The following is a 41,956-nucleotide window of genomic DNA, read 5'->3' as shown; positions in this document are numbered from 1 at the left end:
CTGACGATAACCGTCAAGTATATCGCGGCGCCCGCGAGAAAAAGACAGGACAACCGCACACATGCCCGAGGTGATTTTTCCCGGACCTGAAGGCCGCCTGGAAGGCCGCTACCACCCGCAGAAGGAAAAAGACGCACCGATCGCCATCGTGCTGCACCCGCATCCCCAGTTCGGCGGGACCATGAACAACAAGGTCGTCTACAACCTGCATTACGCGTTTTACAACATGGGCTTCACGGTCCTGCGCTTCAATTTCCGGGGCGTCGGCCGCAGCCAGGGCGAGTATGATCAGGGCGTGGGCGAACTCAGCGATGCCGCGGCGGCGCTGGACTATCTGCAGTCGATGAACAACAACTCGAAACACTGCTGGGTCGCTGGCTTTTCCTTTGGGGCCTGGATCGGCATGCAACTGCTGATGCGCCGGCCCGAGATCACCGGCTTCATCAGCGTCTCACCGCCCGCCAACATGTATGATTTTTCTTTCCTCGCGCCCTGTCCCTCGTCGGGCCTGATTATCAACGGCACCGCTGATCGTGTGGCGCCGCCTGCGGACACCACCGCGCTGGTCAACAAGCTGCACGAGCAGAAAGGCATCACCATCACCCATACCGAGGTGGAAGGCGCCGATCATTTCTTCCAGGGCGAACACATGGATACGTTGATCACCAACGTCACCGACTACGTGAAACGTCGCCTGACCGAGAACACGCGCTGATGTCGGATACCATCACCACCTTGGCCGCCAAACTGGCCGAGGACACCATGAAGGTCATGGACGAGACAGGCCATGACCGATTCTATGTCGAGGTCGGCGAAGTGCTGGGCGCGGCCTCGCAATCACTGGAAGAGGCCTTCCTGACCGAGATCCGCGTGCGCCTGGCCGAGCGCAAGGCCCGCCAGTTCGTCATCCGCAAGCTGTCGGAACATCGCGCCAAATTGAAGGCCATCGAAAAGAAATAAGCCGCAAAAAAAAGGAGCCCTCGGGCTCCTTTTTCATGGTCGCATCGCGATCAAATCTCAGTTTTGCTTGACCTCTCAGCCAAATAGGCTGCGTCGGTATCGACGGACCCCCCGTCAGCAAGCCACCCAGTCGCCGCAATGAGTGCCGAAGCACAAAGGACGAACTTGACGAAAGTCGTCATCTGAAAAACTCGTAACAAAAACACCAATAACTATCACTACGATACATCAACTCACCGTTTGTCATAGTCTGGATTACCTGACCTCTGCGTCAACCCACGTCCCGGCCCTTGCCAGATCCGTTCCGGTTGTGGTCAACCTTCGCAAACCTCGAAACAAGGTGCCGCCTCATGCCCAAAGCCTATCTGATCCTTCTGCTGGCCGTCGTCGCTGAAACCATCGGAACCACGGCCCTACAGGCCAGCCAGCAATTCACGCGGTTTTGGCCTTCGGTTCTGGTCGTGGTCGGCTATGGTGTCGCCTTCTACCTGATGGCTCTGACCTTAAAGGTGATGCCCGTTGGCATCGTTTATGCCATCTGGTCCGGGCTGGGCATCACGTTAATCGCCCTGATCGGGTTCCTCGTTTTCGGACAGCGGCTGGATTGGCCTGCGGTGCTGGGGCTGGCGATGATTCTGGGCGGAATCCTCGTCATTCATCTGTTTTCGCACACGGCGGTGCATTGATCTCGCGTTAGGGCTGGTAACTTGTGGCGTCCCGCGTTATGCGCGCGGCAACTTCCCGTTCAAAGGCTGACTTCATGGACCTGCGCAACATCGCAATCATCGCCCACGTGGACCACGGCAAAACGACCCTGGTGGACGAACTTCTCAAACAATCCGGCGCGTTCCGCGAGAACCAGGCCGTGGCCGAACGCGCCATGGACAGCAATGATCTTGAACGCGAACGCGGCATCACCATTCTAGCCAAGGCCACCAGCGTCGAATGGAAGGGCACGCGCATCAACATCGTCGACACCCCTGGCCACGCCGATTTCGGCGGGGAGGTCGAACGCATTCTCAGCATGGTCGATGGCGTCGTGCTGCTGGTCGATGCCGCCGAAGGCCCGATGCCCCAAACCAAGTTCGTGACCTCGAAGGCGCTGGCGCTGGGGCTGCGCCCGATCGTGGTGCTGAACAAGGTCGACAAGCCCGATGCCGAGCCCGACCGCGCGCTGGACGAGTGCTTTGACCTGTTCGCCAACCTCGGCGCCGACGATGACCAACTGGATTTCCCGGCCATGTACGCCTCGGGGCGGTCGGGCTGGGCCGACATGGAACTGGACGGACCGCGCAAGGATCTGTCGGCGCTGTTCGACCTGATCGTCGATCACGTTCCCGCCCCCAAGCAAATCGCGCGCAAGGATGAACCCTTCCGCATGCTGGCAACGACCTTGGGCAGCGACCCGTTCATCGGCCGCATCCTGACGGGCCGTGTCGAAAGCGGCACGCTCAAGGCGGGCGATGCGCTCAAAGCGCTCAGCCGCGACGGCACCCTGATCGAGAATTTCCGCGCCACCAAGATCCTGGCCTTCCGCGGTCTCAGCCAGCAACCGATCGACGTGGCCGAAGCGGGAGACATCGTGACCATCGCGGGCATGAGCAAGGCCACCGTGGCGGATTCGCTGGTGGCGCCCCAGGTTGACGAGGCCCTGCCCGCCCAGCCGATCGATCCGCCAACCATCACCGTCACCTTCGGCATCAACGACTCGCCGCTGGCTGGGCGTGACGGCAAGAAGGTCCAGTCGCGCGTCATCCGCGACCGCCTAATGAAAGAGGCCGAATCCAACGTGGCCATCCGCGTTACCGACACTCCGGGCGGCGAAGCCTTCGAGGTTGCGGGCCGTGGCGAATTGCAGATGGGCGTTCTGATCGAGAACATGCGCCGTGAAGGGTTCGAACTCAGCATCTCGCGCCCACAGGTTCTGTTCCGCGAGGAAAATGGCCAGCGGCTGGAGCCGATCGAGGAAGTCACCATCGACGTGGATGACGAATATTCGGGCGCCGTGATCGAAAAGATCACCGGCGCGCGCAAGGGCGAACTGGTCGAGATGCGCCCCGCCGGTGCCGGCAAGACCCGCATCATCGCGCATGTCCCGTCGCGTGGGCTGATCGGCTATCACGGCGAGTTTCTGACCGACACCCGCGGCACCGGTGTTTTGAACCGCGTGTTCCACGGCTGGGCGCCGCACAAGGGCCCGATCCCCGGCCGCCGGGCCGGCGTTCTGATCTCGATGGAGAATGGCCAAGCCGTCGCCTATGCGCTGTGGAACCTCGAGGAGCGCGGCCGCATGTTCATCGGCCCGCAGGCTGATGTGTATCAAGGCATGATCATCGGTGAGCATTCGCGGGACAACGACCTCGAAGTGAACCCGCTCAAGGGCAAGAAGCTGACGAACGTGCGCGCCAGTGGCTCGGATGACGCGGTGCGCCTGACCCCGCATGTCCAGTTCTCGCTGGAGGAGGCCATCGCTTATATCGATGACGATGAACTGGTCGAAGTGACCCCGAACGCGATCCGCCTTCGCAAACGATTCCTCGACCCGCACGAGCGGAAGCGGATGGCCAAATCCGCCTGATCCGAACGGCAAACCGACCTGACTCGGAAGCAATGACGTCAGCTTGACGTCATTGTTTCGACTCTGAATTCGTTGGGAAAAAACGAAAAAGACACGCTTTCCCCAACGGCCATTTGTTTCAACTGTACTTTTTCGGGAACACGGTCTGAATACTCTTCCGTCACCCTGGCCTGAACCTTGCGATTGTGGCGCATCGGGGGTGTAATCGTGGCGTGAATGTGGCGCCGATTCTGTATGCTCTGCCAAGCCGTGGCATCGCAGTTGGCGTGTTTTTTGAGTAACCAGTGCCGAGGAGCTTGGTCATGGTAGTATTTTCCCGCGTTTTCATTGTTTTTTCACTTTTTTTCACGTCCGGGATTTCGGCCGGAACTGAGGCAAGCGCGGCGTGTACCGTGAAAACAGCTCGTCAATCAGGGGCGTCGGCACAGGTTTTGTGCGAGTGCAGCAGGGTTACCACAGCAATGTTGCGCTATATTCAGCGCCGAACCGATTTCGACAACATCCTGGCAAGTGTCAGCGCCGAATGCCCAGCGTTAGCCGACTTGCTGACCGACGTTCCGACAGCATCAATCGGTGCGCAGTATCAGCGATCCGGCGACGGTCCCTCGAACGAGGCCGAACGCACAAACCGCGCGGCCGGTCAAAGCAGCAGACCCTCCCGGGGCGACGTCGCCAACGATTCTCCTCGTCGCAACAATGACAGCCCGCCGACTGAACCCAAGGACGAACACGAGCCCGAACGCGAAGCTGAACGCGAAAGCGATCGCGAGCCCGAACGCGAAGCTGAACGCGAAAGCGATCGCGAGCCCGAACGCGAAGCTGAGCGCGAAAGCGATCGCGAGCCCGAACGCGAAGCTGAGCGCGAAAGCGATCGCGAGCCCGAACGCGAAGCTGAGCGCGAAAGCGATCGCGAGCCCGAACGCGAAGCTGAAGAAAAACACGAATCCGAAGGTGAACCTGAGGTTGAAGGGGCAGCGTAAAGTGCCCCTTTTCACACCTGAATGAATTCAATTCAAACCGTGTTCGACTTTGAACGGTTGGCGTCTGCAATCAAGCCATAACGGCCGACCCGAACCATCGAACAGTCCGTTCTGATGGCGACGACCGTTCAGGCTCGCTTGCCAACCTGCCGCGCAGGAATTGTCAGCTTCTTCTGTAAACACCCAGCCAACGCTGCGGTTGATCCGGGTCTTGCATGCGCAGAAACAAGTAGCGCGTGGCGCTCCACGCTTTGATCTGGTTCGTCACATTGTCCAGCACCATGTCGCCGCGCGGCGACCGATAGACCAAAACCGCATGGCCCCGGCGTCTCGTGTCCAGTACGGTCGCGATAAGAAGCCGCTTGGGATCAACGCCAGCTTCGATCAGGTTTCTCTTTTTTAGCAGAACGAAGTCTTCGCAGTCCCCGCCCAACTTTGTCGGCAGCGCCCATTTTTCCTGCAAACGGTATTGTGACTGGTCAGAAACCTCCCTGGTCGAGGCGTTCACGTGGCGATTGATCTGCTTCACGACCAATAACTCTCGGTGACCATCAATCGTTCGGCTGGATCCTTCCGAGCATGCCCAACTGTATCGTTGGCAGAGTTGAGACGCGCCCGATGGCGGCTGAGCAGGGGTCGCCCCGGTAATGAAAGCGCTGTCAGCCAAGGCTGCGGAACTGAACGCCGCCATGGCAACAGCCGCCAAAATACCCAATGCGCGACACCGACCAGCCGCCACTACAGGTCCGGATCGCAATTTCAGTGCAGAAGATTGGGTCGCCTTCTTCATCTCAACCTCCGGATCCTGACAGCACACTGGTCACCGGATGAAAATCTAGGTGTCTGCAATCAACTAAGTGTCATGCAAATACCCAAACACGGCAACCTTCCGCCAAATTCGGGTCGAAAAACGGCGAAAATCCGTCTGTCAATCAGGCAATTTGGGATCAAGATGATGGCAGAAATGGGCATCAAGAGGCCGGCAGGCCGTTTATCGCTAGGCGCGAAACGCCGGCATTTGCGGGCGGCGCAAAATCCTACTCAGCCCCACAAACCAAGTCAGTTAGCGTCGCAAGACACAAGGTTTGCGTTATCTGGACGTTTGAAAAGGGCGGCCCGTGCCTCGGGCCACCGGGTCATTCGGTCGTTTCGACCACGATCAACTCGCGTTCACTTGCCCCGCGCGCATGATCCAGCGCCTGCTGGTATTCCGGCGAGTTGTAGCAGGCCACCGCGTCTTCGACAGACGGGAACTTGGCCACGACATTGCGCGGCCGTTCCTTGCCCTCAAGCTGAACGTACCGCCCTGCCCGGGCGATAAAATGCCCGCCATGCTTGGCAATCGCAGGGCCTGCCAGTTCGGCATATTTTCCATATGCTTCGGCATCGGTTACCGTGACATGAGCAATCCAGAGTGCTGGCATTCTAACCTCCCAATACCAGTTCCGCCGCCTTGATGGCCGCGGCTGCATTCGACGGATCGCGTCCGCCGCCCTGAGCCATGTCGGGGCGTCCACCGCCGCCCTTGCCGCCCAGTTCCTGCACGGCCGCCCGAACCAGATCGACCGCCGAGATCTTCTGCGTCAGGTCGTTGGTCACGCCGGCCGCAACCGCGGCTTTTCCACCGCTGTCGGCAATCAACAGAACCGCGCCCGAGCCGAGTCGACTTTTATGTTCGTCGATCAAGGCCGGCAGGTCCTTGCCCGAGACCCCGCTCAGGGCCTGGGCCAGGAACTTGATGCCGTTGACGTCCTTGGCCACGGCACCGTTCGCCTGCCCCGCGCCTCCGGCCATGGCCAGTTCGCGGCGCAGCTGTGCAACCTCGTTCTGCAGGGCCTTGCGTTCGTCCAGCAGGGCCTTGACCCGACTCACCACATCCTCGGGCTGCGCCTTGAGTTCGGACGCGACCTGCACAAGACGGCGATCCTGGGTCGAGAGGTATTCGAGGGCGGCATCCCCCGTCAAAGCCTCGATCCGGCGCACGCCGGCGCTGCTGGCGCTGTCGCCCAGGATGACAAAGGTGCCGATGTCACCCGTGTGGCGCACATGGGTGCCGCCGCACAGTTCGATCGACCAGGTCTCGCCGTCATGACCTTTGCCCGTGGGTGCCTTGCCCATCGAAACCACGCGCACCTCGTCGCCGTATTTCTCGCCGAACAGCGCCTGCGCGCCCAGCTTACGGGCATCTTCCGGCGTCATGATCCGGGTTTCCACGGGCGAGTTCTGACGGATGAAGGCGTTGACCTCACGCTCGACCGTTTCGATTTCCTCTGGCGTCATCGCCTTCGTGTGGCTGAAATCGAAACGCAGACGGTCTGCGGCGTTCAGAGAACCGCGCTGCGCCACATGCGCCCCCAGCGTTTCGCGCAGGGCCTCGTGCAGCAGGTGCGTGGCCGAGTGGTTGGCCCGGATCGCGCCGCGACGGGCGTGATCAACCTCAAGCTCCACCGCCTCACCCTTGGCAAATGCGCCACGCTCGACCGCAACCTTATGCGCGATCACTTTGCCGTCGGCGAACTTCTTGGTGTCTTCGACCACGGCAACCTCGTCGCGGTCCTCCAGGCGCCGAATGACGCCGGTATCGCCGACCTGACCACCGGCTTCACCATAGAACGGCGTCTGGTTCGTGACGATCCAACCGCTTTCACCCGGCTCCAGCTTCTCCACCAGCGCCCCGTCGCGGATAACGGCCAAGACCTGGCCCTCGGCTTTCTCGGTCTCATAGCCCAGGAAATCGGTCGCACCGGCGGCGTCCAGAACGTCGAACCACACGGCCTGATCGGCGGCTTCCCCCGATCCCGCCCAGGCGGCCCGAGCCTTGGCCTTCTGTTCGGCCATCGCAGCATCGAACCCTTCGGTGTCCACGGTCCGGCCCTTCTCACGCAGGGCGTCCTGCGTCAAATCCAGCGGGAATCCGTAGGTGTCATACAGTTTGAACGCAGCCTCGCCGGGCAAGGGCGCACCGTCGGGCAGGCCCGCCACTTCGTCATCCAGCAGCTTGAGGCCGCGGTCCAGCGTCTGCTTGAACCGGGTTTCCTCCAACAGCAGCGTTTCCTCGATCAGCGCCTGCGCCCGGCCCAGCTCTGAATATTGCGCGCCCATCAGTTGCACCAGCGTGGGCACCAACCGGTGCATGACCGGATCCTTGGCGCCTAGCAGATGCGCGTGACGCATGGCCCGGCGCATGATCCGGCGCAGCACATAGCCACGCCCGTCATTCGACGGCATCACACCATCCGCAATCAGGAACGAGGTCGACCGCAGGTGGTCGGCGATCACCCGGTGATGCACGTTCTGATCGCCGTAGGGGTCGACATTGGTCACATCCGCCGACGCCTCGATCAGAGTTTTGAACAGATCCGTATCATAGTTGTCGTGGCTGCCCTGCAGCAGCGCACCGATCCGTTCCAAACCCATGCCGGTATCGATCGACTGCATGTCCAGTTCACGCATCGAGCCGTCCTCGAACTGCTCGTTCTGCATGAAGACGATGTTCCAGATCTCGATGAATCGATCGCCGTCCTCTTCGGCCGATCCCGGAGGACCGCCCCAGATGTGATCGCCGTGATCATAGAAGATCTCGGTGCAGGGGCCGCAGGGGCCGGTGGGGCCCATCTGCCAGAAATTGTCGCTGGTGGCGATGCGGATGATCCTGTCCTCGGGAACGCCGACCTTTTTCCAGATTTCGAACGCTTCGTCGTCGGTATGATAGACCGTCGTCAGCAGCCGGTTCTTGTCGATCCCGAACTCCTTGGTGATCAACTCCCAGGCGAAGGGAATCGCCGCTTCCTTGAAGTAATCCCCAAACGAGAAGTTGCCCAGCATCTCGAAGAAAGTATGGTGGCGGGCCGTGTAACCGACATTGTCCAGATCGTTGTGCTTGCCGCCGGCACGCACGCATTTCTGCGCGGTGGTAGCGCGTTTGTAGTCGCGGGTCTCGAGGCCGGTGAACAGGTTCTTGAACTGCACCATGCCCGAGTTGACGAACATCAGGGTCGGGTCGTTGCGCGGCACCAGCGGGCTCGACGCAACCACCTCGTGCCCTTGTTTGGCAAAGTAGTTCAGAAAGGTTGAGCGGATATCGTTCAGCGTGGGCATTGGGCTCTCTCAGCGCGCAGTCATGATCTGTCGCGACGGTTTAGCCGCCCGCCCGCCGATAGTCCACAGGATTGCTGCACCGCAAACGAAACAGGGCGGCCCAAAGGACCACCCTGCCTGTCTTTGACCCGGTCGATCACGCTTCGAGGATGTCGTCCTCGTCCGCCCCGGGCGGCATGTCGAACTCCAGCCCGTGCGCGGCACGGATCTTGTCTTCGATCTCCAGCGCGATCCGACTGTTCTCGCGCAAATACTGCTTGGCGTTTTCCCGCCCCTGCCCGATCCGTTCGTCGCCATAGCTGAACCACGAACCCGATTTCTCGACCACGCCGGCCTTGACGCCCAGGTCCAGCAATTCGCCCATCTTGCTGATGCCTTCGCCATACATGATGTCGAATTCCACCTGCTTGAACGGCGGCGCCACCTTGTTCTTGACCACTTTCACGCGGGTCTGATTGCCGACCACCTCGTCGCGGTCCTTGATCGCGCCGATGCGGCGGATATCCAGGCGGACTGAGCTGTAGAATTTCAGGGCGTTGCCGCCGGTCGTCGTTTCCGGGCTGCCGAACATGACGCCGATCTTCATGCGGATCTGGTTGATGAAGATCACCATGCAGTTGCTGCGGGCGATCGAGCCTGTCAGCTTGCGCATTGCCTGGCTCATCAACCGGGCCTGCACGCCCACATTGCTGTCGCCCATGTCGCCTTCCAACTCGGATTTCGGCGTCAGCGCGGCCACCGAGTCCACAACGACCATGTTAACCGCCCCGGACCGCACCAGCGTATCGGTGATTTCCAGCGCCTGTTCACCCGTATCGGGCTGCGAGATCAGAAGCTCGTCCAGATCCACCCCCAGCTTGCGGGCGTATTGCGGGTCCAGCGCATGTTCCGCATCGACGAATGCACACACACCACCGCGTTTCTGCTGTTCTGCGATGCAGTGCAGGGTAAGGGTCGTCTTGCCCGAGCTTTCCGGGCCGTAAATTTCGACGATCCGACCCATCGGCAAGCCGCCGATGCCCAGGGCGATGTCCAACCCCAGAGAGCCGGTCGAACTGGCCTCGATCTCCTGTCGGGCGCCGTCGCCCAGTTTCATGATCGACCCCTTGCCGAACTGCCGCTCGATCTGGGCCAGCGCGCTGTCGAGCGCCTTTTGCTTGTCCGCGTTTTTCTTGTCGCTCATCGTCAGAAGATCCGCCATTGTCCTGTCGCCTTCCCTTTTGTCACACCCGAAACCGGGCGGCAATCGCTGCTTTGTTCGCCTCTTGTTCCTTATGAGATCAAAAAGTGAACATTTCAACCAAAACTTTCAGGATTTACTTTCAACAAAAGATGTTAACGAGACGTTTACTTGAGGCTTGGGTCGCAGCATGATCGCGCAAAGCACTGACAAATATCGCTTTTTTCTGCATTTCGCGCTGCGAATCCGGCCGCATCATTGACCTTGCGGACAAGCCCGGCCAAACATTGTCCCATAAACAGGTTTAGCGTCGGGCAGTAGTTTCATGCTGATATTCTTCAAAGAACGACTGGCTTTGCTGTCCGTCCCCAAGACTGGCAGCACCGCGTATTTCAAATCGCTGCGTGATCGGGCCGATATTGTTGTGTCCGGCCCTCCCGATCTCAAGCACGCACCGGTGCGCCGGTTCGACCGGTTCTTTCAGAACATTTTCTTGAAGATGTACCATACCGAACTCGAGGTCATGGCCGTTGTCCGCGAGCCCCTGGATTGGCTGGGCAGTTGGTACAGGTACCGATCCCGACCTGAATTGCAGGGTCACGAAAAGGCGACACATGACCTCAGCTTCGACGCCTTCGTTCAAGGCTACTTGCGCACACCGCGCCCAGCCTTTGCCGACGTGGGCAGCCAATCCGATTTTTTCAGAACGCGCAGCAATGGCCGCGGTGCGACCCATATTTTTCGCTATGACAACCAGCAAGCAATCCTCGAATTCCTGCAGGACCGTTTGAAAACCGAAATCAACCTGACCCAGGAAAACGTGTCGCCAAAACGCCAGATGGACATCGCGCCGGAGACCGAGCGACGGTTTCGCAAGATCCACGCGGCCGAGTTCGACCTGTACGCTCGGGCCAGATGACTCAGCTCAGATGCTGCTGAACCGATTCGGCCAGTTGCGTCAGCGAAAACGGCTTTGGCAGGAAACTTGCGTCGGGCATTTCCGGACCGGACTCGCCAAAGGCGCCCTCGGTGTATCCCGACATGAACACCACCCGCACGTCCGGCCTGTCGATGCGCGCCTTGGAGACCCAGGTCGGGCCGTCCATACCCGGCATGACCACATCGGTCACAAAGACATCGACATGCAGATCCGGGTCTTCAAGGAGTTTCAGCGCTTCCTCGGCGGAACCGGCCTCGAGCACAGTATAGCCCTTCAGACGCAAGGCGCGGGTCGCAAAGGCCCTGACCGGCGCCTCGTCTTCGACCAGCAGAACCACGCCCTCGCCGGTATGGTTGGCGCCCTGTTCCTCGGCCTTGTGTTCCGGCGGCTTTTCGGTTTCGGCCGTACTGCACACCGGCAGCAGTACGTTGAATTCAGAGCCGCGGCCTTCGACGCTGTCCACGAAGATGAACCCGCCGGTCTGCTTGACGATCCCGTAAACCGTTGACAACCCCAGCCCGGTGCCTTCGCCGGTGCGCTTCGTGGTGAAGAACGGCTCGAACACCTTGTCCAACTTGTCCCCCGGTATACCGATTCCGCTGTCGATGACCTTGACCGAAACATATTCGCCGGGCGCGACGGTTGCCCGGTCACGTCTGAATTCTTCGGTCAACACGACGACTTCGGTCTCGATGCGGATATCGCCCCCCTCTGGCATGGCGTCACGCGCGTTGACTACGAGGTTCATCAACACCTGTTCCAACTGACGCTTGTCCGCCCGCACGGGCTTCAACACCGGGTCGTGGCTGAGGACCAGCCGGATCTTCTCGCCCACCAGTCGGTTCAAAAGGTGGATCAGGTCGGAAATGGTGTCGCGCAGGTCCAGGACTTCGGGCCGCAACGTCTGTTTGCGGGAAAACGCCAGCAACTGCCCCACAAGGGCGGCCGCGCGGTTGGCGTTCTGGTTGATTTGCACCAGGTCCGCATAGTCAGGATCGCTCGCCTCGTGCCGCAGCAGCAGCAGATCGCAGTGACCTGAAATCGCGGTCAGCAGGTTGTTGAAGTCATGCGCGACGCCGCCGGCCAACTGCCCGACGGCCTGCATCTTCTGGCCCTGAACGAACTGTGCTTCCAGTGTCTTCAATTCCGTCGCATCATGCAGTACGGCCAGCAGACCGACCTCACCATCATTAACGACCCGGGACAGGGTGACCTGAACATAGATGTCCTTGTCCTTCCGACTCAGCCGCAGAAACTCGGAACATGGGGGGGCCTCGCGCTGAGCCACATCCGTCAACAATGCGGATACCGGGCGGTTCAATCCCTGCATGATCTCACCGATGTTGGTCTGGCCGACAGGAAAGTCACCCAACAGTTTCGCAGCAAGGTGATTGGCCTCGATGACATCTCCGGTCAGCGACAACCGCAACAGCGGCACAGGCAAGTCGTCCACCGCCGGCGCCCATTGGGTCGGTTTGGTGTCGTCGATCTCGATCAACGCCAGGTCTCGGCCCGAGTTCGTCCTCTTCAGTTCGGTGACACAGATGCGGCGCACTGCATCGTTTCCTTCGATGCGAACCATGCCAGCGCCCTTCGAAGTCCTGGCTGAAAGGATCTGTTGCAGCGCATCGGGGGCCCGGCTCAGCAGTTCTTGCGCAGGCGGATTTGCCGCAAGCACACTGTCTTTGTGCCCCAAAGTGACCACCGGAACCGACACATGCGACCACAGCTGGCGTCCCGATGCCTTGATTCGCCACAAGAACAGGCCGTTGCCGAGATCGACGGTCAGGACCGGAATGCTGGCGCCCCTGCTCACGATGTCTTCGGCCGCCCGGCCATGGGCCACGGCCCGAGAATGCATGCGCAGCAAAATGGGCGACGGGTTGGCGAAGACGGACCGCAGACACCGATCCAGCCGGACGCCAGGACCGGCGTTGAACCGGCTTCGGGCCGCTGAATTGGCGATGACAATGGTCCCGTCGGAATCGGAGATAAAGCCAGGCGCGGGTTCCTTTTCCAGAAAGGCAGCCAGTATCGCCCTGACCTTGCTGTTCGCGCGTTCCTCAAGCAAGCCACGAAGCGACACGAAGAAAAATACCGCCAGAAAGGACCCGCCGACCGCCAGAATGCCGGGCGTCCATTCATCAGGGATTGTCGACAGCATCGGCAGCATGCATACGCCCACGGCCGCCCCCAGCAAAGACAGCATCCGCGACCAACTGGGCAATGATCTGTCGTTCAGCCTGGGTACCGCCCCAACCGTCTGAGTCATAAAATAGCCTGTTTCAATTCGCCCCGTGTGCAGTCGGGCACACGGATGGTAAATATGAAGTTAACGCAAGCCTCGGCGCTAACTTCTACCTTGAGTTGTTTTCAGCCCGTGGCTATCTCGTCAAGTGAGCAGTGAAGAACCCATCGGTTCCGTGTACAACCTGCCACAATTTTCGGAACCCGCACGTCCAGTCTGGGTGTTCCGCCAGAAACCGGTCGACGCGCCGGTCATTCTCGACATCCAGCAGCGAACAGGTGGCATAGGCCAGCACACCCTGTCCGGTGACCAACGGCGCCACCTGGTCAAGAATGCTGTCCTGAATGCCGGACAGCTCGGTCAGCCGGTCCGGTGTCAAGGCCCATTTGCCGGCGGGCGCGCGGCGCCAGGACCCGCTGCCCGAACAGGGCGCGTCCACCAGCACCAGGTCGAAAGGCCCGTGTCGTGCGACCTCATGCGATGCCAGTGGTGTCACGCTTACCCCGGCCCTGCCCGCCCGCACCGGCAAATCCCGCATCCGGGCCGGGTTTGCGTCATGGGCAAAGACCTTTACATCCGTGTGGGCAGCCATCGCCAGGGCCTTGCCGCCGCCGCCTGCACAGAAATCCAGAACCCGCATGCCGGGCTTTGGGTCCAACTCGGCAACCACCGCCTGGCTGGCCGCGTCCTGAAGCTCGACTAGTCCGCGCGCATAGGCCTGGCCGTTCGATACACGACGCGCACCCGAGACGACTTCGAGCGCGGTTGCGCAGCCCGGATGCGGGACCACCTCGACACCATCAGACTGCAGCGTCGAGACGGCGGTTTCCACATCTGCCCGGGCAAGATTCACCCTCAGATGGACCGGCGCCCGCCGCTGCAAGGCGACGGCGGTGGGACGCGCCAGATCACCAAGGGACCGCTCGAAGATCGGCCACAGCCATTCGGGGATATCATGTTCCTCGGCCACGGTGGCAAAGGCGCGTCCGACCTCGTTGTCCTGCACCGGCGCCGGTGCGTGCCGATCCCCAGAGAAAAAATCGTCCGGCTCTTCGCCCGCGGCGCGCAGCGCACCCAGCATCAACCCACGCCCGGTCATCGCTCCGCCGCGCGCCGCGTAGGACCGCATGCACCGGACTGCATCGAACACGTGATCGCGGATGGCCGCGCGATCCTTGGACCCGGCGAAGCGGCTGCGCCGCGCCCAGCCGGTCAAAGCCTTTTCGACGGGCGCACCCGATAGGATGTCGTCAAGGATTTCGATGGCGGCCTGAACCCGCGCGGCTGGTGTCATCTGCTGATCCGTTCGGGCAACCCGTTGGCGCCTTTACATGATGCGGTAGTTGGGGCTTTCGCGGGTGATCTGCACGTCATGCACATGGCTTTCCTTCAGGCCCGCGCCTGTGATCTTGACGAACTGACAGTTGCGCCGCATCTCTTCGATCGTGGCACATCCGGTATAGCCCATGGCCGCACGCAGGCCGCCGACCAGCTGGTGCACGACGGCGCTGGCCGAGCCTTTGTAGGGCACCTGCCCCTCGATCCCTTCGGGCACCAGCTTGTCATTCGCGGCGTCCTTTTGGAAATAGCGATCAGCCGAGCCGCGCGCCATCGCGCCCAGGCTGCCCATGCCGCGATAGGACTTGAACGAACGGCCCTGATACAGGATCACCTCGCCCGGGCTTTCGTCGGTGCCCGCGATCATCGAGCCAACCATGGCGCAGGACGCCCCCGCCGCGATGGCCTTGGCGAAATCGCCCGAGAACTTGATACCACCATCGGCGATGACCGGAACGTCTCCGGCGGCCGCTGCGCAATCCATGATCGCGGTCAGTTGCGGCACGCCGACACCGGCGACCATGCGCGTGGTGCAGATCGAGCCTGGCCCGATCCCGACCTTTACCGCATCGGCACCGGCGTCGATCAGCGCCTTGGTCGCGTCTGCGGTGGCGACGTTGCCTGCGATGATCTGCACTTCGTTCGACAGGGCCTTGATCCGCTTCACCGCGTCCAGCACCCCTTGGGAATGGCCGTGCGCAGTATCGACCACGATGATGTCGACACCCGCATCCACCAACCGCTCGGACCGTTCGAAACCGGCATCTCCAACCGACGTGGCCGCCGCGACGCGCAGCCGGCCCAGATCGTCTTTGCAGGCCGTTGGGTTCAGCACCGCTTGCTCGGTATCCTTCAGCGTCAGCAGTCCGGTCAGCTTGCCGTTGGCGTCCACAACCAGCAGCTTTTCGATCCGGCGGGCCTTCATCAGGCTGATGGCTTCTTCCCGGTCGGCCGGTTCTTGCAACATGGCCAGGTTGTCCGAGGTCATCATCGCGCGGATCGGCTGGTCGTCCGAGGTGGCAAAGCGCATGTCGCGATTGGTTACGATGCCGACGACGCGGCCTTCGTCATCCACCACCGGGAACCCGGTGAAGTTGTAGCGCTCGACCAAGGCCTTGGCATCGGCCAGCGTCTGATCGGCGCGCAGGGTGACGGGATTGTAGACGATGCCGGATTCGAACCGCTTGACCCGGCGCACCTCGCGGGCCTGCTCTTCGACCGTCAAGTTCTTGTGGATCACCCCGATGCCGCCGGACTGTGCCATCGCGATGGCCATGCGCGCCTCGGTCACAGTGTCCATGGCCGAGCTGAGCAGCGGTATGTTCATGTTGATCGCGCGCGTCACGCGCGTGGACGTGTCTGCCGTTGCCGGCAGCACCGACGAGGCCGCCGGAACCAAAAGAACGTCATCAAAGGTGAGTGCCTCACGAATCTGCATCTGCTAACCCCATGCAAAACCCCGTTTGGCGGTGACCCTATTGCATGGTTTCGACCAAAGGAAAAGCCCCTGCCCCAACTTGTTCGCCCACAAACCGCCGCGATGGCGCGGAAAACGACGCAAGCCGTGCAAAACCTGCCGCGGATTGGCCTTTCCCTTTGCCTCGAAACCCATATCTTGCCGCCATACGCGCGAACACCAAAAAGGCATCCGTCATGACTACCGATCCCCTTGTCGTCTTTACCCCATCGGGCAAACGCGGACATTTTCCCGTTGGCACTCCGATCCTGACGGCGGCCCGGCAGCTAGGGGTCGATCTGGATTCGGTCTGCGGCGGGCGCGGGATCTGCTCGAAATGCCAGATCACACCCAGCTATGGCGAGTTTCCCAAACACGGCGTCACGGTCCGCGAAGACGCGCTGAGCGAATGGAACGCGGTCGAGCAGCGCTATGACGACAAGCGCGGGCTGAAACCGGGCCGGCGGTTGGGATGTCAGGCCACCGTTCAGGGTGACGTGGTGATCGACGTTCCACCCGAAAGCCAGGTTCACCGCCAGGTGGTGCGCAAGGCCGCCGCCGCGCGGGCCATTACCATGGACCCGGCCACGCGCCTTTATTTCGTGGTGGTCGAGGAACCGGACATGCACTCGCCCACCGGCGATCTGGAACGGCTGGAGCGTGCCCTGCGCGAGCAGTGGCAGATCGACGCCGTCACCGCCGACCTGTCGCTTCTGTCCAAACTGCAGCCGACCCTGCGCAAGGGCAAGTGGGAGGTTACGGTTGCCTTGCACAAGGGGCACAAGGACAGCGTGGCGCGCATCGTCGAAATCTGGCCCGGCCTGCACGAAAACGGGCTGTACGGGCTGGCCATCGACCTCGGCTCGACCACCATCGCCGCGCATCTGACCGATCTGGAAACCGGCGAGGTCAAGGCCTCCTCCGGCCTGATGAACCCGCAAATCCGGTTCGGCGAGGACCTCATGAGCCGGGTCTCTTATGCCATGATGAACCCTGGCGGTGATCAGGAAATGACCCGGGCCGTACGCGAGGCGATCAACGATCTGGTCACCTCGATCGCCGACGAGGCCGGGATCGACCCGGCCCTGATCGTGGAAACGGTATTCGTCTGCAACCCGGTCATGCACCACCTGCTGCTGGGTCTGGACCCAGTCGAGCTGGGCCAGGCGCCCTTCGCGCTGGCCACATCCGAAAGCGTCTCGCTGCCCGCGCGCGAGATGGATCTGATCACGATGAACCCGCGCGCGCAGGTCTACATCCTGCCCTGCATCGCGGGCCATGTGGGGGCCGACTGCGCCGCCGTAGCGCTGAGCGAAGAGCCGGGCAAGTCGCAGGACCTGGTGTTGATCGTGGACGTCGGCACCAATGCCGAGATCCTGCTAGGCAACACGACCCGCGTGCTGGCATGTTCCTCGCCCACCGGACCGGCGTTCGAGGGCGCGCAGATCAGTTCGGGCCAGCGCGCCGCGCCCGGCGCGATCGAGCGCATTCAGATCGACCCGGTGACCAAGGAACCCCGGTTCCGCGTGATCGGCTCGGACAAGTGGTCGGACGAAGACGGGTTCGAGACGGACATCGCCACCACCGGCATCACCGGCATCTGCGGGTCGGGCATCATCGAGGCGGTGTCCGAAATGCGCTTGGCCGGCCTGCTGGACGAGAGCGGCCTGATCGGCTCGGCCGAACAGACCGGCTCCAGCCGCTGCATCCCCGAGGGCCGCACTCATTCCTATCTGATTCATGATGCCAGCGCCGAAGGTGGCCCACGCATCACCGTGACCCAAGGCGACATCCGCGCGATCCAGCTGGCGAAATCCGCGCTCTATGCCGGGGCGCGGCTGCTGATGGACGAGATGGGCGTGGACAAGGTGGATCGCGTGGTGCTGGCCGGGGCGTTCGGCGCCCATATCTCGACCAAACATGCGATGGTTCTAGGCATGATCCCCGACGCGCCGCTGGACAAGGTCTCGAGCGCGGGCAACGCCGCCGGTACCGGCGCGCGCATCGCGCTGTGCAACATCGCCGCCCGGGCCGAGATCGAGCGCGTGGTGCGCGAGATCACCAAGGTCGAAACCGCGATCGAGCCGAAATTTCAGGAGCATTTCGTCGCCGCCAACGCGATCCCGCACAAGACCGACCCCTTTCCGGAACTGGCAAGGGTCGTCAGCCTGCCCGCCCCATCCTTCAACACCGGGGGCGATGCGGAAAAAACTGGCCGCCGTCGCCGCAGAAAGGCATAGTCGAGCGAAACGCGGAGGGCGTCCTTGCAACTGGCGAATGAAGACCAAGCTGAATACTGGGGAAACTCGGCGTCAGGCACCAAGTGGTTGACCTTCGAGGACAAACTGGACCATATGCTGGCCCCGGTTCTGGACCTGGTTCTGGAGCGCGCCGAACTGACGTCCGGCCTGCGGGTGCTGGACATAGGCTGTGGCACTGGTGCCAGCACGGTCGCTGCGGCGCGCGCAGTCGGGCCCGAGGGGCACGTTCTGGGTGCCGATATCTCGGGCCCGTTTCTTGACCGAGCCGCACTGCGTGCCGACGCGGCCGGCCTGCCCAACACCGCGTTTCAACTGGCCGATGCCCAAGTGGCACCGTTCGAGCCGGAATCCCGCGACGTGGCTATTTCGCGTTTTGGGGTGATGTTCTTCGACGATCCTGTCGCCGCTTTTGCCAATATCGCAAGGGCACTGGTTCCAGGCGGACGGATGATCTTTGCCGCCTGGGGGCCGCTGTCCGACAACCCGTGGTTTCGGGTGCCGCATGTGGCCGCCACGGCGCATCTGGGCCACCCACCCAAATACGGACGCCACGCGCCCGGCCCGCTGGCCTTTCAGGACATCGACCGCGTCACCCGCCTGATGACCCAGGCCGGGCTGCGCGATGTTTCCGGCGAACCTGTGACCCTGCGCCTGCCCGGCCTGAACAGCGTCGAGGAAACGGCCAGCCTGTGTACCCGCGTGGGGCCTGCCGCGCGAGTCATCGCGCATTTCGACGGGTCCGAGGACGACGCCCGCATCATCCAGCGCGCAGTTAAAAGCGAATTTGAACGCTTCGTCGTCGATGGTAATCCCGGGCTGCCCGCGGTCATCAACCTGTTTCAGGCCCGCCGCGCCGCCTAAGGCGGCCCCTGGCCGTTGCACCCATTGCGGCCAATGCCGCATCCTGGGGCGACCTTTTCCGACCAAGGTCCGTGGCAAAGGGCGATCGGCCGGGCAATAGTGGGGGCAGCATGAAACTACCAAAGCCCGATCTCAGTTCCGGAAACTGGTCCCTGTCCCGCGCCTATCTTGCGGCCAGCGTCGTGGTTATGGGGACCGGCGCTATCGTAATCGGCGGCTGGGTCACGGGCCGGATCGAAGATGCGGTCGTACAGAACTCTGCCAATTCCGCAGCCCTCTACATGGAAAGCATCCTGTCGCCGCTCAGCCAGGAACTAGCCCACGGCGACAGCCTTTCGGACCCGGCAGCGCGGGCCGTGTCCGAGCTGTTCGATCAGCAATCGATGCAAGAGCGGATCGTCTCGTACAAGATCTGGAAAAAGGACGGGCTGATCGCCCATGCGTCAGACCCCGACATCATCGGACGCACGTTTCCCCCCACCGACGATCTGAAACGCGCCTGGTCGGGGCAGATCTCGGGTTCGTTCGAGAAACTAGACCGCGCCGAGAACCAAGCCGAGGCCGCGATGGGCATTCCGCTGCTGGAAGTCTACAGCCCCATACGCGAGATCTGGTCCGGCGAGATCATCGCCGTCGGCGAGTTCTATCAGCGCGCGGATCAGTTGCAGACCGACCTGATGCAGGCCAGACGCACCAGTTGGCTGGTGGTGGCCACGACCTTCGGGCTGAGCACGCTGATCCTATACCTGATCGTGGCGGTCGGCGACCGGACGATCCGCACCCAGTCCGACCTGTTGAAGACCCGTCTGGCCGACAGCCTGAAAATGTCGCAACAAAACGCCGACCTGCGCGCGCGGGTGATCGAGGCATCGGACCGGTCAACCGCCCAAACCGACCGCTTTCTGCGCAAACTCGGTGCCGAGCTGCATGACGGCCCGGCCCAGTATCTGGCGTTGGCAGCGCTGCGGTTGGATTCGGCCTTTCCCCAAGACGGGTCCGGCAACAAGGTCGCCCACGAGGTTCACCAATCGATTCAACGCGCGCTGACCGAGATCCGCGCCCTGTCCCGCGGGCTGGCGGCCCCCGACATCGAGGCGCTGGACCTTGAGGACGTGATCGTGCGCGCCGCCAGCGACCGGTCGGTTCCCGACGCGCCCGCCCCCGAGTTGTCGATCAGCGGCGACGTGATGCCCGCGTTGTCCTACGCCGAAAAGCTGTGCGTTTTCCGGTTCGTGCAGGAGGCCCTGTCGAATGCCGCCCGTCACGCACAAGGGGCGAAATGCACCGTTACCTGCGCTTCAAGCCCCGACGAGCTGTCGGTGGCGGTCGCTGATGATGGTCCGGGGTTCGATCCGTCAGACGCCATCAAGCTGGGCACCGAGGGCGGTCAGGGCCTGATGGGGCTGCGCGACCGGGTGGAAAGCATCGGAGGGCGTTTCGAGCTCAAAACCGCCCCCGGTGCGGGAACAACGATCAAAATGACTCTGTTTCACAGGCAAGCGAGGCCGAGATGACCACGACAATCGTATTGGCGGACGATCACCCGATTTTTCGGGACGGATTGCGCCGGACATTGGAAGATTCGGGTGAATTCAAGGTGCTGGCGGCCGGCGAGAGCGCCAATGAGGCCGTGCAACTGACCCGAGACCACAAACCCGACCTCGTCATCCTGGACCTGTCCATGCCGGGCGGCGGAATCGCCGCCACGCGGCAGATCGCGGCCATGGAGGATCCACCGCGCATTGCCATTCTGACCGTCTCCGAGGACAGCAACGACGTCGCCGACGCGCTGGAGGCCGGGGCGACGGGTTACATCCTAAAGGGCGTCACGGCCAGCGCCTTGACTGGGTCGCTGCGCAGCATCGCCGCCGGCGAAGGGGTCGTGTCCCCCGGGCTGGCCGCGCGGATCCTGTTCTCGATCGGAAAGAGCAAGACCAAGGCGGCCGAACCTGACGGGCTGAGCGACCTGACGCATCGCGAAGAGGAAATCTTGCGTCGCGTGGCCAAAGGGCTGAGCAATCGCGAAATCGCCGAAGAGCTGACGCTCCAGGAAAAGACCGTAAAGCATTATATGACAAGCATTCTGTCCAAGCTGCATGCCCGAAACCGGGTCGAGGCGGCGCTGATCGCCCACGACGCCTGGAAAACCTGACGCCCAACTGAAAACGGCCCCCGGAAATTCCGGAGGCCGTACTTGGTTTGCTCGACGGCTTGCTCAGTTCGTGATCGCGTTCAACCGCTGCATATCGGCCGAGGTTGCCGGGCGTTCGACCACTGTCCGGTTGTATGGATCCTTCAACTCGTACCGGCCGGCCTCGATTTCCTCTTTCCAGCCATTGGTATAGCGCACCTCGATATTGCTGCCCTGGCGTTCCACCTTGGCTGGCCGGCCACCGGCACTGTTGCCACCAGACGGCACGCTGTTGATGGTCACGCTGTCGGCCAGCGAACGCAGTCGGGTCAAGTCAGAGCCGGTCGCCGGTCGCTCCTCAACCGTACGGTTCTGCGCGTTCTTGCGTTCATAGCGCCCGTTCTCGATTTCTTCCTTGGTGCCGTCTGAATAGCGAATCTCGACGCCGCTGGCGCTGGTTTCAATCTTGGTCACGCGCACCGGGCCATTGCCCGATCCCGACGCGGCAGCGGATCCGCCGCGCTTGCTTTTGCCGCTGCGGGACTTGTCGTCGTCGTCATCATCGTCGTCGTCCCGGTCATCATCGCGGTCATCATCCCGATCGTCGTCTCGGTCATCGTCGCGGTCATCATCCCGATCGTCGTCTCGGTCATCGTCGCGGTCATCATCCCGATCGTCGTCCCGGTCATCGTCGCGGTCGTCGTCACCATCCTTGCCTTTGCCGCTTTTTGCAAAAGCATAGGAGGGATCCACATGGAAACCGGAGTCAAAGTCAAAACTCAGCGAATAGGGGCTGGCGGCGAAGGCTGACGCCAGGGCTGCGGTGCTCAACAACCTTGCGATTTTCGTTTTCACTCTCATCTCGATATCCTTTCCTGTCAAAACGCCCTTCCTGACGCTATTGGGAAAAGGCTAACAGGCTGGGGACACGGCAACATCGGCCCATGGTCGGGCGAATTTTCGGCCCTTGGGACCCTGCCTCACAGGTCTTTCATCCGATCAGGATGCACACGTACCGGCTTGACGCCGAGACAACGCGATTTCGATGTCAATCAATCGCGCGATTGGGGGATGGCCTTGAGATAGCTGGCAATGGCCAGACGATCTGCGTCGCTCAGCTTCGCGGTATTCAGCACCACCTCGGCCATCTCGCCCCCGGCGCTGTCATAGTCCGGCGTGAACCCGGACCTCAGATACTCGGCAATATCCGCTTCGGACCAGTCCAGCTGATCGGGGGCCAGCCCCGGGATGCGCCCCTTTCCGCTGGGATTCGGGGCGCCCTGCAGCCATTTCGACAGGATCAACCCGCCCAGGGCATTGCGCGGGGTATGACATTCTCCGCAATGACCCAGAGCCTCGACAAGGTAGCGGCCGCGCTGCTGCTGGCCGGACAGATCTCCGTCCATGATCCAGCCAGACCGCAGAAACAGCAGCTTCCACCCTCCCAAGGCAAGCCGCAGATTGAACGGAAAACCTACCTCGTGGGGTGCATTGGGCGTGGCGTCGGCTGGAAGGCTCATCAGGAAGGCATGCAACGAGACGACATCCTGCGGCGCCATCCTGACGTAGGACGCATAGGGGAAGGCTGGGTAATAATGCTGTCGGTCCGGGCTGCTGCCATGCCATAGCGCGCTTGCCAGATCGACGGGCGTCCAATCGCCGATCCCGTGAACCGGATCACTGGATATGTTGGGCGCGACGAAGGTACCGAACGGCGTCGAAAACCTGCGCCCACCGGACAAAACCAGGCGGGTATCGCCCTCGGCCCCGGGTGCCGAATGGCAGGCCGCGCAGCCGGCGGCATGAAACGCCTGTTCACCCTGCGCAATGTCGGGAGCCAGACCGCTCAACCTCGCCGGATCAGCCAAACGCGGGCGGGTCACGAAAAGTCCCGCGCCCACGATCACGGCCGCGCAGGCGGCGGCCGTGAGTCCCCATTTTCGCATTCCACCCTTACTCCTTGGGGGCGCGATAGGCCTTGTGGCACGCCGAACACGCCCCACCCAGAGGCCCCATCGCGGCCTTCAGGGCATCAAGATCCTGCCCGGCGGCCGACTGCATGGCAACAGCGGCTTCGGCCAGGGCCTGCCCCTTGGCGCTGACATCAGGGAAATTCTGCCAGATCGCCGGCAAAGCACGCGAAGACGGATCGCCCGCATTGTCGGTTCCGGCCGGCCACATCGCCGACTGATCGACTTGGGTCAACGTGGCCAGATTGTTAGCCGCCGCTGCCGCGGCCTTGGCATCGTATTCCGCCTCACCCTTGGCCATGGCGCCCAACTGACCGATGTTAAACGCATAAAGCGACATCAGAGACTGCCGCGCCTTAACTGCGGGGTTCTTCGCCTCTTGCGCCATGCTGGTACCTACGATCGCAACCGACAGAAGACCGGCCGCCGCAAAAGAAAGATATTTGGTCATAATTCTGCTCCCTTGTTGAACACACAAAGACTAGCTTGAATAATTTTTCTTGTAATTGTTTGATATTTTGCTGAGCCTGTTCATTTATGAACAAGACAAATTGGGACGACATCCGCTTCGTGCTAGCCGTCCGTCGCCATGGTTCATTGAACGCTGCCGCGACGGCCCTGAAAGTTACGCATGCCACGGTCCTGCGCCGGGTCGCTGCGTTCGAGCAGCGCCACGGTTGCCATCTGTTCGGCAAAGCCACGTCCGGCTATGTACCCCGCCCCGAGGCACAGCAGATCTTCGCCGCAATGGAGGATGTCGAAAACGCGGTTCTGGCGCTGGATCGTACGATTGCAGGGGCCGACCGGTCGCCGGTCGGAAAAGTGCGGATCGCTTCGACGGACAGCCTGTGCCAGATCGTGCTACCATGTATCTTGCGCCGTATCTCGGAACGGTTTCCGGGGCTTGAATTCACTTTGCTCAGCAACAATACGCATCACGACCTGACCCGCCTGACGGCGGATATCGTGGTGCGCCCGTCCCCGGGATTGGATGGCGGCCTGACCGGCCAGATGGCCGGCACACTGCGCTTTGCCGTCTATTACGATGGCACGCCCGGCCAGAAATGGCTGGCCCTGCAAGGCGCGCTGGGCAAGTCGATGCCCGCGCAGTGGATGGCGGACAACATCGCGCCCGCGGCCATCATCAGCGGTGCCGACAGCTTCCTGGTCCTGCGGCAGATGGCTGCTGAAGGAGCGGGCAGGACGTTCCTTCCGACCTTCGTCGGAGACGCCGACCCCAGACTAAAGCGCGACCCCGAAGTGCCCCCCGGGATGGCCGTGCCCCTTTGGGTCGCCATGCTGGAAGAGATTGCCCACACTCCCCGGTTCGCGCTGGTGCGTGACCAACTGCTGGCACGGCTTAGACCGCTGTTTGCAGCAGAGCACGCCTGACGCTCAAACGAGCGCAACACATTGCCAAAGCGGGAAAAATCTGGAGCGGGTAGCGGGAATCGAACCCGCGCGTTCAGCTTGGGAAGCTGACAGGCTACCATTACATCATACCCGCCGCAGGAGCTGAAATAGCACCGGATGCGCACCGGGATCAAGCGGCGATCTGCTGGAAAGACGCGTTATTGCCACAGAAAAAGGCCGGGCTGAACACCCGGCCCCGGAACAGCGTCAAACCCACATCAGGCCCGGCGGCGGCGGCCGCCTCCCCGACGGCCACGCGCGCCCTCGCTTTCGGCGCCTGCGGCATCGGCCGGCTTGTTGAACTTGATCCATTCGCCGCCATGCGGGTCGTTGTTGGTCAGCAGGTTGGCGGCGCGGATGGCCTCCATTTCCTTGCCGGCGCGCGGCTTGGTCGAGCCCAGACCGAACATCTGAACGAAGGTTTCGTCGTCCATGCCCTCGGGCAGGATGATGCCCGCCGCCGCAACCTCGGCCCTTTTCTCAGCAATCTTCTTCTGCGTCACCGGCAGCGCCACCGGGTTCATGATGGCCGAGGTCATGCCCGCGCCCATCGCCATCGGCAGGAAGGCGTTGTTGATGCCGTGACGGTTCGGCAGACCGAACGAGATGTTGGACGCACCGCAGGTGGTGTTCACGCCCAGCTCTTCGCGCAGGCGGCGCACCAGGGCAAAGACCTGAAGCCCCGCAGTTGCCATCGCACCGATCGGCATCACCAGCGGGTCCACAACGATGTCGTGGGCCGGAATGCCATAGTCGGCGGCGCGCTGGACGATCTTCTTGGCAACCTCAAAGCGCACGTCGGGGTCTTCGGAAATGCCCGTATCGTCGTTCGAGATCGCAACGACCGGCACGTTGTATTTCTTGACCAGCGGCAGCACCAGTTCCAGGCGATCCTCTTCACCGGTGACCGAGTTCAGCAACGGGCGGCCTTCGGCAGCCTCGAGCCCGGCCTCCAACGCGCCCGGAACCGAACTGTCGATGCACAGCGGCACATCGACCAGACCCTGCACCAGTTCGACGATCTGTTTCATCAGCGGCGGTTCGGTCTCGTTCGGGTTGGGGTTCGAGTTGTAGACCACACCCGCGTTGATATCGAGCACGGTCGCCCCGGCCGCCACCTGCGCCAGCGCGTCCTGCTCGACGGTCGAGAAATCGCCCGCTTCCAGCTCGGCCGCCAGCTTCTTGCGGCCGGTGGGGTTGATCCGCTCGCCGATCACGCAGAACGGCTGATCGAAGCCGATGATCGCGGTTTTGGTCTTTGATTCTACGACAGTACGGGTCATGTCCGGTCCTTAAGCGTTTGCAGGCTTCGTCGAGGCGCCGCCGTTTTCGATGGCCCAGTTGGCATTGGTCTTGATGCCGCCAAGCGGGAAGAAGTGCACGTTGGTGATGTTGAAGTCGGGGTTGGCCGCCTTGTGCTGGGCCAATTCGGTAATCACGTCGGTCGGCTCGTAGGGCAGCAGCAGCTTGGACACGTCCATGGCGCGCTTCTGCAGCACCTTCAGCGACGGGCCCACGCCGCAGGCGATCGCGAACTTGATCAGGGTCTGCAGCTTGGCCGGACCGGCGATGCCGATGTGGATCGGCAGGTCGATCCCGGCCGCCTTCAGGCCGTCGGCCCATGCGATGATCGGCTTGGCGTCAAAGGCAAACTGGGTGGCCAGCGCCATTTCGGCGTCGGTGGTTTCGCTGAATTTCTGCTTCCAGCGCAACGCCTCGTCCACGTTTTTGGTCGAGCCGTCCGGGTCGATATCCTTGTTGCCCTCGGGGTGACCTGCGACGTGCAGACGCTTGAAGCCCGCCTTGTCGAACAGTCCCGTCTCAAGCAACTGCATCGAGCTGTCGAACTCGCCATGCGGCTTGTCCACGCCCCCGGCCAGCAGCAGCGCCTGATCGACGCCGGCCTCGCCCTGATACATGGCGATCCAGTTCTCCAGCGTCGCCGCGTCCTTGATAATGCGGGCCGGGAAATGCGGCATGACCGGATAGCCCTCGGCCGAGATCCGCTTGGCGGTCTTGACCATGTCCTCGATCGGCGTGCCCTCGATATGGGCGATGTAGACGCGCGTGCCTTCGGGCAGCAGATCGCGAAAATCTTCGACCTTCTCGGCGGTGCGCGGCATCACCTCGATCGAATACCCTTTCAGAAAGGCTTCGACGGCAGGGTTCACCGGGGCCTTTTCGGCCGCATCACGTTTCTTGAAGTTCAGCAAAGCCATCGCGGCCTCCCATAAAGATCTGGGGCTCATGCCCAACCGTCATTTCCGATCAGGGCCTTGAGGCGATCCTGATCGTATTCCGTTTCCAGGCGCAGCGCCTGGGCCTCGGCGATCTCGGCCGGGTCGCCCTCAACCTCGAACGGCTCGGCCTTGCGCCACTCGGCCAGGTAGGCGTCGCTGTCCTTGGCGTTCACCTTCATGGCGGCGCGGTCGATGGCCTGTTCGAACCGTTCCGACAATTGCCGCTTGGCCCCGCGCCGGCCCTTGCCGACGATGACCTGAGCGGGAATGTCGCGCCAGTATACGATGGTGACGTCAGGCATTGATCGTGATTCCTCCTAACCAGATGGTCCGGTTCTAAACGGCAATGTGGGGCCGGGTCGGTCGGATTTCGACACCCGGCGCTGTTCCAGCGACCTTTTCGCCCCCTTGGGATACAGCGCCTCGGGTCGTCTCTCCAGTGCCGAGGGGCATCAAAATCCTCATGACCTTAATGAGCATCTTGCACGTCGGACGCCCGCAACCTAATGTCGGGGTAACTCGTAAATCGGAGGGCGTGACGATGGCGCCCAAGCGTCCCAAAGGTGCGGGCGCGTTCCCGAAAGTGGTCGAAAGCCCCGCGCCGGCAAGACCCGATCCAGATGCGCTGTATGCGGCGCTGGATCTGGGAACAAATAGCTGCCGCATGTTGATCGCCCAGCCCAAGGGCAGCGGGTTCCATGTGGTGGACAGCTTCTCGAAGTCCGTGCAACTGGGCTCGGGGCTTGAACGGACCGGACGTCTGTCGCGGTCCTCTATGGCGCGCACCATTCAAGCCTTGCGCATCTGCCAGCAGAAGCTGAAGCGCAACAAGGTCAAGCGCATGCGGCTGGTGGCGACCGAAGCCTGCCGTCGCGCCCGAAACGCGCGCGACTTCATCCGGCAGGTGAAACGCGAAACCGGCCTGACCTTGGAGATCATCCAACCCGAGGAAGAGGCGCGCCTGGCCGTGATTTCATGCGCGCCGCTGGTCAGCACCAAGACCGAGCAGCTGCTGGTGGTCGATATCGGCGGCGGCTCGACCGAGCTGGTCTGGATCGACCTGTCCTCGGTGCCGCGGCGCGACCGGCCATCGGCGATCATGCGGTTGCACAACGGGTTCCACACCGCCGACAGCCCCTTTCCTGCGGCGAAGGTGGTGGACTGGATCAGCGTGCCGCTGGGCGTGGCCACCCTGCGCGACCAGTTCCACGATGTCGAGGACGACGCCGCCCGGTTCGCGCTGATGAGCTGGTTCTTCGAAGAAAACCTGGCCGATTTCGCCCCCTACAAGGATGAACAGGCCCGCGAGGGGTTCCAGATCGTCGGCACCAGCGGCACAGTCACGACGGTCGCGGCCTCGCATCTGGGGTTGAAGCGTTATGACCGCACCAAGGTGGACGGGCTGCGCATGACCAGTGATCAGATTGACAAGGTGATACGCGGCTATCTAGAACTCGGCCCTCAGGGTCGGCGCCGCGATCCGCGCATCGGCGAGGACCGGCAGGCCCTGATCATGTCCGGCTCGGCCATTTTGCAGGCGCTGCTGCGCTGCTGGCCCACCGACCGCCTTTCGGTTGCGGATCGGGGGCTGCGCGAGGGTCTGCTCTATGCCCAGATGAGCGCGGACGGGGTATTGGAAGACGGACCGTTCTGATGGCGAAGACACCAACCGGCAAAAACACCTCGGGGCGCGGGCAGCGTGACCTGAAGGTCAAGGTCAAGACCGCACGCGGGCGCAAGCTCAGCTCGACCCGTTGGTTGCAGCGGCAGCTGAACGACCCCTATGTGAAACGGGCGCAGGCCGAGGGGTATCGCGGGCGCGCGGCCTACAAGATCATGGAGCTAGACGACAAATACCGGTTCCTGGTGCCGGGCGCGCGGGTCGTCGATCTGGGCTGTGCGCCGGGGGGCTGGTGCCAGGTCGCGGTCAAACGCGTGAACGCGCTGGGCGAGAAATCGGGCAAGCGGATCGGCACCGTTCTGGGCATCGACCTGCAAGAGGTCGAACCCATCGCCGGTGCCGAGATCCATCAGTTGGACTTCATGGAAGACGACGCTGACGAGAAGGTCAAAGCCTGGCTGGGCGGCAAGGCCGACGTGGTCATGTCGGACATGGCCGCTGCGTCGTCGGGGCATAAGCAAACCGACCACCTGCGCATTATCGCCCTGTGTGAAACCGCCGCCTATTTCGCTTTTGACGTTCTGGAACAGGGCGGCACCTTCGTCGCCAAGGTTCTGGCAGGCGGGGCCGAGGGCGACCTGCAGAAACTGCTGAAACAGAAGTTCGAGAAGGTCGCGAACGTCAAGCCGCCGGCGTCTCGGTCGGACAGTTCCGAGAAATTCGTGGTTGCCACCGGGTTCCGGGGCTGAGCTTAAATGTCTTCCGCGGTTTTTGCGCCCGCGAACTGCTGTTCCCGCAGGGATGCGGTAGCCAACCCCAGCAGCATCAACGCGTCGCCATGCCCGAGATAGACGACGGGACGGCTGCGCAGGGATTCGATCCGTTGAACCAGCGCCGGGTCGCGTGGCATCGCGGCTTTCTCGGACCTCGTGGGCGGGAATGTCGAGTGCAGCATGGTACAACCATCACCAAACGGGCCTTTTGCCCTCGGCGAAGGGATAGGTCGGAAATCTGCCGTCAAGATGGCAGGATCGGGGAAGTTCGGTGCCGGGTCAGCGGCCCAGTTGATCGGCCAGCGCCCCAAGCGCCGCGCTGTCGGGCAGAACCTTCAGCCCCTCGCGCAGAACGGCGCGCGCGGCCTCGACGCCGCGATTGATCTGCGCCAGTTGGACCAGCATCGGCCAGGCCTCTTCGCGCTGGGGATCCAGGGTCACCACCTGACGAAAGGCCTGTTCGGCCGCCGGCGCGTTGCGCAGCGTCAGCGCCATGCCACCCAGGACCAGATGCGTTTCGGGGAAGTCCAGCCGGTTCGACAAAGTGCGCTGCCAATCAGCCATGGCTTCGCGCGCGTTGGTGCGCTGCAACGGGGTCAGCGCCTGCCCGGGAACGGTCAGGAATTCCTTGGCGGCCGACAGCCGGACGGACCGGACCGGGTCGGACAGCAACGGGGACAGCCGGTCGATCCGGTCCGGCAGGTCGGCGGACCGTTGCAGCGGAACCGCATTGGCCCGCACCAGCGGGTCGGCATCCGCCAGCAGACCGGCAGTGGTCGCCGCCAGATCCGCAGACCCATGCTGTTGCAGCAGATAGGCCGCGGTGGCCCGCACGATACCCGGCTGATCCACGTCCAGCGCGATCGCCATCAGAGCTTTGGGGTCGGCGCCCTGACCGGAAAAGGCCGGCGCGAAGGCCGTGCCGAAATGCGGCCGGCGGTGGGCCGGGTCCGGGTACCACGCGTCGATCGTGGCAGCAGCCCACGGCTGATCCCGATCGCTGTGGCAATCGGTACAGGCGTCCGCGCCGAGGCCCAGATCGGGGCGCGGCACACGGAAACTGTGGTCGCGCCTGCCATCGACACCCATGTAGACCCGCTCGATCATGTGGCAGCTTTTGCATTGCGCCCCCTCGCCCCCAGGCGTGTGGCGATGGTGCGCGGGATCGTCGTACAGCGCCTTGCGCAGGGTCGGAAAATCGGGATTGCCCGCCGGGGAATGGCACTGCGTGCAGACGGCGTTGCCCTCGGCCGTCAAGGTTGCGCCGTGCGCCTCGTGGCAATTCAGACAGCCAACGCCCTTCGCGTACATCTTTGATTGCAGAAACGAGCCGTAGACATAGACCTCGTCCATGATCTGGCCATCGGGCTGGTAAAGACCGGGACGCAGAAGGGCCAGATTGTAGGCATCGTGGAACGGTATGCCCGGCAGCGGATTTCCATCCGCGAACGCCTCGCGGCGGGAATGGCAGGAGGCGCATTGCTGAATCTCGGCCTCGGTGTCTCCCCTGCCCCAGCGCATAGAAAACCCGAACGCGTCCAGCCCGACAGGCATGGTCTGGCCACGGGCCCACTCCAGATGGGCCGAGCCCGGACCGTGGCAGGCCTCGCACCCCACGCCGATCTCGGACTGGGTCGAGGCATAGCTCTGCGTCTGCACGTCAAAGTTCTTTTTGAACTCGGTCGCGTGACATTCAGCGCAGCGGGCGTTCCAGGTCTTGTAGGAGCCCGTCCAGTGCAACCCGTCGTCCGGGGGCAGATCCTGATCCGGGTAGAGGTGGTACCAGCGTTTTTCCACCGAGTCCCAGACCACGTCGAAGCTCTGCAATCGGCCGGGTTCGGTTTCGAACAGATATTGCTGCAACGGCTCGATGCCCACGACGGAGTGGACCCTGTATGTCCGCGTTTGGCCGTCCTGCTCGGTCACGTCTGCGATGTAGACGCCATCTTCCTGTCGGAACTCGACCGCCATGCCGTTGTCCGCGAATGTCGTGCCGTCGAAATCGGCCACCACGTTTTCAGGCGTGGGCGCGGTCCAGGCCTTGGCGTGATGGGACCCGATCCACGCTTGCACTTGTTCGTCATGGCAATCCCGGCAGGCTTCCGAGCCGACATAGTCCTGCGCCACCGTTGGCCCGGCAAGTAGGATGCAGGCCAAGGAGATTGCGGATGCCCATGCGGCGTGCGGCCAAATCGTCATACGTTTCCGACCTCGTCATGATTGTCGATATCCATCAGCGCACCGTTGAATTCTGCGCCAAAGATCATGATGGCCGCGCTCAGATACAGAAAGATCAATGCGGCCATGGCGCCGGCCAGCCCCGCATAGGTGGCGCTGTAGCTTGCGAACTGACCGATATAGAGCGAGAACGCCAGCCCGCCGGCCAGCCACAAACCCAGCGTCAACAGCACGCCAGGAAGGATCTGGCGCAGCGAATGCCGGCCGACCGGCAGAACCAGATGGGCCAGCAGCACCGTCAGTGCCGGGACGGCCACGGCGAAGGTCCACCGCAGGCGTTCGACCGACAACCAGTCAGCGACATTTACTGACGTCTTCTCGGACATCAGGCGGGAATAGATCGGCAACAGCAGTTCAACCGCCGCAACGATCAAAATCGCGGCGCCACCCAGAATGACCAGCCCCAGACAGAACAGGCGCGTTTTCCAGAACGGCCAGCTATCGGTGTCGTGATAGGCCTGATTGATGGCCGCCCGAACGGCTACTACTCCGTTCGACGCGAAGTAGACGGCAAGCACTGCACCCAAGGTGATCGTTCCCGACCCTGCCCCATTCAAAACCGCGCGCAGTTCGGCCACGATCGGCTCGGCCACGTCCTTGGGCCAGACGCCGAAAATCAGGCCGATCATCTCGTCGGTGACATAGTCCTGCGACAGCAGGCCGGCCAGAGACACGGTGAACAGGGCAAAGGGAAACAGCGCCAGCATCAGAGACATGGCGACATGGCTGCTCATGACGAACCCGTTCTTGTCGTCGAAGCGCCGGACGGCCAGCCAAAGCGCCCGAACGAAACGGCCCAAAACGGGAATCAGGACTTGTGTCATGTGGAAACCCTAGCCTGCAACTCACGACGAAAGAACCGGCCAATGCGTCAATTGCACGAGAATTTTCCGAATAACTGTCTGGCCCGATTGCACAAAGCCTGCCGTCCGTGCAGGATCGCCATTGGACAATACCGTTGCACCCAGCTCGCGCTGGAACAGCCGAGGCCCGAATGACGAAATCCGCTCCGCCGACCCGCACACCGCTGAGGTTGAGTGTCGTTCGCGACGTCACCATCGTGCTGACCCTAGTGGTGCTGGGGCTTTACGCAGGTGCAAGTTTTCTGGTTCCGCTGACCATGGCGCTGTTGATCAACGTGCTGATCATAGCGCTCAGCGACCGTGTGATCGCTCTGACCCGCGCGCCGGTGTGGCTGGCAAATCTGGCTGCCGTCACGGTGGTTCTGGCCGGCCTGTTCATGATCACCTACATCCTGGGCAGTCAGGCCACGCAGTTCGCACGGACCGCGGGCGACTACGAAAACCAGCTCGACGGCGTTATCAACCGCGTGACCGGCCTGGTCGGGAACGATGTGACCGCCTTTGTGCGCGACAATCTGATCAGCATGGACATGGCCTCGGTCGCGCGGGTTCTGCTGGGCAGCGCCACCTCGATGCTGAACCAGTTTTTCCTGATCAGCCTGTATGTCGCCTTCCTGATGGCCGAGCGGCTGGCCTTCCGCAAAAAGCTGAAGATCGCGGCCGGAAATCCCGTCACCGGGGGCGACCTTTCCACGGTTCTGGATGCGATAACCTTCAGTCTGCAGCGCTATGTCGGGGTCAAGACCTTCATCAGCCTTGTCACGGCCGGGATCAGCTATGCCATCTTTCGGGCTCTGGGGCTGGAATACGCGGAAACCTGGGCCGTTCTGACCTTTGCGCTGAACTTCATCCCGTCGATCGGCTCGATCATCGCGGTTGTTTTTCCGGCGATGATCGCCCTTGTTCAGTTCGAAACGCTCGGCCCCTTCCTGGTGATCGTGTTCGGGTGCGGCACGATCCAATTCCTGATCGGCAACTTCCTGGATCCGGCCCTGCTGGGCCGTTCGCTGAACATGTCAACCTTTCTGGTGATTCTGGCGCTGACCTTCTGGACCACGGTCTGGGGTCTGATCGGCGCGTTTCTCAGCGTTCCGTTGACTGTGTGCATTCTGATCATCTTCAGCCACATACCGGCCCTGCGCCCCGTCGCCGTTTTGATGTCGTTGGACGGGCGCCTGGCCGAGGACGTCAAGTCGCCGCGTGCCTGACTTCGGTTGAACACCCTGAAATCAGGGGTGGATCGGCCATGAATGCGCTGCTAGCCTCCAAATATTGCAATGGCTTGGCCGAATGATCCACCGGGTCCGGCGCAAAGTGTTTGGATGACCGTTTGTGATGATTGGACCGCCATGACACCGCTTGACCAAATCAACGATCTGAAAGCCCGTATGGCCCAGTCGATCATCGGACAGACACAGGTCATCGACCGCCTTCTGATCGGGCTGCTGGCCAACGGGAACCTACTGATCGAAGGTTTGCCGGGCCTGGCAAAAACCCGTGCCGTCAAGGCGATGGCCCGCAATCTTGATGCCGAATTCAGCCGCATCCAGTTCACGCCCGACCTTTTGCCGTCCGATGTCACAGGGACCGAGGTCTATACCCAGACCGAAGCGGGCGGCACCTTTCGGTTCGAGCCAGGCCCGATCTTCGCCAATATCGTCCTGGCGGACGAGATCAACCGCGCTCCGGCCAAGGTTCAGGCCGCGCTGCTTGAGGCGATGGAGGAACGGCAGGTCACCGTGTCCGGCACCACCCACAAGATGGAGCCGCTGTTCATCGTGATGGCCACCCAGAACCCGATCGAGCAGGAAGGCACCTATCCGCTGCCCGAGGCGCAGATGGACCGGTTCCTGATGCATGTTCAGATCACCTACCCCCCGGTCGAGGACGAGGTGCTGGTGATCCGTCTGGTTCGCGGCGAGGACACCGCCGCCAATTCCGGGACCACTGCCGAGAAACCCTCACCGATCCCGCAGGATGCCGTTTTTGCCGCCCGGCAGGAGATCGGGCAGATCCATGTCTCGGATGCGATGGATCGGTACATGGCCGATCTTGTTCAGGCGACCCGGACGCCGTCCGCGCTCAGCGATGACCTCGCCGCGTGGATCGAGATCGGCGCCAGTCCGCGGGCATCGCTGGCGCTGGACAAGTGCGGCCGGGCCCATGCCTGGATGAACGGGCGCGATTATGTCGACCCGGCCGACATCCGTGCCATTGCCCATGACGTGTTCCGCCACCGTATCACGCTGAGTTTCGAAGCGCAGGGCGACGCCAAGACCGCCGATGACGTGATCGACGAGATCCTGAAGCTCGTCGCCCTGCCCTGATCGTAACAATGGAGAGCCGCGTGTCCCCGACCGCAGCGACATCCCGCGACCCACGCATCCACGTCGATGCCCGCCACCTGCTGAGCCTCGGCGGGCGCACCGGCGCGCTCAGCCTTCTGCCCCGGCAGCCGGCCCGTTCGGTGCTGAACGGCCGCCATGCCTCACGCCTGCGCGGGCGCGGCCTGAATTTCGAGGAACTGCGCACCTATCTGCCCGGAGACGACATCCGCACGATCGACTGGAAAGTGACGGCCCGAACGGGCGAGCCACATGTGCGCGTCTACACCGAAGAGCGTGACCGCCCGGCTCTGCTGCTGGTGGATCAGCGGGTTTCGATGTTCTTCGGCACAAAAGTCTACATGAAATCGGTAGTGGCGGCCGAGGCCGCGGCCATCGCCGCCCATCGGGTTTTGGCACAGGGCGACCGCGTCGGCGGTATCGTGTTCGGTGATACCGACCTGGCCGAACATCGACCGCAGCGCCGCCCGGCGGCTTTGCGGCGGTTTCTGTCCTCGCTCGGCGCACTCAATTGCAGCCTGAATGCCGGGCTGCGCCCACAGACCACGGTCTCGCTGAACCAGGTGCTGCAACAGGCTGCGCGCATCGCACATACCAATGCCTTGGTCTGTGTGTTCTCGGACTTTGACGGCCTGACCGACGGGTCCGAACGGCTACTGCGCCGCCTGGCCCATTCCAATGACCTGATCCTGTTCGACATTTCCGACCCGATCTCGCGCCACATGCCGCCCGAGCTGCGGCTGACGGTCTCGGACGGCAACCAGCAGATCGAACTGGACGCGTCTGACAGACAAATGTCGGACCGCGTGACAAGGGCGATGGAGCAGAGGTTGGCGCAGCTACAATCCTGGTCGCGCCGATACGGGTTTCCGATCGTCCCGCTGACCACGGCCGAGCCCGCATTGGCCCAGATACTCCGGCTGTTCGGCCACAAAGGGGGACGGTCATGACCCCGGACACCGAAGGCAAATCGCTGGTCGAACTGCTGGACATGCTGAAACCGGCGCCCGAGCCGGCTCCGATTTCTATGGTGCCGCAGACCTGGGGCTGGGTTGTTCTGGCGGTGGCGCTGTTGCTCGTGGTTGGTCTGATCCTCGTGACGATCTGGCGGCACCGGCGGGCAAATGCCTATCGGCGGCTTGCGCTGAAGGAATTGGACCGGTGTCAGAATGACCCGGCCAAAGCCGCCGAGATCGTTCGCCGTGCCGCCCTTGCCGCCTTTCCCCGGTCTCAGGTGGCCGGTTTGACCGGTGAAAACTGGACGACTTTTTTGGGCCAAACCGCTGACCTGTCAGGATTTTCCGCCTCTGCCCTCGGCAACCTGGCAGCCGCCCCCTACCGCAAGGGGATCTCAGACCCGAATGCCGCTGAACTGGCGCGGTACTGGATCAAGTCGCATCGGTCCAAGGGGGCGGCGTGATGTTCAGTTTCGCCGCGCCTTGGGTTTTTCTTCTGCTGCCACTGCCGGCACTGGTCTATTTCCTTGCTCCGCCGCACCGGCAACGGGTCGATGCCATTCGCATCCCGTTCTTTCGCCACGTCGCACAAGCAGCCGGGGCCGAGCCGCAGTCTGGCTCGGTAACCCTGAGACGCACGCGGATGCAATCCGGTCTGGTGATCCTGATATGGGTGCTGCTGGTTCTGGCAATGGCCCGGCCCGAAAGGTTGGGCGACCCGATCGTCGTCGAAAAATCCGCCCGCGACGTGGTGCTGGCTGTGGACATCTCGGGTTCGATGGACCAGCGCGATTTCAAGGCAGAAGACGGCACGCCCAAGCAGCGGCTGGAGGCCGTAAAGGACGTTCTGCGTGCCTTCATCGCCGGGCGCAACGGCGACCGGATGGCGCTGATCATCTTCGGCACCCGCGCATTCGTTCAGGCTCCGTTCACCGAGGATTTGCAAAGCCTCAACGGTTTTCTGGACCAGACCGCCGTCGGCATGGCGGGTCCGAACACGGCGCTGGGCGATGCGATCGGGCTGGGCATCCGCACCTTCGAGTCGAGCGAGGTGGACCAACGCCTGATGATCGTATTGTCGGACGGTGCCGACACCTCAAGCCGCATGACGCCGGTCAATGCCTCGTCGATTGCGGCGGACAGGGGTGTCGTGATCTACACGATCGGCGTCGGCGACCCGGCTGCCACGGGCGAAGACCGGGTCGATCTGGACGCGCTGAAAGACATCGCCAACAAAACCCAAGGCCAGTATTTCTTTGCTGATGATGAGGCCGCCCTGACAGAGGTCTACCAGCAGATCGACGCCCAGAACCCCCGCGTGGTGGAAACCCAAAGCTACCGCCCGAGGATCAGCCTTGCACATTATCCGCTGGCGGCAGCGCTCCTCCTCATCCTCGCCAGCACCCTGGGCTTTCGCCTTTCACAGGGTCGGAGGCGCGCGGCATGATCGACGCTCTAGCCCAGTTTCATTTCCTGCGCCCCCACTGGCTGTTGCTGTTGCTGCCTATTGCCGCTGTCTGGTGGCTGACCCGGCCGCGCAGATCGGGCAGCTCGGACCTGCCTGCAGGCATTGCACCCCACCTGGCGCAGGCACTGCGTCTGAGGGCCGAGGATCAACGTCGGGTCGGTCCGCTGGACCTCGCAATGCTCGCCGCCATTCTTCTGACCCTTGCCGTAGCAGGGCCGACATGGTCACGGGCGCCGAACCCTCTGATTGCGGACACCGCGCCGCTGGTGATCGCGCTCAAAGTCACCGACAGCATGGAGTCGGCCGACCTCGCGCCGTCAAGGCTGGACCGTGCCATGTTGAAGATTACCGATCTGATCAACACCCGCGCAGGTGCGCCCACCGCCCTGATCGCCTATGCCGGATCCGCACACCGGGTCGCGCCGCTGACCGAAGACGCCAACATCCTGCGCCCCTTGCTCGAAGGGTTGACCCCGGCGGTCATGCCGGTCGCGGGCGATGCCGCCGGTGACGCGCTGACGCTGGCGCAGGACATTCTGGGCGATCAGATGGGCACAAGTGCGGTTCTCTTTGTACTCGACGATGTCGATCCGCAGCAGGTTTCCGCATTGGGACAATCTGATATCCCATTGTTTTTCCTGACGATGCTTCCGAATGGTCGCCAGATTCCGCAACTGGACGGCCTGCGAAATGCCTCGATCGTTCCGTTCTCGGGCGATGACCGCGACATCACCCGGCTGAACCGCGGTATCACCCGCAGTTTTTCCGCGGCCCTGGGCGAGGACGATCGCGTTGACTGGCAGGACCGCGCTTGGATTTTGGCCTGGCCCGTCGCCTTGATCGCACTGCTGTGGTTCAGACGTGGCTGGGTCATTCGCTGGGGATTTGTGGCATTGCTGTTTCTGCCGCCGACCGGCGCGCGCGCAGACGGTTGGCGGGACTGGTTCCTGACGCCGGACCAGCAAGGCCAGATCGCCATGAACCGGAAGGACTACGCCGCGGCCAGCACGCTGTTTCAGGATCCGTATCACCGAGGCTACGCCCAGTTGAAAGCCGGGCAATATGCGGAAGCGTCTGAGACCTTTACCCAGCTTTCCACGCCCGAAGCGGCGTTTGCCGAAGGCATGGCCCGCATCCGAAATCGACAGTATCGTCCGGCCATCGCGGCCTTTGAAACCGCGCTGGAGCGCCGCCCGGATTGGCCAGAGGCCGCGTACAACCTGGCCGTCGCCAAAGCGATTCTGGCCGAGGTCGAATCCACCCGTGAGCAATCCGACACCGGCGAAGCGTCGGGCATCGGGGCTGACGACATAGTGTTCGACAACGAAGCCGGTCTGGGCGCGGACACCACGCAACCGGCCGAGACCGGGGACGCCGCGACCCTGTCGGCCGACCAGTGGATCAGCGCCATCGACACCGACATGCAGGACTTCCTGCGCAGCCGGTTTGTTCTAGAAAATCAGGAGCGTTCCCAATGAGGTACCTTGCGCTCTTGATAATGCTTCTATGCCCCGCTCAGGTTTTGGCGCAAGCAACAGACATCCAGCCCCGCGTCACGATCGAAGTGCCTCCGGATCCGACAATCGTCGGCCAACCCGCCATCGTTCGCCTGAAGGTGCTGGTGCCGACCTACATGCCAAATCCACCGGTCTTTCCATCGCTTGAACAGGAAAACCTTCTGGTGCGCTTGCCCGATCGCGCTTCGGGGCCGGTCAGCGAGAGCGTTGAGGGCGAAACATGGTCTGGGGTTCAGCGCAGCTATCGGCTGTATCCGTTGGTCCCCGGTACGTATGAATTTGCAGCGGCCGCGGTGCAGGTGACCTATGCCGATCCCGAAACCAACGATCCGCTTCAGGTCTCGGTTCCCCTGCCCGCCGTTCTCCTGACAGTCGAGGTTCCTGACGCAGCCCGAGGACTTGATCCCCTGATAATCGCTGACAGGTTCGAACTGTCTCAGGAGATTGAGGGCGATACCAGCCTTCAAACCGGAGACGCACTGACCCGCACCATCACGGCCAAAATCACCGGAACGACCCCGATCATGATCCCGCCTTTGTTGCCCGAGATCGAGGACCCGTTGTTGCGAGCCTATCCCAATGAACCCCGATTGTCGGAAACCGAAGACCGGGGCGTCCTGTCCGGCCAACGTACCGACCGCGTGACCTATGTGGCCCAGGACGGCGGACAGACCCAATTGCCGGCTGTCGAGATCGATTGGTTCAACCTCAAGACCAACAAGATCGAAACTGCGCGCGCCGATCCCGTCGACCTCGTTCTTGCGCCGCCGCCGTGGCAACCTCCGGACCGGGAAACGGTGATACGTCTGATCGGCTATTTCACCATTGGGGCCGCAATATTATGGCTTGTTTTCAGCAAACTATATCCGGTTTTCAATGTACATTTGGAAGCCGCCAGACAAAGCAGGCTGGCCTCAGCCGCGCATGCATTTTCGGAACTCAAAAAAGCTGTGCGCCAACAAGACATCGCCCGCGTTTATCAGACGTTGGAAGACTGGAAACGGCGGCTGGCCGACCCACCAGACACTGCTGAATTCGAGGCTTCTCTGGCCGAAATCGGAGCGTCCAGATATGGAAGAGGTAATCTCCAACCGGAAAACTGGCGCAAGGTCCGCGATTGTCTTGATCGTATCGCCCGCCCGCGGCGTCACTCTCAATCCGGCTTGCCTCAGCTCAATCCCTGACGCGGTTGCCACCCTCTTACCCTACGTCAACCTCATTGGAGCCGAATCCTTGGGAACTATCTTCTAACATAAGTATTTTTGGATTGGTCTTTGTGATAGTTTTCAATTGCCTAGAGGGGCTTGTCTTGATTCCCCTTTTTGCCGAACCGCCTGACCTGGAAAGGGCGTGTTGAATGATTGACGGATCGGGGGGCGCATTTTCCCCCTTTCGACTTTCCTGCAAGGCCGTTTTTGCCTGACCACATAAGGAGAAAAAGATGTCATCACAGGGAAATTTAACGCATTTATGGCGCAGAGGGTTGCGGCGACTGGCCGTGGCCACGGTGTCCCTCGCGCTGGCCGCACCGGCTTGGGCACAGGATCAGAAACCGAACATTCTGGTCATCTGGGGCGACGACATCGGTCAGTCGAACATCTCGGCCTATACCATGGGTATGATGGGGTATCGCACGCCGAATATCGATCGGGTTGCGAATGAAGGCATGATCTTCACTGATTATTATGGCGAGCAATCCTGTACCGCAGGCCGGTCGTCCTACATCATGGGTCAGTCAGTGTTCCGCACAGGGCTGTCGAAGGTCGGCCTGCCGGGTGCGGATCTTGGTATGCAGGTCGAAGATCCGACCATTGCTGGTCTGTTGAAGGACCACGGCTATGCCACCGGTCAATTCGGCAAGAACCACTTGGGCGACAAAGATGAACATCTTCCGACAAACCACGGATTTGACGAATTTTTCGGCAACCTGTACCACCTGAACGCGGAAGAGGAACCCGAGAACGAGGACTATCCGGGCGATGCGGTTCTACCCGATGGCCGGACCTTCCGCGAAGCCTTTGGCCCGCGTGGCGTCATAAAGTCCAAGGCCGACGGAACCATCGAAGATACCGGACCGCTGACCAAGAAGCGGATGGAAACCGTGGATGACGAAACCGTGGCTGCGGCGATCGACTTCATCAAGCGTGCCCACGAACAGGGCCAGCCCTTCTATGTCTGGTGGAACGGAACGCGCATGCACTTCCGCACTCACGTCAAAGACGAGATGCGCCAGCAGGCCAATGACATGACCGGTCGTGTGATGGACGAATACTCGGCCGGCATGATCGAACATGACATTCATGTGGGCCAGCTGCTCGACCTGCTTGACGAGTTGGGCATCGCAGACAACACGATCGTCCACTACTCGACGGACAACGGACCGCACTACAACACCTGGCCTGATGCCGCGTCCACGCCCTTCTGGGGTGAAAAGAACACCAACTGGGAAGGCGGCTGGCGCGTACCCTCGATGGTGCGTTGGCCCGGCAAGATCGAACCCGGCTCGGTCACCAACGAGATCGTGCATCACATGGACTGGCTGCCCACCTACTTGGCGGCGGCCGGAGATACCGAGATCAAGGAAAAACTGAAGCAGGGCTACAGTTCGCCGGCCATGGGTCGCGACTACAAGGTACATCTGGACGGCTACAACATCCTGCCGCTGTTGACCGGTGAAACCACCGAAAGCCCGCGCAAGGAAATCTTCTATTTCTCGGATGACGGCGACCTGACCGCCCTGCGCTACGGCGACTGGAAGTTGATCTTTCTGGAGCAGAAGGCTTGGGCCACCCTGCGCGCCTGGATGGAACCCTGGACCGAACTGCGGGTGCCGATCATCGTGAACCTGCGGCGCGATCCCTATGAGCGCGGATACCGGACCTCGAACACCTATTACGACTGGATGATCGACCGCGTGTATCTGCTGGTGCCGGCTCAGCAATATGTGGCGAATTTCTTGGCGACCTTCCGGGAGTTCCCGCCGCGGCAGGAAGCAGCTAGCTTCAGCTTGGACCAAGTGATCGAGACGATGCTGACGCCGACCAACAACTGATAAAGGTCGGTTCTACTCTCGAGGGTCGCCGGCCTGAGCGGCGACCCTCATTATTTTGCAATAAAAGGATATTTCGTGTTTCGACAGCTTGTTTCAATCGCCCTTCTTGCGCTGCCGGCAGGGCTTGCGGCCGGCCCCTTGCTCAGTTGGACCGATTGCCCCACAAAAGAGCGGATCATCGCCTTCGTCGATACGGTGACGACGCTGGGCACCAAGTAATACGTCATCCCCGCCGACCGTGTGGCCGTGTTAGACAATGACGGTACGCTGTGGGCGGAACAGCCCGTCTATTTCCAGTTCATCTATGTCATGGATAAACTGGCTGAGAAGGCGCACGACGACCCGTCGATCCTGAGCACGCCGACGTTGGAAGCCGCCGCCAGGGGCGACGCCGAGACCGCATTGAGGGGCGGAGAGGACGCCCTGATCGAAGTCGTCAGCGCCACGCATTCGCGCCTGAGCGTCGAGG

The 41,956-nt window shown here is 62.1% G+C and carries 38 protein-coding genes, 1 tRNA gene and 1 pseudogene; 23 read left to right on the top strand and 17 right to left on the bottom strand.

Features of this window, described 5'->3' with window-relative positions; all coding sequences use genetic code 11:
• The first annotated feature begins 61 nt into the window (after positions 1–61).
• The 5 genes from AC2FMN_RS16835 (at position 62) to AC2FMN_RS16815 (ending at position 4,518) form a co-directional block, all read left to right on the top strand.
• On the top strand, positions 62–715 hold the full coding sequence (locus AC2FMN_RS16835) for an alpha/beta hydrolase (RefSeq protein ID WP_490360388.1): 654 nt from the start codon (positions 62–64) through the stop codon (positions 713–715).
• Positions 715–960, top strand: coding sequence for a hypothetical protein (locus AC2FMN_RS16830; protein ID WP_490360389.1), 246 nt, complete (start codon positions 715–717; stop codon positions 958–960). The genes AC2FMN_RS16835 and AC2FMN_RS16830 overlap by 1 nt, the downstream gene beginning before the upstream one ends.
• A gap of 350 nt (positions 961–1,310) precedes the next feature.
• Positions 1,311–1,646, top strand: coding sequence for a DMT family transporter (locus tag AC2FMN_RS16825; RefSeq protein WP_496678323.1), 336 nt, complete (start codon positions 1,311–1,313; stop codon positions 1,644–1,646).
• Between the two features lie 74 nt (positions 1,647–1,720).
• Complete coding sequence (gene typA / locus AC2FMN_RS16820; RefSeq protein WP_496678321.1) at positions 1,721–3,538, top strand: translational GTPase TypA; 1,818 nt, start codon at positions 1,721–1,723, stop codon at positions 3,536–3,538.
• A gap of 302 nt (positions 3,539–3,840) precedes the next feature.
• Positions 3,841–4,518, top strand: a complete 678-nt coding sequence (locus AC2FMN_RS16815) for a hypothetical protein (RefSeq protein ID WP_496689598.1) — start codon at positions 3,841–3,843, stop codon at positions 4,516–4,518.
• Positions 4,519–4,681: 163 nt separating this feature from the next.
• On the opposite strand, the gene AC2FMN_RS16810 is transcribed toward AC2FMN_RS16815, so the two are convergent.
• From AC2FMN_RS16810 to recA, 4 genes are all read right to left on the bottom strand, one after another.
• Positions 4,682–5,308 carry a transglutaminase-like cysteine peptidase gene (locus AC2FMN_RS16810; protein WP_496689597.1) on the bottom strand — a complete coding sequence of 209 codons (627 nt, stop codon included), beginning with the start codon at positions 5,306–5,308 and terminating at the stop codon, positions 4,682–4,684.
• 346 nt (positions 5,309–5,654) lie between these two features.
• Positions 5,655–5,942: a DUF1330 domain-containing protein gene (locus tag AC2FMN_RS16805; protein WP_490360396.1), complete on the bottom strand. Its 288-nt coding sequence runs from the start codon at positions 5,940–5,942 to the stop codon at positions 5,655–5,657.
• Between the two features lies 1 nt (position 5,943).
• Complete coding sequence (alaS, locus tag AC2FMN_RS16800) at positions 5,944–8,616, bottom strand: alanine--tRNA ligase (protein ID WP_496689596.1); 2,673 nt, start codon at positions 8,614–8,616, stop codon at positions 5,944–5,946.
• A gap of 136 nt (positions 8,617–8,752) precedes the next feature.
• Positions 8,753–9,817 carry a recombinase RecA gene (gene recA, locus AC2FMN_RS16795; RefSeq protein WP_496678314.1) on the bottom strand — a complete coding sequence of 355 codons (1,065 nt, stop codon included), beginning with the start codon at positions 9,815–9,817 and terminating at the stop codon, positions 8,753–8,755.
• A gap of 304 nt (positions 9,818–10,121) precedes the next feature.
• Here recA and AC2FMN_RS16790 point away from each other — a divergent pair, with 304 nt between their 5' ends.
• Positions 10,122–10,715 carry a gamma-glutamyl kinase gene (locus AC2FMN_RS16790; protein ID WP_496689595.1) on the top strand — a complete coding sequence of 198 codons (594 nt, stop codon included), beginning with the start codon at positions 10,122–10,124 and terminating at the stop codon, positions 10,713–10,715.
• A gap of 1 nt (position 10,716) precedes the next feature.
• Here AC2FMN_RS16790 and AC2FMN_RS16785 read toward each other — a convergent pair whose 3' ends face one another.
• The 3 genes from AC2FMN_RS16785 to guaB all read right to left on the bottom strand — a co-directional run bounded on the left by AC2FMN_RS16785 (position 10,717) and on the right by guaB (position 15,760).
• Positions 10,717–12,900 (bottom strand): hybrid sensor histidine kinase/response regulator, encoded by a 2,184-nt coding sequence (locus tag AC2FMN_RS16785; protein ID WP_496689594.1) that lies wholly within the window; start codon positions 12,898–12,900, stop codon positions 10,717–10,719.
• 220 nt (positions 12,901–13,120) lie between these two features.
• Entirely contained in the window at positions 13,121–14,278 is a 1,158-nt protein-coding gene (locus tag AC2FMN_RS16780; RefSeq protein WP_496689593.1) for an RsmB/NOP family class I SAM-dependent RNA methyltransferase, read from the bottom strand.
• Between the two features lie 33 nt (positions 14,279–14,311).
• On the bottom strand, positions 14,312–15,760 hold the full coding sequence (gene guaB, locus AC2FMN_RS16775; RefSeq protein ID WP_496689592.1) for an IMP dehydrogenase: 1,449 nt from the start codon (positions 15,758–15,760) through the stop codon (positions 14,312–14,314).
• A 215-nt stretch (positions 15,761–15,975) separates the two neighbouring features.
• Here guaB and AC2FMN_RS16770 point away from each other — a divergent pair, with 215 nt between their 5' ends.
• The 4 genes from AC2FMN_RS16770 to AC2FMN_RS16755 all read left to right on the top strand — a co-directional run bounded on the left by AC2FMN_RS16770 (position 15,976) and on the right by AC2FMN_RS16755 (position 21,052).
• On the top strand, positions 15,976–18,018 hold the full coding sequence (locus AC2FMN_RS16770) for an ASKHA domain-containing protein (protein ID WP_496689591.1): 2,043 nt from the start codon (positions 15,976–15,978) through the stop codon (positions 18,016–18,018).
• A gap of 24 nt (positions 18,019–18,042) precedes the next feature.
• The gene (locus AC2FMN_RS16765; protein WP_496689590.1) at positions 18,043–18,900 is read left to right on the top strand and encodes a class I SAM-dependent methyltransferase; all 858 of its coding nucleotides are present in this window, start codon (positions 18,043–18,045) and stop codon (positions 18,898–18,900) included.
• Between the two features lie 110 nt (positions 18,901–19,010).
• A complete protein-coding gene (locus AC2FMN_RS16760; RefSeq protein ID WP_496689589.1) occupies positions 19,011–20,414 on the top strand; it encodes a sensor histidine kinase in 1,404 nt (467 codons plus the stop codon).
• The gene (locus AC2FMN_RS16755; protein WP_496689588.1) at positions 20,411–21,052 is read left to right on the top strand and encodes a response regulator; all 642 of its coding nucleotides are present in this window, start codon (positions 20,411–20,413) and stop codon (positions 21,050–21,052) included. The genes AC2FMN_RS16760 and AC2FMN_RS16755 overlap by 4 nt, the downstream gene beginning before the upstream one ends.
• A gap of 63 nt (positions 21,053–21,115) precedes the next feature.
• Here the strand turns inward: AC2FMN_RS16755 and AC2FMN_RS16750 are convergent, their stop codons facing one another.
• The 3 genes from AC2FMN_RS16750 to AC2FMN_RS16740 form a co-directional block, all read right to left on the bottom strand.
• Positions 21,116–21,862 (bottom strand): hypothetical protein, encoded by a 747-nt coding sequence (locus AC2FMN_RS16750; RefSeq protein ID WP_496689587.1) that lies wholly within the window; start codon positions 21,860–21,862, stop codon positions 21,116–21,118.
• A gap of 221 nt (positions 21,863–22,083) precedes the next feature.
• On the bottom strand, positions 22,084–22,977 hold the full coding sequence (locus tag AC2FMN_RS16745) for a c-type cytochrome (RefSeq protein ID WP_496689586.1): 894 nt from the start codon (positions 22,975–22,977) through the stop codon (positions 22,084–22,086).
• 7 nt (positions 22,978–22,984) lie between these two features.
• Positions 22,985–23,452: a c-type cytochrome gene (locus tag AC2FMN_RS16740; protein WP_496689585.1), complete on the bottom strand. Its 468-nt coding sequence runs from the start codon at positions 23,450–23,452 to the stop codon at positions 22,985–22,987.
• 86 nt (positions 23,453–23,538) lie between these two features.
• Here AC2FMN_RS16740 and AC2FMN_RS16735 point away from each other — a divergent pair, with 86 nt between their 5' ends.
• Positions 23,539–24,393: a LysR family transcriptional regulator gene (locus AC2FMN_RS16735; RefSeq protein WP_496689583.1), complete on the top strand. Its 855-nt coding sequence runs from the start codon at positions 23,539–23,541 to the stop codon at positions 24,391–24,393.
• Positions 24,394–24,434: 41 nt separating this feature from the next.
• On the opposite strand, the gene AC2FMN_RS16730 is transcribed toward AC2FMN_RS16735, so the two are convergent.
• From AC2FMN_RS16730 to AC2FMN_RS16715, 4 genes are all read right to left on the bottom strand, one after another.
• Positions 24,435–24,508, bottom strand: a tRNA-Gly gene (locus AC2FMN_RS16730).
• A 124-nt stretch (positions 24,509–24,632) separates the two neighbouring features.
• Positions 24,633–25,697, bottom strand: coding sequence for a methyltetrahydrofolate cobalamin methyltransferase (locus AC2FMN_RS16725; protein ID WP_496689581.1), 1,065 nt, complete (start codon positions 25,695–25,697; stop codon positions 24,633–24,635).
• Between the two features lie 9 nt (positions 25,698–25,706).
• Positions 25,707–26,633 carry a methylenetetrahydrofolate reductase gene (locus tag AC2FMN_RS16720; protein WP_496689579.1) on the bottom strand — a complete coding sequence of 309 codons (927 nt, stop codon included), beginning with the start codon at positions 26,631–26,633 and terminating at the stop codon, positions 25,707–25,709.
• Between the two features lie 26 nt (positions 26,634–26,659).
• Positions 26,660–26,956 (bottom strand): virulence factor, encoded by a 297-nt coding sequence (locus AC2FMN_RS16715; RefSeq protein WP_490360414.1) that lies wholly within the window; start codon positions 26,954–26,956, stop codon positions 26,660–26,662.
• A 239-nt stretch (positions 26,957–27,195) separates the two neighbouring features.
• Between AC2FMN_RS16715 and AC2FMN_RS16710 the strand changes: the two genes are divergently transcribed.
• Positions 27,196–28,308: a Ppx/GppA phosphatase family protein gene (locus tag AC2FMN_RS16710; protein WP_149774380.1), complete on the top strand. Its 1,113-nt coding sequence runs from the start codon at positions 27,196–27,198 to the stop codon at positions 28,306–28,308.
• On the top strand, positions 28,308–29,024 hold the full coding sequence (locus AC2FMN_RS16705) for an RlmE family RNA methyltransferase (protein WP_149774381.1): 717 nt from the start codon (positions 28,308–28,310) through the stop codon (positions 29,022–29,024). Before AC2FMN_RS16710 ends, AC2FMN_RS16705 begins: the two co-directional genes overlap by 1 nt.
• 2 nt (positions 29,025–29,026) lie before the next feature.
• On the opposite strand, the gene AC2FMN_RS16700 is transcribed toward AC2FMN_RS16705, so the two are convergent.
• From AC2FMN_RS16700 to AC2FMN_RS16690, 3 genes are all read right to left on the bottom strand, one after another.
• Positions 29,027–29,230, bottom strand: a complete 204-nt coding sequence (locus AC2FMN_RS16700; protein ID WP_496678283.1) for a hypothetical protein — start codon at positions 29,228–29,230, stop codon at positions 29,027–29,029.
• A 97-nt stretch (positions 29,231–29,327) separates the two neighbouring features.
• A complete protein-coding gene (locus AC2FMN_RS16695; protein WP_496689578.1) occupies positions 29,328–31,247 on the bottom strand; it encodes a multiheme c-type cytochrome in 1,920 nt (639 codons plus the stop codon).
• Positions 31,244–32,110 carry a YihY/virulence factor BrkB family protein gene (locus tag AC2FMN_RS16690; protein WP_496689576.1) on the bottom strand — a complete coding sequence of 289 codons (867 nt, stop codon included), beginning with the start codon at positions 32,108–32,110 and terminating at the stop codon, positions 31,244–31,246. The genes AC2FMN_RS16695 and AC2FMN_RS16690 overlap by 4 nt, the downstream gene beginning before the upstream one ends.
• A 170-nt stretch (positions 32,111–32,280) precedes the next feature.
• Here AC2FMN_RS16690 and AC2FMN_RS16685 point away from each other — a divergent pair, with 170 nt between their 5' ends.
• From AC2FMN_RS16685 to AC2FMN_RS16640, 10 genes and pseudogenes are all read left to right on the top strand, one after another.
• A complete protein-coding gene (locus tag AC2FMN_RS16685; protein WP_496689575.1) occupies positions 32,281–33,357 on the top strand; it encodes an AI-2E family transporter in 1,077 nt (358 codons plus the stop codon).
• A 141-nt stretch (positions 33,358–33,498) separates the two neighbouring features.
• Complete coding sequence (locus AC2FMN_RS16680; protein ID WP_496689573.1) at positions 33,499–34,476, top strand: AAA family ATPase; 978 nt, start codon at positions 33,499–33,501, stop codon at positions 34,474–34,476.
• A gap of 20 nt (positions 34,477–34,496) precedes the next feature.
• Complete coding sequence (locus tag AC2FMN_RS16675; RefSeq protein WP_496689572.1) at positions 34,497–35,444, top strand: DUF58 domain-containing protein; 948 nt, start codon at positions 34,497–34,499, stop codon at positions 35,442–35,444.
• Entirely contained in the window at positions 35,441–35,914 is a 474-nt protein-coding gene (locus AC2FMN_RS16670) for a DUF4381 domain-containing protein (RefSeq protein ID WP_496689570.1), read from the top strand. The genes AC2FMN_RS16675 and AC2FMN_RS16670 overlap by 4 nt, the downstream gene beginning before the upstream one ends.
• Positions 35,914–36,897 carry a vWA domain-containing protein gene (locus tag AC2FMN_RS16665; RefSeq protein ID WP_496689568.1) on the top strand — a complete coding sequence of 328 codons (984 nt, stop codon included), beginning with the start codon at positions 35,914–35,916 and terminating at the stop codon, positions 36,895–36,897. The genes AC2FMN_RS16670 and AC2FMN_RS16665 overlap by 1 nt, the downstream gene beginning before the upstream one ends.
• On the top strand, positions 36,894–38,396 hold the full coding sequence (locus AC2FMN_RS16660; RefSeq protein WP_496689566.1) for a VWA domain-containing protein: 1,503 nt from the start codon (positions 36,894–36,896) through the stop codon (positions 38,394–38,396). The genes AC2FMN_RS16665 and AC2FMN_RS16660 overlap by 4 nt, the downstream gene beginning before the upstream one ends.
• On the top strand, positions 38,393–39,619 hold the full coding sequence (locus AC2FMN_RS16655; protein ID WP_496689564.1) for a hypothetical protein: 1,227 nt from the start codon (positions 38,393–38,395) through the stop codon (positions 39,617–39,619). The genes AC2FMN_RS16660 and AC2FMN_RS16655 overlap by 4 nt, the downstream gene beginning before the upstream one ends.
• A 257-nt stretch (positions 39,620–39,876) precedes the next feature.
• On the top strand, positions 39,877–41,487 hold the full coding sequence (locus tag AC2FMN_RS16650; RefSeq protein WP_496689562.1) for an arylsulfatase: 1,611 nt from the start codon (positions 39,877–39,879) through the stop codon (positions 41,485–41,487).
• 75 nt (positions 41,488–41,562) lie between these two features.
• Positions 41,563–41,706 (top strand): hypothetical protein, encoded by a 144-nt coding sequence (locus AC2FMN_RS16645; protein ID WP_496689560.1) that lies wholly within the window; start codon positions 41,563–41,565, stop codon positions 41,704–41,706.
• A 27-nt stretch (positions 41,707–41,733) separates the two neighbouring features.
• Positions 41,734–41,956: pseudogene (locus tag AC2FMN_RS16640) on the top strand (haloacid dehalogenase-like hydrolase); the annotation flags it as partial.

The organism is Ruegeria sp. BHSC037, assembly GCF_059613045.1.
Note: the sequence above shows the minus strand (reverse complement) of the source record. Positions and strands in the feature narration are given on the sequence as shown.

What these genes read in the sequence shown, in the direction of transcription:
- AC2FMN_RS16670 (WP_496689570.1), top strand. Translation starts at nt 35,441, where the DNA reads ATGACCCCGGACACCGAAGGCAAATCGCTGGTCGAACTGCTGGACATG.
- AC2FMN_RS16715 (WP_490360414.1), bottom strand. Translation starts at nt 26,956, where the DNA reads ATGCCTGACGTCACCATCGTATACTGGCGCGACATTCCCGCTCAGGTC.
- AC2FMN_RS16705 (WP_149774381.1), top strand. Translation starts at nt 28,308, where the DNA reads ATGGCGAAGACACCAACCGGCAAAAACACCTCGGGGCGCGGGCAGCGT.
- AC2FMN_RS16785 (WP_496689594.1), bottom strand. Translation starts at nt 12,900, where the DNA reads ATGCTGTCGACAATCCCTGATGAATGGACGCCCGGCATTCTGGCGGTC.
- AC2FMN_RS16725 (WP_496689581.1), bottom strand. Translation starts at nt 25,697, where the DNA reads ATGACCCGTACTGTCGTAGAATCAAAGACCAAAACCGCGATCATCGGC.
- AC2FMN_RS16835 (WP_490360388.1), top strand. Translation starts at nt 62, where the DNA reads ATGCCCGAGGTGATTTTTCCCGGACCTGAAGGCCGCCTGGAAGGCCGC.
- AC2FMN_RS16660 (WP_496689566.1), top strand. Translation starts at nt 36,894, where the DNA reads ATGATCGACGCTCTAGCCCAGTTTCATTTCCTGCGCCCCCACTGGCTG.
- AC2FMN_RS16685 (WP_496689575.1), top strand. Translation starts at nt 32,281, where the DNA reads ATGACGAAATCCGCTCCGCCGACCCGCACACCGCTGAGGTTGAGTGTC.
- AC2FMN_RS16700 (WP_496678283.1), bottom strand. Translation starts at nt 29,230, where the DNA reads ATGCTGCACTCGACATTCCCGCCCACGAGGTCCGAGAAAGCCGCGATG.
- AC2FMN_RS16810 (WP_496689597.1), bottom strand. Translation starts at nt 5,308, where the DNA reads ATGAAGAAGGCGACCCAATCTTCTGCACTGAAATTGCGATCCGGACCT.
- AC2FMN_RS16770 (WP_496689591.1), top strand. Translation starts at nt 15,976, where the DNA reads ATGACTACCGATCCCCTTGTCGTCTTTACCCCATCGGGCAAACGCGGA.
- AC2FMN_RS16815 (WP_496689598.1), top strand. Translation starts at nt 3,841, where the DNA reads ATGGTAGTATTTTCCCGCGTTTTCATTGTTTTTTCACTTTTTTTCACG.
- AC2FMN_RS16745 (WP_496689586.1), bottom strand. Translation starts at nt 22,977, where the DNA reads ATGCGAAAATGGGGACTCACGGCCGCCGCCTGCGCGGCCGTGATCGTG.
- AC2FMN_RS16825 (WP_496678323.1), top strand. Translation starts at nt 1,311, where the DNA reads ATGCCCAAAGCCTATCTGATCCTTCTGCTGGCCGTCGTCGCTGAAACC.
- alaS (WP_496689596.1), bottom strand. Translation starts at nt 8,616, where the DNA reads ATGCCCACGCTGAACGATATCCGCTCAACCTTTCTGAACTACTTTGCC.
- AC2FMN_RS16690 (WP_496689576.1), bottom strand. Translation starts at nt 32,110, where the DNA reads ATGACACAAGTCCTGATTCCCGTTTTGGGCCGTTTCGTTCGGGCGCTT.
- recA (WP_496678314.1), bottom strand. Translation starts at nt 9,817, where the DNA reads ATGGCGGATCTTCTGACGATGAGCGACAAGAAAAACGCGGACAAGCAA.
- AC2FMN_RS16695 (WP_496689578.1), bottom strand. Translation starts at nt 31,247, where the DNA reads ATGACGATTTGGCCGCACGCCGCATGGGCATCCGCAATCTCCTTGGCC.
- AC2FMN_RS16720 (WP_496689579.1), bottom strand. Translation starts at nt 26,633, where the DNA reads ATGGCTTTGCTGAACTTCAAGAAACGTGATGCGGCCGAAAAGGCCCCG.
- AC2FMN_RS16680 (WP_496689573.1), top strand. Translation starts at nt 33,499, where the DNA reads ATGACACCGCTTGACCAAATCAACGATCTGAAAGCCCGTATGGCCCAG.
- AC2FMN_RS16760 (WP_496689589.1), top strand. Translation starts at nt 19,011, where the DNA reads ATGAAACTACCAAAGCCCGATCTCAGTTCCGGAAACTGGTCCCTGTCC.
- AC2FMN_RS16735 (WP_496689583.1), top strand. Translation starts at nt 23,539, where the DNA reads ATGAACAAGACAAATTGGGACGACATCCGCTTCGTGCTAGCCGTCCGT.
- AC2FMN_RS16780 (WP_496689593.1), bottom strand. Translation starts at nt 14,278, where the DNA reads ATGACACCAGCCGCGCGGGTTCAGGCCGCCATCGAAATCCTTGACGAC.
- AC2FMN_RS16790 (WP_496689595.1), top strand. Translation starts at nt 10,122, where the DNA reads ATGCTGATATTCTTCAAAGAACGACTGGCTTTGCTGTCCGTCCCCAAG.
- AC2FMN_RS16710 (WP_149774380.1), top strand. Translation starts at nt 27,196, where the DNA reads ATGGCGCCCAAGCGTCCCAAAGGTGCGGGCGCGTTCCCGAAAGTGGTC.
- AC2FMN_RS16805 (WP_490360396.1), bottom strand. Translation starts at nt 5,942, where the DNA reads ATGCCAGCACTCTGGATTGCTCATGTCACGGTAACCGATGCCGAAGCA.
- AC2FMN_RS16830 (WP_490360389.1), top strand. Translation starts at nt 715, where the DNA reads ATGTCGGATACCATCACCACCTTGGCCGCCAAACTGGCCGAGGACACC.
- AC2FMN_RS16665 (WP_496689568.1), top strand. Translation starts at nt 35,914, where the DNA reads ATGTTCAGTTTCGCCGCGCCTTGGGTTTTTCTTCTGCTGCCACTGCCG.
- AC2FMN_RS16740 (WP_496689585.1), bottom strand. Translation starts at nt 23,452, where the DNA reads ATGACCAAATATCTTTCTTTTGCGGCGGCCGGTCTTCTGTCGGTTGCG.
- AC2FMN_RS16655 (WP_496689564.1), top strand. Translation starts at nt 38,393, where the DNA reads ATGAGGTACCTTGCGCTCTTGATAATGCTTCTATGCCCCGCTCAGGTT.
- AC2FMN_RS16650 (WP_496689562.1), top strand. Translation starts at nt 39,877, where the DNA reads ATGTCATCACAGGGAAATTTAACGCATTTATGGCGCAGAGGGTTGCGG.
- typA (WP_496678321.1), top strand. Translation starts at nt 1,721, where the DNA reads ATGGACCTGCGCAACATCGCAATCATCGCCCACGTGGACCACGGCAAA.
- guaB (WP_496689592.1), bottom strand. Translation starts at nt 15,760, where the DNA reads ATGCAGATTCGTGAGGCACTCACCTTTGATGACGTTCTTTTGGTTCCG.
- AC2FMN_RS16755 (WP_496689588.1), top strand. Translation starts at nt 20,411, where the DNA reads ATGACCACGACAATCGTATTGGCGGACGATCACCCGATTTTTCGGGAC.